51 protein-coding genes, 1 tRNA gene and 1 pseudogene are annotated in these 57632 nt (G+C 34.8%); 29 read left to right on the top strand and 24 right to left on the bottom strand.

Translation table 11 applies throughout. The features are described from left to right. Positions 1 to 358 precede the first annotated feature (358 nt). From KEM10_RS21455 to KEM10_RS21380, 16 genes and pseudogenes are all read left to right on the top strand, one after another. Entirely contained in the window at positions 359 to 640 is a 282-nt protein-coding gene (locus tag KEM10_RS21455; protein WP_212219558.1) for a helix-turn-helix domain-containing protein, read from the top strand. 10 nt (positions 641 to 650) lie between these two features. Beyond that, the gene (locus KEM10_RS21450) at positions 651 to 2006 is read left to right on the top strand and encodes a DUF3987 domain-containing protein (protein WP_212219555.1); all 1356 of its coding nucleotides are present in this window, start codon (positions 651 to 653) and stop codon (positions 2004 to 2006) included. 264 nt (positions 2007 to 2270) lie between these two features. Then, positions 2271 to 3248 carry a DUF6371 domain-containing protein gene (locus KEM10_RS21445; RefSeq protein WP_212219553.1) on the top strand — a complete coding sequence of 326 codons (978 nt, stop codon included), beginning with the start codon at positions 2271 to 2273 and terminating at the stop codon, positions 3246 to 3248. Between the two features lie 244 nt (positions 3249 to 3492). Further along, entirely contained in the window at positions 3493 to 4962 is a 1470-nt protein-coding gene (locus KEM10_RS21440) for a glycoside hydrolase family 130 protein (protein ID WP_212219551.1), read from the top strand. 187 nt (positions 4963 to 5149) lie between these two features. Beyond that, on the top strand, positions 5150 to 5311 hold the full coding sequence (locus tag KEM10_RS21435) for a hypothetical protein (RefSeq protein WP_212219548.1): 162 nt from the start codon (positions 5150 to 5152) through the stop codon (positions 5309 to 5311). Between the two features lie 24 nt (positions 5312 to 5335). Continuing rightward, positions 5336 to 5764, top strand: coding sequence for an Hsp20/alpha crystallin family protein (locus KEM10_RS21430; protein ID WP_212219544.1), 429 nt, complete (start codon positions 5336 to 5338; stop codon positions 5762 to 5764). A 114-nt stretch (positions 5765 to 5878) separates the two neighbouring features. Further along, the gene (locus KEM10_RS21425; RefSeq protein ID WP_212219541.1) at positions 5879 to 6745 is read left to right on the top strand and encodes an SPFH domain-containing protein; all 867 of its coding nucleotides are present in this window, start codon (positions 5879 to 5881) and stop codon (positions 6743 to 6745) included. A gap of 171 nt (positions 6746 to 6916) precedes the next feature. Next, entirely contained in the window at positions 6917 to 7387 is a 471-nt protein-coding gene (locus KEM10_RS21420; RefSeq protein ID WP_212219538.1) for a universal stress protein, read from the top strand. A gap of 255 nt (positions 7388 to 7642) precedes the next feature. Next, complete coding sequence (locus KEM10_RS25020; protein WP_394369459.1) at positions 7643 to 7852, top strand: phosphoketolase family protein; 210 nt, start codon at positions 7643 to 7645, stop codon at positions 7850 to 7852. 68 nt (positions 7853 to 7920) lie between these two features. Continuing rightward, a complete protein-coding gene (locus tag KEM10_RS21410) occupies positions 7921 to 8358 on the top strand; it encodes a hypothetical protein (protein WP_212219532.1) in 438 nt (145 codons plus the stop codon). A gap of 45 nt (positions 8359 to 8403) precedes the next feature. Next, positions 8404 to 9426: pseudogene (locus tag KEM10_RS24355) on the top strand (HAD-IC family P-type ATPase); the annotation flags it as partial. A gap of 365 nt (positions 9427 to 9791) precedes the next feature. After that, a complete protein-coding gene (locus KEM10_RS21400; protein ID WP_394369458.1) occupies positions 9792 to 10874 on the top strand; it encodes an HAD-IC family P-type ATPase in 1083 nt (360 codons plus the stop codon). 130 nt (positions 10875 to 11004) lie between these two features. Beyond that, positions 11005 to 11478 (top strand): hypothetical protein, encoded by a 474-nt coding sequence (locus tag KEM10_RS21395; RefSeq protein WP_212219523.1) that lies wholly within the window; start codon positions 11005 to 11007, stop codon positions 11476 to 11478. A 38-nt stretch (positions 11479 to 11516) separates the two neighbouring features. Continuing rightward, positions 11517 to 12686, top strand: coding sequence for a cation:proton antiporter (locus tag KEM10_RS21390; RefSeq protein ID WP_212219520.1), 1170 nt, complete (start codon positions 11517 to 11519; stop codon positions 12684 to 12686). Next, positions 12676 to 12924 carry a lyase family protein gene (locus KEM10_RS21385; protein ID WP_244826086.1) on the top strand — a complete coding sequence of 83 codons (249 nt, stop codon included), beginning with the start codon at positions 12676 to 12678 and terminating at the stop codon, positions 12922 to 12924. Before KEM10_RS21390 ends, KEM10_RS21385 begins: the two co-directional genes overlap by 11 nt. Positions 12925 to 13009: 85 nt before the next feature. Further along, positions 13010 to 13201 carry a cold-shock protein gene (locus KEM10_RS21380; protein WP_212219518.1) on the top strand — a complete coding sequence of 64 codons (192 nt, stop codon included), beginning with the start codon at positions 13010 to 13012 and terminating at the stop codon, positions 13199 to 13201. 49 nt (positions 13202 to 13250) lie between these two features. Here the strand turns inward: KEM10_RS21380 and KEM10_RS21375 are convergent, their stop codons facing one another. The 8 genes from KEM10_RS21375 to KEM10_RS21340 all read right to left on the bottom strand — a co-directional run bounded on the left by KEM10_RS21375 (position 13251) and on the right by KEM10_RS21340 (position 21760). Next, positions 13251 to 14264 (bottom strand): glycosyltransferase family 4 protein, encoded by a 1014-nt coding sequence (locus KEM10_RS21375; protein WP_212219516.1) that lies wholly within the window; start codon positions 14262 to 14264, stop codon positions 13251 to 13253. A 69-nt stretch (positions 14265 to 14333) separates the two neighbouring features. Further along, a complete protein-coding gene (locus KEM10_RS21370) occupies positions 14334 to 15263 on the bottom strand; it encodes a glycoside hydrolase family 130 protein (protein WP_212219512.1) in 930 nt (309 codons plus the stop codon). A 6-nt stretch (positions 15264 to 15269) separates the two neighbouring features. Continuing rightward, positions 15270 to 17588, bottom strand: a complete 2319-nt coding sequence (locus KEM10_RS21365) for a glycosyltransferase family 4 protein (RefSeq protein WP_212219509.1) — start codon at positions 17586 to 17588, stop codon at positions 15270 to 15272. 230 nt (positions 17589 to 17818) lie between these two features. Further along, entirely contained in the window at positions 17819 to 18598 is a 780-nt protein-coding gene (locus KEM10_RS21360) for a sensor histidine kinase (RefSeq protein WP_212219506.1), read from the bottom strand. Positions 18599 to 18628: 30 nt separating this feature from the next. Further along, the gene (locus tag KEM10_RS21355; protein ID WP_212219503.1) at positions 18629 to 18979 is read right to left on the bottom strand and encodes a cupin domain-containing protein; all 351 of its coding nucleotides are present in this window, start codon (positions 18977 to 18979) and stop codon (positions 18629 to 18631) included. Between the two features lie 76 nt (positions 18980 to 19055). After that, positions 19056 to 20552 carry a B12-binding domain-containing radical SAM protein gene (locus KEM10_RS21350; RefSeq protein WP_212219500.1) on the bottom strand — a complete coding sequence of 499 codons (1497 nt, stop codon included), beginning with the start codon at positions 20550 to 20552 and terminating at the stop codon, positions 19056 to 19058. Between the two features lie 211 nt (positions 20553 to 20763). After that, on the bottom strand, positions 20764 to 21324 hold the full coding sequence (locus KEM10_RS21345) for a helix-turn-helix domain-containing protein (protein WP_244826084.1): 561 nt from the start codon (positions 21322 to 21324) through the stop codon (positions 20764 to 20766). A 139-nt stretch (positions 21325 to 21463) separates the two neighbouring features. After that, positions 21464 to 21760, bottom strand: a complete 297-nt coding sequence (locus KEM10_RS21340; protein ID WP_212219497.1) for a TOTE conflict system archaeo-eukaryotic primase domain-containing protein — start codon at positions 21758 to 21760, stop codon at positions 21464 to 21466. Positions 21761 to 22090: 330 nt separating this feature from the next. Between KEM10_RS21340 and KEM10_RS21335 the strand changes: the two genes are divergently transcribed. Together KEM10_RS21335 and KEM10_RS21330 are read left to right on the top strand one after the other, a co-directional pair. After that, the gene (locus KEM10_RS21335) at positions 22091 to 22366 is read left to right on the top strand and encodes a helix-turn-helix domain-containing protein (protein ID WP_212219493.1); all 276 of its coding nucleotides are present in this window, start codon (positions 22091 to 22093) and stop codon (positions 22364 to 22366) included. A 17-nt stretch (positions 22367 to 22383) separates the two neighbouring features. Then, positions 22384 to 23619 (top strand): type II toxin-antitoxin system HipA family toxin, encoded by a 1236-nt coding sequence (locus KEM10_RS21330; protein WP_212219490.1) that lies wholly within the window; start codon positions 22384 to 22386, stop codon positions 23617 to 23619. Positions 23620 to 23701: 82 nt separating this feature from the next. On the opposite strand, the gene KEM10_RS21325 is transcribed toward KEM10_RS21330, so the two are convergent. Continuing rightward, positions 23702 to 24916, bottom strand: coding sequence for a site-specific integrase (locus KEM10_RS21325; RefSeq protein WP_212219487.1), 1215 nt, complete (start codon positions 24914 to 24916; stop codon positions 23702 to 23704). 417 nt (positions 24917 to 25333) lie between these two features. Here KEM10_RS21325 and KEM10_RS21320 point away from each other — a divergent pair, with 417 nt between their 5' ends. The 8 genes from KEM10_RS21320 to KEM10_RS21285 all read left to right on the top strand — a co-directional run bounded on the left by KEM10_RS21320 (position 25334) and on the right by KEM10_RS21285 (position 32701). Further along, complete coding sequence (locus KEM10_RS21320) at positions 25334 to 26611, top strand: site-specific integrase (RefSeq protein WP_212219484.1); 1278 nt, start codon at positions 25334 to 25336, stop codon at positions 26609 to 26611. Positions 26612 to 26620: 9 nt separating this feature from the next. Further along, the gene (locus tag KEM10_RS21315; RefSeq protein ID WP_212219481.1) at positions 26621 to 26773 is read left to right on the top strand and encodes a hypothetical protein; all 153 of its coding nucleotides are present in this window, start codon (positions 26621 to 26623) and stop codon (positions 26771 to 26773) included. A gap of 52 nt (positions 26774 to 26825) precedes the next feature. Next, positions 26826 to 27872, top strand: coding sequence for a hypothetical protein (locus KEM10_RS21310; protein ID WP_212219478.1), 1047 nt, complete (start codon positions 26826 to 26828; stop codon positions 27870 to 27872). A gap of 388 nt (positions 27873 to 28260) precedes the next feature. Beyond that, positions 28261 to 28554 carry a DUF3853 family protein gene (locus tag KEM10_RS21305; RefSeq protein ID WP_212219475.1) on the top strand — a complete coding sequence of 98 codons (294 nt, stop codon included), beginning with the start codon at positions 28261 to 28263 and terminating at the stop codon, positions 28552 to 28554. Beyond that, the gene (locus KEM10_RS21300; protein ID WP_212219472.1) at positions 28554 to 29867 is read left to right on the top strand and encodes a DUF3987 domain-containing protein; all 1314 of its coding nucleotides are present in this window, start codon (positions 28554 to 28556) and stop codon (positions 29865 to 29867) included. The genes KEM10_RS21305 and KEM10_RS21300 overlap by 1 nt, the downstream gene beginning before the upstream one ends. Before the next feature lie 158 nt (positions 29868 to 30025). Next, positions 30026 to 30997 carry a DUF6371 domain-containing protein gene (locus tag KEM10_RS21295; RefSeq protein WP_212219469.1) on the top strand — a complete coding sequence of 324 codons (972 nt, stop codon included), beginning with the start codon at positions 30026 to 30028 and terminating at the stop codon, positions 30995 to 30997. 11 nt (positions 30998 to 31008) lie between these two features. Further along, positions 31009 to 31716 carry a hypothetical protein gene (locus KEM10_RS21290; protein WP_212219466.1) on the top strand — a complete coding sequence of 236 codons (708 nt, stop codon included), beginning with the start codon at positions 31009 to 31011 and terminating at the stop codon, positions 31714 to 31716. Positions 31717 to 32200: 484 nt separating this feature from the next. Then, the gene (locus tag KEM10_RS21285) at positions 32201 to 32701 is read left to right on the top strand and encodes a tyrosine-type recombinase/integrase (protein WP_212219463.1); all 501 of its coding nucleotides are present in this window, start codon (positions 32201 to 32203) and stop codon (positions 32699 to 32701) included. A 616-nt stretch (positions 32702 to 33317) separates the two neighbouring features. Here the strand turns inward: KEM10_RS21285 and KEM10_RS21280 are convergent. After that, positions 33318 to 33896: a hypothetical protein gene (locus KEM10_RS21280; protein ID WP_212219460.1), complete on the bottom strand. Its 579-nt coding sequence runs from the start codon at positions 33894 to 33896 to the stop codon at positions 33318 to 33320. Between the two features lie 719 nt (positions 33897 to 34615). Between KEM10_RS21280 and ltrA (KEM10_RS21275) the strand changes: the two genes are divergently transcribed. Together ltrA (KEM10_RS21275) and ltrA (KEM10_RS21270) are read left to right on the top strand one after the other, a co-directional pair. Beyond that, positions 34616 to 35971, top strand: coding sequence for a group II intron reverse transcriptase/maturase (gene ltrA, locus KEM10_RS21275; protein WP_212219457.1), 1356 nt, complete (start codon positions 34616 to 34618; stop codon positions 35969 to 35971). Positions 35972 to 36596: 625 nt separating this feature from the next. After that, positions 36597 to 37850, top strand: a complete 1254-nt coding sequence (gene ltrA, locus KEM10_RS21270) for a group II intron reverse transcriptase/maturase (protein WP_212219454.1) — start codon at positions 36597 to 36599, stop codon at positions 37848 to 37850. 113 nt (positions 37851 to 37963) lie between these two features. Here ltrA (KEM10_RS21270) and KEM10_RS21265 read toward each other — a convergent pair whose 3' ends face one another. The 13 genes from KEM10_RS21265 to KEM10_RS21205 all read right to left on the bottom strand — a co-directional run bounded on the left by KEM10_RS21265 (position 37964) and on the right by KEM10_RS21205 (position 56614). Continuing rightward, positions 37964 to 38707 (bottom strand): hypothetical protein, encoded by a 744-nt coding sequence (locus KEM10_RS21265; RefSeq protein WP_212219451.1) that lies wholly within the window; start codon positions 38705 to 38707, stop codon positions 37964 to 37966. A gap of 225 nt (positions 38708 to 38932) precedes the next feature. Then, positions 38933 to 39664 (bottom strand): hypothetical protein, encoded by a 732-nt coding sequence (locus KEM10_RS21260; RefSeq protein WP_212219448.1) that lies wholly within the window; start codon positions 39662 to 39664, stop codon positions 38933 to 38935. A 187-nt stretch (positions 39665 to 39851) separates the two neighbouring features. Then, a complete protein-coding gene (locus KEM10_RS21255) occupies positions 39852 to 40802 on the bottom strand; it encodes an enhanced serine sensitivity protein SseB C-terminal domain-containing protein (protein ID WP_212219446.1) in 951 nt (316 codons plus the stop codon). Positions 40803 to 40982: 180 nt separating this feature from the next. Beyond that, positions 40983 to 42050 carry a DNA cytosine methyltransferase gene (locus KEM10_RS21250; RefSeq protein WP_212219443.1) on the bottom strand — a complete coding sequence of 356 codons (1068 nt, stop codon included), beginning with the start codon at positions 42048 to 42050 and terminating at the stop codon, positions 40983 to 40985. Next, positions 42043 to 43068, bottom strand: coding sequence for a PD-(D/E)XK nuclease family protein (locus KEM10_RS21245; protein ID WP_212219440.1), 1026 nt, complete (start codon positions 43066 to 43068; stop codon positions 42043 to 42045). The genes KEM10_RS21250 and KEM10_RS21245 overlap by 8 nt, the downstream gene beginning before the upstream one ends. Next, entirely contained in the window at positions 43058 to 48898 is a 5841-nt protein-coding gene (locus KEM10_RS21240) for a DEAD/DEAH box helicase (RefSeq protein WP_212219437.1), read from the bottom strand. The genes KEM10_RS21245 and KEM10_RS21240 overlap by 11 nt, the downstream gene beginning before the upstream one ends. A 1-nt stretch (position 48899) precedes the next feature. Continuing rightward, the gene (locus tag KEM10_RS21235; protein ID WP_212219435.1) at positions 48900 to 52028 is read right to left on the bottom strand and encodes a hypothetical protein; all 3129 of its coding nucleotides are present in this window, start codon (positions 52026 to 52028) and stop codon (positions 48900 to 48902) included. Between the two features lie 300 nt (positions 52029 to 52328). Further along, complete coding sequence (locus tag KEM10_RS21230) at positions 52329 to 52910, bottom strand: YIP1 family protein (protein WP_212219433.1); 582 nt, start codon at positions 52908 to 52910, stop codon at positions 52329 to 52331. Between the two features lie 166 nt (positions 52911 to 53076). Then, a complete protein-coding gene (locus KEM10_RS21225; RefSeq protein WP_212219430.1) occupies positions 53077 to 53538 on the bottom strand; it encodes a hypothetical protein in 462 nt (153 codons plus the stop codon). Between the two features lie 216 nt (positions 53539 to 53754). Next, positions 53755 to 55065: a tyrosine-type recombinase/integrase gene (locus KEM10_RS21220; protein ID WP_212219427.1), complete on the bottom strand. Its 1311-nt coding sequence runs from the start codon at positions 55063 to 55065 to the stop codon at positions 53755 to 53757. 111 nt (positions 55066 to 55176) lie between these two features. Next, positions 55177 to 55704: a tyrosine-type recombinase/integrase gene (locus KEM10_RS21215; protein ID WP_212219424.1), complete on the bottom strand. Its 528-nt coding sequence runs from the start codon at positions 55702 to 55704 to the stop codon at positions 55177 to 55179. Then, positions 55614 to 55847: a site-specific integrase gene (locus KEM10_RS21210; protein ID WP_212219421.1), complete on the bottom strand. Its 234-nt coding sequence runs from the start codon at positions 55845 to 55847 to the stop codon at positions 55614 to 55616. Before KEM10_RS21210 ends, KEM10_RS21215 begins: the two co-directional genes overlap by 91 nt. Before the next feature lie 83 nt (positions 55848 to 55930). Then, positions 55931 to 56614 (bottom strand): hypothetical protein, encoded by a 684-nt coding sequence (locus KEM10_RS21205; RefSeq protein WP_212219418.1) that lies wholly within the window; start codon positions 56612 to 56614, stop codon positions 55931 to 55933. Between the two features lie 88 nt (positions 56615 to 56702). On the opposite strand from KEM10_RS21205, the gene KEM10_RS21200 reads away from it, so the two are divergent. Next, positions 56703 to 57068, top strand: coding sequence for a hypothetical protein (locus KEM10_RS21200; protein ID WP_212219415.1), 366 nt, complete (start codon positions 56703 to 56705; stop codon positions 57066 to 57068). A gap of 470 nt (positions 57069 to 57538) precedes the next feature. Here the strand turns inward: KEM10_RS21200 and KEM10_RS21195 are convergent. Further along, positions 57539 to 57623 (bottom strand) — tRNA-Ser (locus KEM10_RS21195). Between the last annotated feature and the right edge of the window lie 9 nt (positions 57624 to 57632).

The following is a 57632-nucleotide window of genomic DNA, read 5'->3' as shown; positions in this document are numbered from 1 at the left end:
TCATTTTTGCATTTTTCTGATTCAATTATAGAGAAATAGAATGCAATTTCAAAAGGAATGTAGAACATGGTAATAAATAGTAATAAAAGTAAAAATAGTTGATATTCAAATAGTAATAAATAGCAGTAAAAAGAAAAATACCAGGAATTATAACTGTGATGTAATTTGATCTGTATTCAATAATATTTACTTGCGCTAAATTAAAACCGCAAAAACGATAAAATACGTTACGATACGTTCTTTTACTACCATTTACTCGCATTTACTATCAGATCCTATCTTTAACTATAAAGTGAGTGTACCGTATTGCTTAGGTTTGACGAAATAAAATTTAGTAACAAGTTTAAATCGTATAAAAATGAGCAAGACAGTTGTAATTGTAGATGAGCATCTCTTTAATAAGTTAATGGGCAAAATTGATCATATTAACGATAAGATAGATAGTATCAATGTGGCCAAGAATGATGGTTTTAAAGACCGTTGGTATGTTACCGAAGAAGTATGTAAACTATTAAATGTTAGTAGGCGAACTTTGCAAACCATGCGCGATAATAAAATCATTGCCTTTAAGAAAACCGGACGCAAGATTTATTACAAGGCTTCTGATATTGAAGCCTACCTGGAAAGTATTAATGGATAATCCTTTGCAAATGGAATCAATTGAAAAAGATAAAACAGAACTGGGGAGGTCGCATCTTACGTTTGGTAAGATGTCTCTTCAAGAAGCCAACTTAAGATTGAAAACAGCTGAGGAATCTGAATTTCCATTAAGTATATTTCCGAAGTTTATCCAGGATACCATAATTGAGCTATACGACAATGGAAATTATAACATCGATTATACTGCTGTAAGCATTTTTACCGCCTTAGCTGGGATAATTGGTAATTCGTATCATTTGCGTAAACATATTGAATGGATAGAAAACCCATCTATGTGGGTGGTTTTGGTAGGTAAGTCAGGGCAGAATAAAAGTGCGCCCTTAAAAACAGCCTTTAAAGCCATAAAAAATCTGCAAAAGCAATACGACCAGGAATACGAAGCAGCCATAGCTAATTATGATCCTGATTTAGGTGAAAAGAAACCGACTAAGAAAAAGTTGTATTCTACCGACCCGACTTTTGAGGCTCTCATCAATATCCATAAGCAAAATCCCAATGGTATGATATTGATGCCCGATGAGTTTAAGAGTTTTATATTGAATTTGATTGGTTATAGCGGAACCTCAAAGCAAAGTCAGTTTTTATCCATATGGGATGGTGCACCTATTTCACTGGATCGTAAAGAAGTTGAAAGCTCTTCATTGAGTATGCCTTGTGTTTCAATCATTGGCAGTATTCAGGACGATGTGATTGCATCCTTTAAGGCCAAGGATATTAAAGACGGTTTCTTTGAGCGGATTCTTTTTGCAATTCCATTAAAAATGGAAAAGAAATATATCCAAAGAAAAAATCCGGATGATTATATGGTGGAGAAATTTCATTCGAGGATGAAAGCATTGATGGATAAAATTAAAGAGAGTATTAATACCATAGAGTTACCGTTATCAGAGAAGGCAGAGGACTTGTTTATTGATGAAGTAAACAAACACGTAAAGCCATCCAATAAGGATGCTGCCATATCTGGAATTCTGTCAAAACTCGATAGATATATACTACGGTTTGCCCTGGTCCTTGAAGTCTCCAATAGTTTTTTTGAAGGGCAGGTGATCGAGCAGGTAAGCGAAAGTTCAATGAAGAAAGCCATTATGCTTAAGGATTATTTCTTTTCTAATGCATTAAAGCTAAATCACATGGTTTTAAATGTATATGAGGACAATTCAAAGGAAGGTAAGGTATTTCAGGTTTTAAAGAAGATTGGCAAACGGGAATTTACCAACAAAGAGTTTATTGAGATGGCCAATAAACTCAATATAGCCAAGGAATCATATGCCTACCAATTGCTGAGCAATACAAAACTGGCGCATAAGAAACAGAAAGGTGTTTACGAAACAGATGTGCTCAATTAATCTTACTGCTGCCATAAAGGCTCAGAGAAAAATATGGAATATTGTAGAGTTTGCGTAGTTGTGGAGTTTGGTTGATTCACAATTATTTACGTGTGTAGTTTGAGTGTAGTAACTGTGGAGTATGGGGCACCACAGATAGTTCAATCATTATCGCAAATTTGATGGAATTGTGGAGTGAGTGGAGTTGTATGGAGTCGTAAATACTTGAAAAACAACAATCCTCCACAACTCCATAAACTTCACTAAAACAAAAAACTTTCCTTTATGCCAGATATTCGCTATTCATTGGAAAAATACAAAGGTCGATCAACCAGGTATCATTGTCCGAAATGTCATCAAAGGACTTTTACCAGGTATGTAGACCACCAAACCAACAAGTATTTGTCAAATTATACCGGGAGATGTAACCGGGTAGAAAAATGTGCATACCATTTTACACCTAAAATGTACTTTGAGAAAAACGGATACGAACCGGATGATTATTATACATTGACGCCTAAATCAAAAACAATTGTAAAACCACCTTCATGTATTGACCCAAAGTTAATGCTAACCTCTCTTACCAATTATCACCAAAATAACTTTGCTATAGGATTGAGTAAACTCTTTCCGGAGCATATGGTTTGGGAGGTATTACAGAGGTATTACGTTGGTACTGCCAAAGGAAATAAAACAATTTTCTGGCAAGTCAATCGAGTAGGGCAAGTACGAACAGGTAAAGTAATGCAATATGATGTTCATACATTAAAACGTAATGGCTACATCAATTGGGTGCATCATATTATCAAACAAAAGGACTTTAACTTGAAGCAAGTTTTCTTTGGCGCACATCTACTTATCAATAAATCAAGGCCAGTTGCTATTGCAGAAGGTGAAAAGAATGCCATTTTCGGTGCGTTGTATTATCCGCAATATAATTGGATAGCTGTAGGCTCCGTTGAAATGCTCAATCTACAAAAGCTAAATGCCCTCAAGGATTACCACGTTACTTTATTTCCTGATAAAGGAAAAGCATTTGAGAAGTGGAGCAAGATAGCCGAAAGTGCTTGCTTTGATGTTCGTGTAAATACCGTTCTGGAGTATACAGATTTAAATGAAGGTGATGATATTGCTGATTTGGTTATCTCCATAAAAAAGGAACAATATAATGCAAGTCCGGAAGCGCTTCTAGATAGGTTTAAAAAAAGGAATGATTATTTAAATCTATTATTGGAGATATTTGATTTGGGTGTTACAATTTAGTTGTCATATTCAAAATTGATTACATGAATCTGTTTTAAATTATTAGAGAGGAATTATAATACAGAAGATGATATTATAAATAAGAGCAATTTTAATTCTCAAAAATGGTCGCCATATTGCTACTCCAAATTACCAAAACATTCGATTTCCACTCCTAACATTTAAATAGTAATTACCAGTGATAAATGTAATTAAACAATGTTTATATCCAATAATTGCAGTTACCTTTACTAAAATTTAGATAATGTTAGTATCCGTAATTAGAAAAAATATCACATTCAACCCAGATCCAAGTCGAGTAATAGCTCGATTTCTGTTTACAGAAGAACAAAGGGCTATCAATACTATACGTTTTGTAGTAGACATGAATGAAGATGAGGCCTCCTTTGCATTAAAGCAAACCCTTAGAGACTATTCGATGCGTCATCGGAACATTTCTAAAATATTTGAGAAGCATTTTAATCGAATTAGGCACCTGTTGCCTCTTATGAATGTATTACCAGATACGATCGGGTATTCCAAAAAAATTCTCATTGGTTCCTATTTTACCATGGAATATTCAATTGAATCGGCTGCATTCTTTAATCCATCAATGGTAGAGCATCCTGACCAGAGCGAAATTAGTCCGGAAGCAAAAAGAGTTATATTAAGTTTCAGGGCTACAGGTGAGGGACATATTTCATCAATAGTTTTCAGAACAGGAATTATTGATAAAAACAACAAGTTAACTCTTGAGCCAATTGGCAATTTGCTTGAAGAAGCGGAACATATCCGTCGTCACACATATAATAAAAGCTTGTTTGCCCATAAGTTGGATGAAATGGAAGTACATGGAATCATTCCTCCTGCGTTAATTTTGGATAAACTAAAAGAAGAATTTACTTATGGCGAACTTCGAAAATGTATAGAAGATGCCCGTAAAGCTGTTCATTTAGCATCTGATAAAGAATTTCTTTTCAATCAAATCATTTGGCTGGCATCATCGCATTACGAACTTCAGTTCTCGTTGGATACGAATATATCGGAACGAGTTATTTTTCCGGTTTCAGCAAATGAAAGGAACGGTATTGAAGATGCCCGTTTTGTTAAGTTTGTTGATGACGACAACACAATTAAATACTACGCCACCTACACTGCGTATGATGGAGCCACTATTTTGCCAAAATTGCTGGAGACCGAAGATTTTTATCACTTCAAGGTAATGCCCTTACATGGCGAGATTGCTAAAAATAAAGGGATGGCACTTTTTCCACGAAAAATAAATGGTAAATATGCCATGCTTTGCCGAATAGACGGATTTAATAATTACATTGCTTTTTCAGATAATATTACTGTATGGCGTGAGGCCCAGCTATTGCAACAACCAAAATATCCATGGGAACTGATCCAAATTGGTAACTGTGGCTCACCTGTTGAAACGAAGGATGGGTGGCTGGTTATCACACACGGAGTAGGTCCAATGCGTGAATATGCTTTAGGGGCAGCCTTGTTTGACCTTGATAATCCTGAAAGAGAAATAGGACGTTCAAAAACCCCGCTTCTTTTTCCGAACTCTGATGAAAGGGAAGGCTATGTCCCTAATGTAGTGTATTCTTGCGGATCAATTGTGCATAACAATGATTTGATTATCCCATACGCTATGTCTGATTACTCATCTACTTATGCTTCGGTTAATTTAAAAGAACTTATTAATGAATTAAAGGGTTCAAAATAAACAATTTCGAAGCCTCATTTATTTTTTTGTTTTACTGAACCTTCCTAAAATTTTTTCATTATCCTTCCTTCAATATACTCACTCAATAAAGTGTGAATGATGTAACTTATTTGCAGAGTTATGTAATGCTTTCTTTTTTAGGCCAACATAACTTTATAAAAGAATTTTATATACAAAAAAAGGGGTCATGAAAAATTTACTTTATGTTATTGTTGCATTGTTGCTGGTAATTTGGGGAATCATTTTTTGGGGATTTAATTCCTCAGGAGCTGTTCATCTATTACTTGCAGTAGCAGGTTTAATTATACTTATCAGACTTATTTTTGATAAGCAATTATCGAGAAAATAATTTTTAATCTTAAAAACAACGAAAATGTATCCAAAACTAAAAAATCCAACATTATTTCCCGCTTGGACGGATAACTTTTTCTCCAGTCCAATGTGGCCAAATGAAGAATCTTACGTGGGGTTATCAATACCAGCAGTGAATGTTAAAGAGACTATTGATGAATTTGATATTGAAATGGCAGTACCAGGCATGGAGAAAACAGACTTCAAACTTGATATTGACCACAATGTACTTACCATCTCATCTGAAAAAATATTAAAAAAAGAAGATGACAATGAAAAGTTCACACGTAGGGAATTTAGTTACACATCCTTTAACCGTTCATTTACATTGCCAACCAGTGTAGATGAAGAGGCTATTAAAGCTACGTACAAAGAAGGCATTTTAATTATTAATATTCCCAAAAAGGAGGAAGCAAAGGAAAAAGGTCCAAAACATATCGAAATTGGATAAATGGCAAAGGGTGTCTTTAAACAGGCACCTTTGTTAGAGTTCGACACTCTTATTTTGGATGAAATGGTTGGGATTGCTGAAAATTTATAAACAGAAATAAAAAGGAAAAATATTATGAATTATTATTTATTAATGATTCCGGTTGTAATTATTTTCTTTGCAGGAATCAGAATTGTAAGGCCTACTCACCGTGGGCTTATTGAGAGGCTTGGAAAATATCATAGTTTTGCCAATCAAGGATTTCACTGGATTATACCACTTATCGACAGACTCTATCTGGTAAATGTAACTGAACAAATGATAGATGCAGAGCCACAGGAAATCATCACAAATGATAATTTAAATGCCAGTGTTGATGCACAGGTTTACTTCAGGGTGAAAGCTGAAGAGGAAAATGTTAAGGAATCAATCTACAATGTAAACGACTACACCTGGCAGATTGTGAACCTTGCTCGTACAACACTGCGTAATATCATAGGCACCTTAACACTTAAATCTGCCAACAGCGAACGTGGAAAAATTAACGATGCTCTATATAAAACACTGCATGACGAAACCAAGAGTTGGGGTATTGATATCGTTCGCACCGAATTGAAAGAAATCGACCCGCCTAAAGACGTGCAGGAAACGATGAATAAAGTAGTAAAAGCTGAAAACGAAAAAATAGCAGCTATCGATTCGGCTACAGCAGCTGAAACAGTAGCTGATGGCGTGAAACGAGCTAAAATTAAAGAAGCTGAAGGTTATAAGCGCGCTAAAATTCTTCATGCAGAAGGAGAAGCAGAAGCTATAAAGCTGGTAAACGAAGCTGCCGACAAATATTTTATTGGCAATGCTCAAATGTTAAGAAAATTGGAGGCATTGGAAGCATCCTTAGGAAACAATGCTAAAATAGTTATTCCAACAGGTTCTGAATTAGTGAATATTATCGGAGATATGGCAGGACTACTTCCGCTTGAAAGAAAACACAAAAGCGATTAGGATGTAACTTAGTTGAAACCTCGAATAGCTTAAAAAAGCCATTTGCAACATAGATATGAGAGTTATTCAAAATCAGGAAAAATGAAACGATCATGATAAAAGTATTCTCACACACGAGGATGACTAATTTGGCGAGTTTCATCTGACAAATAAAAAACAAATTATAATCATATGAAAAAGGTATTAATTGCTTTGGATTATGGACCTACTGCGCAAAAGGTAGCGGAAGTGGGATTCTCAATGGCAAAAGCCATGAATGCTAAGGTTATATTATTGCATGTAATAATAGATCCGGTTTACTATTCTACTCCAGATTATTCTCCGATTGTGGGCTTTACCGGTTTTATGGACGTGAGTCCTTTGGAATTAAATAGCATTGAAACACTTCAATTGGCATCGGAACATTATCTTGAAAAAATGAAACAACACCTTGGTGACAAGAACATCCAAATAGTCGTAAAGGAAGGTGAGCAAGCCGAAACGATCATAAAGGCTGCAACAGGCTATCATGCTGATATTATTGCTATTGGTTCCCACAGTCATAAGTGGTTAGAAGAAATGCTCGTTGGAAGCGTAACTGAGAAAGTTTTAAAGCAATCTTCTATACCGCTTTTCATTATTCCAGCGAGAAAACAAGAATGATGAACTTGATACTTCATCTGTAAGGATGATTCTATATGGATTGAATGATTTACCAAAGCAATGTCATTTTGCTACTGTTTTTATTCCAGATAGATAAGTGCTTAGTACCCGAATGATCCTCATCGTAAAGTTGATGCAATACTAAATGTGAAAGATGCAGAAGTAATGCAATAGATCAAAGTGGTTTAGAGACTGTTGTAATGGCAACAGAAATGTCCAGAAGAGTTTGGGATTACAAATGATGTTATTGTGTGAATAAAATACAGAAACAACTTATCAATACATTCAATTACCACCTACTTTGACATGGCCGTTCTCAGCGAGCTTGACAGATTTCATCAGGTTCAGGATGTAAACAATAGGATACCGGATTTGGGCAATAAGAGAGCACACCTCAAGGCTTATGCAGTACGAACTTGTCAAACACAAGCAATACAAAGAAAAATATGGTCTGGATATGCCTGAGATATTTAACTGAAAATGGAATGATTCAATATGAAAATGCAAAGAGCTCCATCTTAAAAACACCTGACATGAAAATATTTAAACGTCTTACAAATAGGCAGATAGAGGCATTGTTAAAATACCCTGTATATATTTCAATTCTGGCAGCAAGTCTTGATGATACCCTTGATAAAACCGAAAAAAAAGCTGCCATTGAATTTGCACATACAAAAACATTTACCTCCAATCCGGTTCTTACGAAATTTTATTTGGAGGCGGACAAAGTCTTTCTAAAAAATCTGGAACAACTCGAAAACGAACTGCCGAAAGATAAAATTAGCAGGGAGGCAGCTATCAAAAAGGAATTGGCAAATCTTGATAAAATACTAAAAAGGCTGGGGAAAAAGTACGTTATTGATGTGCATCAAAGTATGAAATCATTTAAAGATCATATTTCAAGAGCACATCACAATGTCCTGATTGATTTTATCTTTCCCATACCCATACCTGGATTGACGGATGGGTAGAGGTAATTCCATAATATAAAACAGTACATTAATCGATTGTGAAGTATGAAACCAAATACAAAGAGTAATAGAGATGCCGATGCAAATTCCAATGTAGCAGACGATATTACGTCTCTTTCTGTATCCGAATTAATGAAAAAACTGGGTTCTTCACAGGAAGGCCTTACACAGGCCGAAGCAACAAAAAGGCTGTCTCAATACGGATCCAACGAGATAGAAGAAAAGAAAACCAATTTATTACTAAAGTTCCTCACCTATTTTTGGGGCCCTATACCTTGGATGATTGAGGCAGCAGTAATCTTATCAGCAGTTGCCAGGCATTGGCCTGATTTTTTCATTATCCTTATTTTGCTAATCGCTAATTCAGTAATAGGATATTGGGAAGAACATGAAGCAGGCAATGCTATTGAAGCCCTTAAAGCCAAACTGGCTGTAAAAGCAAGGGTGAAAAGGGATGGAAAATGGGTCAATCCATCAGCATGTGAACTGGTGCCTGGTGATATTATCCGGTTACGGTTGGGAGATATTGTTCCTGCAGATGTTCGTTTGTTGGAAGGCGATCCTATAGAAGTTGATCAGTCGGCATTAACCGGCGAATCACTACCTGTTACACACAATCCTGGAGAAACAATATATTCCGTTTCAGTTATTCGCCGTGGTGAGATTGGGGCTCTGGTTTATGCTACCGGTACAAACACCTATTTTGGCAAAACAGCACAATTGGTGCAGGAAGCGCATACTGTCAGCCATTTTCAGAAAGCGGTATTAAAAATAGGCAACTACCTTATTTTTCTCGCAGTTACTTTGGTGGCAATAATTATTGCAGTAGCCATTTATCGTGGCGACCCGATTTTATCCACCTTGCAGTTTGCTTTGGTACTCACCATTGCAGCAATACCGGTTGCTATGCCGACCGTTTTATCGGTAACGATGGCAGTTGGAGCTCGCTTACTGGCGAAAAAAGAGGCCATTGTAAGTCGATTGGTGGCCATTGAAGAACTGGCCGGAGTTGACTTGCTTTGTGCAGACAAAACCGGGACCCTTACCCAAAATAAATTAACTCTGGATGATCCTTTCCTTATGGATAATATTACCGGTGGCCAGGTGATCTTGAATGGGGCATTGGCATCGCGAGCCGATAATAATGATTCCATTGATCTGGCAGTACTTGGAGGTCTTAAAAATAATGATGAATTGAATAACTATGAAGTGGTTCATTTTCAACCTTTCGATCCGGTACACAAGCGCACAGAAGCTACTGTTAAAGATAAAGATGGCAAGACATTTAAAGTAACCAAAGGAGCACCGCAAGTAATTCTTGAATTGGTTCATAATACCGATCAAATCAAGTCTGTTGTGGATGAGGCCGTCAATGAATTTGCAGCTCGTGGATTTCGCTCATTGGGTGTTGCCCATACCAATGGAGAAGGTAAATGGCAGTTCGATGGAGTGTTGCCTCGTTCGATCCTCCAAGAGAAGATGCAGCGGAAACAATCGCTATTGCACGCAAAATGGGAGTTAAAATTAAAATGGTTACAGGCGATGCATTGGCCATTGCTCAAGAAACTGCCCAAAAATTGGGTATGGGCTCGTCAATTTATGATGCCAGTGGATTGGATGATTCAAAACGAGTCGAGACTGAAGAAGTGGCCAAGTCTATCGAAAAGGCCGACGGTTTCGCGCAGGTATTTCCCGAACACAAGTTTCACATTGTAGATGTGTTGCAAAAAATGGGTCACATTGTTGGTATGACAGGCGATGGCGTAAATGATGCGCCTGCATTAAAAAAAGCCGATTGCGGTATTGCAGTCTCCGAAGCAACCGATGCCGCCCGGGCAGCTGCATCTATTGTACTGATGGCTCCGGGCCTGTCGGTCATTATTGATGCCATTAAAGAAAGCCGCAATATATTCCAGCGAATGAACAGCTATGTCATCTACCGTATAACTGAAACACTGCGCGTGTTGCTATTCATGGCCTTATCAATATTGGTATTCAATTTTTATCCGGTAACAGCCGTCATGTTTGTGATGCTGGCCCTTCTGAACGATGGCGCCATCCTGTCAATAGCCTATGACAAGGTTAAATACAAAGATCAACCCGAAGCATGGAATATGAGAATGGTGTTGGGTATTTCAACAGTGCTGGGTGTAATTGGTGTGATCTCCGCATTTGGTTTATTTTATTTGGGTGAACGTGTTTTTCATCTCGGCCGCGAACACATCCAAACCTTAATGTATTTGAAACTCTCAGTTGCAGGTCACCTTACAATCTTTTTAACCCGAACACGTGGCCCATTCTGGTCTATACGACCTGCGCGAATTTTGTGGATTGCCGTAGTCGGCACCCAAATCATATCAACTCTGATAGCCGTTTATGGATTGTTTATGACTCCACTTGGCTGGGGCTGGGCACTGTTTGTTTGGGGGTATGCATTGGTTTGGTTTCTGTTCAATGATCGTTTGAAATTATTGGCATATCGGGTTATTGATCCCGGAAAAACAAATACCCAATAACTGTGTAGTTAATCCTAATTTGTGCCTTAAAGGTGTGAATGTTGTAATATATATTTGAAGTTGTGTAACGCCTTTTGTTGAACATGGAGGTAACTTGGGTAGATATTGAATACTAATTAAAAAAAATACCATGAAAAAAACAGTATTAAAACACCTGACAGTTATTGGTTTTGTTAAAGGCGAAGATTTAACCAAATGCGAATCTTTAGAGAAAAAAATGGATGAAGCAAAGGAGAAGCTAAACTATGCCAGAAAAGAAGTTGATGAAGCCAAACAAAAACTAATTCTTGCAAAAAAAGAACTTAGTGAATCAAAGAAAAAACTTGATATTGCTCTTGATGAATCCCTTGAGAAAATTGAGAAAGAGAAAGATATAGTACCCGGTGGAATTTTGTTTTCAAGGGGTTTCAGTACCAATGCTATTAAAAATAAATACGAAGATGCAATAGCAGAATTGGAATTAAAAAAGAACGAAATAAGCAAAAGAATCGAAACGTATAAAAATGATGGTTCTGAGAAATGGGATTCTTTTAAACAGAAACTCAACCATGATATGGAAGAACTGGGAAAGGCTTTAAAAAGTTTTACTGTATATAATCAGTAAATTATGTCTTAAATAGTATTTAAAAATCAAAACGTGATATGATTTTTGCAATTCTCATTGATCCTGTACTTTCCAAATTTGTCATACTGTCAATGATTATTTTGGTTGTAGGTTTTTTGCTCAGGGTAATTAAACAGCCCTCTATCGTAACCTACTTAATTGTAGGTGTTTTGGTTGGGCCATACGGTTTTAGGCTTATCACTGATGAAATTTTAATCACCAATCTTGGGTCACTGGGGTTGGTTTTGTTGTTGTTTTTTGTAGGAATGGAAATTCATCTGCCAAATTTAATAACAAACTGGAGGGTGTCTGTTTTGGGAACCTTAATTCAGATAAGTGTAAGTATAATAATTGTGTGGTTTCTGAGTGCAACTTTTAATTGGAAAATCAATCAGGTTGTTATGCTGGGGTTTGTTATCAGCTTAAGTAGTACAGCAGTAATAGTAAAACTCTTACAAGAACGAAACGAATTAATGACAAAAGTGGGACAAAATGTGCTTGGTGTACTTATCGCTCAGGATATTTTAATTGTACCTATGCTTATCATTATGAGTTATATGGGAGGAGATAAGCCGCATATAACCCAAATGCTGAAACAGTTAATTGGCGGTGTATTGATTATAGGCATAATCATTTATATTCTTAAAAAGAAGGAAATTAAACTTCCCTTCATGAAATATATTGAAAAAGACCATGAAGTGCAGGTGTTTGTTGCGTTTACCTTGTGTTTTGGATTCTCGATATTAACAGCATTTTTGGGTTTATCATCAGCATTGGGGGCATTTATTGCAGGCATTATATTATCATCAACCAAATCGATCCAATGGGTACATGACAGCCTACATGCTTTTAAAATAATGTTTGTTGCCCTATTCTTTGTTTCTATTGGGATGTTAATTGATTTGCAGTTTTTAAAAGAGAATGCATTTACTATTGGTTTACTTGTGCTCATTGTTTTTATTGTTAATAATACCATTAATGTTTTGACCATGCGTATTTTTTGTAAAGACTGGAAAACAAGTTTTTATGCAGGTGCATTGCTATCTCAGATTGGAGAATTCAGTTTTATTTTAGGATCATCAGGTTATTATTTAGGTATTATTAAAATTTACGACTACCAATTAGTAATTAGTGCTATTGCGCTTACCTTGTTTCTAAGCCCATTTTGGATCAATCTGTCGAGGAAAATTATCGGGGGTGGAGGGTAATCAAGTTGTAGTTTATAGCAATAACAAACCAGGGGCATCGATAATGCCGGGTAAAGTCAATCCCAAACAAGTAGAGGCTGTCACAATGGTTTGCTTTCAAATATTGGGCAACGACACAACTATTTATACGGCCGGTTCAGGCGGCCATTTCGAATTCAATGTTTTTAAACCGGACATGATAAGTGAAATTTTAGGGTCTACTACTCTTATGGTAATTGTTGGCCATGTATTTAAATAGAAGCGTTAAATCATTGACTAATATTAAAATTAAAGCTAATTTGTGGATAATTAGTTTTTTTTATTTAGCGAAATTTATTTTAAAAATGAACAAAGGAACAGTGAAATTTTTCAATGAAACGAAGGGATTCGGATTCATCAAAGATGCAGATTCAAACAAAGAATATTTTGTGCATTCATCAGGTATAAAGGATAGTATATCGGAGAACGATGAAGTAACTTTTGATTTGCAAGAAGGAAAAAAGGGATTAAATGCAGTTAATGTTAAACTAGCATAGTTTATATAACCATTTAAAAATCTTGAGTCCCGCAATTTGCGGGACTTTTTTATATAATTCTGAGAATTTTTTCATATACCGTCAAATAACCTTCTATCATTTTATGATGACTAAACAAAGAAGATGCCCTAGCGTAGCAATAATGCCGATTAATCGACTCTACATTTGTTACAGCATCAACAGCTTCAGTTATGTTAGAAACAAGGAAACCTGTTTTATTTTGAAGAATTAATTCAGACATGGAGCCAAGGTTAAAAGCAATAACAGGAGTGCCGCAAGCCATGGCTTCAACCACACTCAATCCGAATGGCTCCGCAAAATGAATAGGATGTAATAAGGCAAAAGCTTTACTTAGAATTCGTTGACGGTCTTTTGGGCCAGAATTTCCCACATATATTATATCATCATTGTTTATATATGGTTTCACATTTTGATCAAAATATTCCCGATCCTGTATTAAACCGGATATGATTAGTTTTCTTTTTGCTTTTTTAGCTATTTCTATCGCCTCATAAGTTCCTTTATCGGGGTGAATTCTGCCAAAAAAAAGTAAATAGTCATCAGGTTCACTATTGAAAGTAAACTCTTCAATATTAATTCCGTTATACACAGTCGCAATATAATCAAGTTCTGGATGTCGGTCAGAATCACTTATGGAAACATAATGAGTAGAATGGTTGTATTTTTTATATACCGGAATGATTTTGGGAGATGAAAAACCATGAATAGTGGTGAGTATTGGTGGTTTAATCAGTCCTGAATAGGTAAGTGGTAAAAAATCAAAATTGTTATGAATGATGTCAAAGCGATCGGCTTGTTCCATTAAATTACTGATGTGAAGGCATTCTGCAACTTTTGGATCAACAGATGAATCTTCGGCATAGGGGATGTCGATTACCGATGACAGTTTTCCTTTCGTAATGGAATTTCCGGTTGCAAATAATGTTACCTCAATTCCTTTTTCAATCAATCCCTCTGTAATATTTGAAGCGACTTGCTCCCAAGGCCCATATTTAAGAGGTGGTGTGCGCCAGGCTATAGATGACAGTATTGCAATTTTCATTGTTTTAGTTTTAAGTTTTTTAGCTACAGTAATCAGTTGCTGCATCTAACTACTGCCACAATAATTGTTTCAACCCAAAGCTGGCCTGCTATTGTTCAAGCAATGGTTAACCAATACATCAATATTTACAGTTCCCAAACACATGACCGTATCAGCACCACCCCAATAAATCTTCAGGTTACCGTCATCTTCCAAAACTGCACCACAACAAAAAACTACATTGTGTACATAGCCTGTTATTTCATAATCTTCTTCAGGTTGGAGAATCCATTCGTCTCCAACAGCAATAATTACAGATGGATCCAACAGGTTGTGCAAAGCTGCACCCAGGCGGTATACACAGCCGTCCATTGTAGGAAAAACGCCATGATATATATGTAACCAACCATGAGGTGTTTTTATGGGTGGTGCTCCCGGACCAATTTTCATTTCATCCCAATGGTATTTCATGGGTTTCATGATAAGTTTCGACTCGCCCCAATATTTTAAATCAGGCGAATACGATATCCAGATTGACCATGGCGATATCTCCGAATGAGGACGATCCAGTCGGGCGTATAATCCGTTAATTTTTTCAGGGAAGATGACTACGTTTCGATAGTCGGCTTCAGTAATTAATGAAAATCGCTCAACGGTTTTAAAATCTTTAGTTTTTGCTAGCCCAATTCGAACCCCATGTTTTGAATAGGCACTATATGTAATCAAATATTCACCATCGATTGATACAATGCGGGGATCTTCTATTCCATAGGTTTCATATTCTTTAAAAATTCCCTTGGTAGCCGGCACCATAAATGGCTTATCATCTACTTTAAAGTTGTAACCATCTTCACTGTCGGCTATTCCCAATATGCTACGCCCATTAAGCTTATGTGACCTGAATATCATGATATATTTACCGTGGTGCTTAACTACTGCAGCATTGTGTACTGTTGCTACCGGATAAGGCACATCCATCTTTGTAAGAATAGGATTATATTGATATCTGGTTATTAGCATTGGTTATTATGAATTAGATTGCCAGGCTCTTTTGGGGCTTTGTGGCAATTGACCATCATCTCTTACATCAGGATTTTCCTCATTGCTTTTAATATCGATGGTGTGAAACTCTTCGTAAGCCTGTAAAACAGTTAGATGGGAAATTAAATACGCCAACGAACTTTCAGCACCCTGATTACGGTTTACACCATAACTTTCAAAGCCATCGCAACAACCGTTGGTCTCAAAATCGTACAAACTCATTCTTAAATCGTTCTCACCTAAGAACCATAAAAATGAGATGTACAGTTTGCTCAGGTATTCCTTGTCTTTTGTAACAATAAATGCCTGATGGTACATTAAAACCATGGCCATAGCATCGATGGGTTGTTGCGCAAACACTGAGCGTTCGCCATCTTTTTTATACCATTTTTCATTGCCAATTACTGACAGGTAATTTTCATTAAGTGTATGTGCGGTTAGAAATTGCATTGAATTTATTGCAACCTCCAATACTTTATCTTCGTTCAGGATTTCGGCAGAGTGTAACAGTGCCAGTGGCAATATGCCATTATCATAAGCCAATAACGATTCAAACCAATGCCAATCTGTTGTTTCGTTTTCGTCATAGAGCTTAATTAGTTTATGCGCCATATTCCGTAACCTTTCCGTCATGGAATCATCTGATGGATTTGATTTAAGATAATAGCAAACACCAATCATGGTATTTGCAATGCTACGTATGGATTTTAAGTTTTCAAAGTTAGGTGCAGCATTGAAAAATACTTCTCTCCCGGTTTGATAATAGGCATCGTTGGGAGCGTTTCCCAGTAAATACCCCAATGCCCATATTGTTCGGCCAAATGAATCTTCAGAACCTATTTCATCGAGATAATGTCTGCTAAAGCTTAAGAAATTTTTGAACGTGCCATCCTTGTTTTGCATATAGTGGATATAGCTTAAATAAACCGGAGACAGTTCAAGTGCCCTGGAGTCTTTTATTTGTTTGTGTGCCATTAATACCATCAGTAAAGCACGGGCATTGTCGTCGAGGCAGTAACCTTCTTTTAAATTTGGGATGCCAAATTTTGCATGCTGAATAATACCAGTGTCATCAGTTAATCTGTTAATGTGTGCCATTGAAAATGGTGGCAGAATAAGCAGATCCAATATGGTATCTTTAGTTGCAGTTTTCTCAACTTTTTTTGTTAAAGTCTGATGAGCTACTTTCAAATACTTCTCGCCGATTTTTGGCCATGTTATTTTTTGGCCGTATGCTCTGGCTTTAGCTTTGAGCAAATTTAATTGTTCAGGATGGTCAAAGAGTTCTATTATGATGGAGGAAAGTTCCTCTGCATCATTAAAGTTAAAAAGTTGGCCTCTGCCATCGGCTAATAGTTCCTCGGCATGCCAATAGGGTGTTGATACTACTGCTGATCCAACGCCAACGGCATAGGATAATGTGCCACTGGTGATTTGTGCTTCGTTCAAATATGGTGTAATATAAATGTCGGTAGCCGACAGGTATTTGAACAGGTCTTTAACGTCCAGAAATTCATTCAGGAAAACGACATTGTTCTCAAGTTTTAGGTTTTTGACAAGACGCATTAAAAAAATACGGTATTCTTCGCCGGAGTGCCTGACAACATTCGGATGAGTTTTACCTAAAACCATATAAATAACATTGGGATGCTTTTCTATAATTTTTGGCAAAGCTTTAATTACAGTTTCAATGCCTTTGTTACGTCCAACAAACCCGAATGTCATTAATACTTTTTTTGCGTCAATTTTTAACTCTTTTCGCGATATCTGACTATCAAATTGTAAGTTAGGGACGCCGTGGTCAATGAATTCAATCTTATCAGCTGGTACCTGATAAATTTCGACCAAAAATTCAATGGCCTTATGACTCATCACAACGATTTTACTGGCCATTTTACAGATTTCCTGTAAAACTGCTTTCTCATTATAGGAAGGTGTTTTGAGAATAGTATGTAATGTAACTATAAGAGGGACTTCAAGCCGATACAGTAAAGGTAAAATATAAACACCACTTTGGCCGCCAAATATGCCAAATTCGTGTTCGAGTATGCAAAGGTCAGCCCCGCTTAAGTTGATTAATTTTACAGCTTGCAAATAATCTTCCTGCCTATTCTGGCTTATAATACCTTTTACTTCATCGGGATATTCATACTCATTTGGAAAATCACTTAATGCGATAACAAACCCTTCGTTTGAATCGTTTTCATTGTCAGGATTATTAACCATTGAGTTGAATAAATCATTTGTGAATGTTCCAATACCACATTCTCTGGGTGGGTATGTTCCTATAAATGCAATTTTCATTTTTATCCTCTTTTCTTTTTAAATTGATACATGCAATACTTAACTATAGAGAATTAACCCATAAAGTGAGAGAAATACCTGAGTTAGACTTCGCTTTTTTTGTTTTTTTCTCTGCGCTTGGCTTCTTTGGCTAACCGCTTCTCTTTTAGTGTTTTTTCGGGTGCTTTCTTGTTGTTTTTTTTACTTTCTTTTTCTTTTGACATGATGTTTGTTTTTAGTTTAAATTTATTTTATTGTTTTCCCAGAGGTAAAGTAAATTTGAACTCACTTCCTTTTCCTGGTTTGCTTATTATCCATATTTTACCATTGTGAATGTCTATAAACTCCTTACAAAGTGATAGACCAAACGCAGTTCCTGTTTCACTATTTGTACCTGGTAATGAGCTGTTTTTACCAGATTCAAAAAGTGTATTGCTTACTTCATTTTCCATTCCAACGCCATAATCTTTAATCGTAACTTCAAGAAACCTATTGTTCTTACTCAATGTACTTATGTCGATCTTTCCGTTGGCATGTGAGTACTTAATGGCATTGCTTATTAAGTTTCTCAATATGCTTTTAACCATGTTTTTATCAGCAAATAATTTTATTTCAGAAAAAACAGGTAGAGTAATTTTGATACCTTTCAGCGATGCAAATAATTCAAGGTTATTGGTCTCTTCAACCAGGATTTCTTTTAAGTCAATAATTTCAGGTTGAAATGAGTTATTATAGTTTTCAGCCAAAGCCCATATAAGAATACCATCAAGTAGTTTCATTGTTTGTTCAGCAGATTTTAGAGCGATTTCAATATATTCTTCAACCTTATTTCTATTCCACTCAAATGCACCTTCTTTTAACAAGCCTAAAAAACTTATGATTGAACTCATTGGTGATTTAATGTCATGCCCAATTATTGCTATAAGTTTCTTATTGTCGGCATTCATTTCTTTTTCTTTTATCTCAAATTGCTTTAAAAACTGATGCCTTGACATGACTTCTGAGTGATTAATAAGCTTTAGCTCTTTCATAATTTTTCATTTCATTAATACAAAATCCTTTCAAATTTGAACTGCTTCATAACCACTCTTAATGGTAGTTGAAATCATTTTAAACCTCTGGTTTGCTATAATATTATTTGATGTATGAGCTGGAATTATGATGCCTTCACCGGTCTTCAGTATGTTCTTATTTTCGTCAATTACTACCTCAGCAGCACCTTCAATAATTTGAATGAACGTATCGAATGGCGAGATTTTTTCTGCAAGTGCTTCCCCGGTATCAATAGCTATAACACTTACATTTCCGGTGGTTTTTCTAATGATGGTTTTTGTTACCACCGAATTCGGGACATATTCAATTATTTCAATTAAAATATGCGATTTTGATTTTTCCATTTCAGTGGTTTCCATTCGCTTTGTTTTGAATTAAAGGTACTTTAAGCAATAGAACCATGTGTTATACTATTGATGGTTTAATTTACATCATTCACACATTTTGCCGGGATTGTCTGAGTCCATATATTGTTCTGAAATGATATCCATAAATTGCAAACGTTACTGCATCTGAGAATAATCCCGGTTTGTTAAATAGTGTCCAGATAAGTAACTTCCAATACTCAATTCTTCCTTTATTTACTATCCCAATAACATACATCGATTTTAAGAAAGCATTTATAAGAGAGAAGTTGATTTTTTTTCGCTTTTTGTAAAGCTTATTGTAATTCATTAACAATCGTCGGAGTCTTTTATAATAAGGTTTAGCTGCATATATATTATGAATTATTTTTTTATATCCGTCCAATAATTCATCCAGATCCATTTTGGGTATAAAATTCATTGATGAATCGGTATTGTTACCCGTTGCTTCAGTGGTCAATCTGTTTTCGGTTTCCAACCTCTTGTATAAAACTGTGTTTTTTGGGGCATTTAATAGTCCAACCATGGCCGAAACAATTCCACTCTTTTGAATAAAATCGATTTGCCGCTGAAAAACACTGGGGGTATCACTGTCAAAGCCTACAATAAAGCCTCCTGATACCTGTAGTCCTGAATTTTGTATTGCTCTTATGGACTCCAGTAAATCGCGATTTTTGTTTTGCACTTTATTACACGTACGAAGCGCTATTTCATCGGGTGTTTCAATCCCAATAAAAGTTGAGGTAAAACCTGTTTCAATCATTAAGGACATTAATTCTTTATCATCAGCCAGATCAATTGAGCTCTGAATATTAAAGACAAAAGGATACTGATGCTTGTGCAGCCATGTTTTTAATGTTGGTAAAAAATGTGTCTTAATTTCCTTTTTATTACCTATAAAATTATCGTCAACAATCGAAACAGGGCCTCGCCAGTTTAGTTGATATAATGCCTCCAGTTCCTTTATTGTTTGACTGGTGTTTTTCATTCTTACCTTGTGACCCAGAAGAGACGTAATTTCACAAAAGTCACATGAGTAAGGACACCCTCGTGATACCTGTATGTTCATAAAGACATATTTCTTCAACTCCAACAAATGATAATCAGGCACAGGCGAAAGGGATAGATCGGCATATTGATCGGTTGTATATATTCTTTTAGGTTGCCCATTAGACAAATCTGTGAGAAACAAGGGTAATGTAATTTCAGCCTCATTTAAAACAAAGTGATCAATAAGGGGATAATTTTTGTATTCCTGGGTGAAAAGCGGACCGCCGGCAACAATTTTTTTATTAAGTTTCACACATTCTGAAATTATTTTGTTGACAGATTCTTTTTGAATATACATAGCACTGATGAATACATAATCGGCCCAGACAACATCCTTTAAATCTAGTTCAGAAACATTAAGGTCGATCAGTTTTTTCTGCCAATTGGTGGGTAGCATTGCCGATACAGTAATCAATCCAAGAGGTGGAACAGCAGCTTTTTTTGAAATAAACTTTAACGCATGCTTGAAACTCCAAAAGGAATCGGGATAGAGTGGATATATAAATAATATTTTCATGCCTATTTTTCTTGCGTTGGTTTATTTAATTGCATTGGAAAAATAAGTTTTGAGTAAACTATTGAGGAAGAACTGGCTATAAATGAAGTTTAAATATTCAGCCCAGTTGTAAATTTTCTAATGCATTAAAATTGCTTCAACTATTTAAGGTTAAAGTTCGTGAAACAATAGAATGGAGGCGTTATAGATTTCTAATAAAAAATTACATAATTCACACATTTTCGAGCGTGTCGCGCCTTTTATTTTTGAGATCCTTAAAATGGGATGGGGTAAGTCCTGTAATTTTTTTAAATTGATTTGACAAGTGTGCCGCACTGCTGTAGTGCATTTTATAAGCTATTTCAGAAAGAGTTAGTTCATCATAAACAATGAGTTCCTTAACTTTTTCAATTTTATGTGTCAAAAAGAACTTTTCAATAGTTATCCCTTTAACTTCTGAGAATAGATTTGCCAGATATGTATAGTTATGATTAAGTTTTTCACTAAGGTAGTCAGATAAGTTTACTTTTATTTGATCATCAGTATAATGTACCAGTTCAATAATAGCAACTTTTATTTTTTCAACCAGAATACTTTTTTTATCATCCATCAATTCCAGTCCTGATCTTCTCAAACTATAATCTAATTTTTTTAACTGATCATCAGATAGATTCTCAGTAACATTTGCTTCGCCTATATTGACATAAATATAGTTTAAACCGAGCTTTTCCAGTTCACTTTTAACCACCATTTGGCAGCGTATACATACCATATTTTTAATATATATTTTCAATATTCACATATTAGAACTGAAATATCTAAATTTAATGATTATTAACAAGTATATAAAGTAACAAGTATCAAAGTTTTATAATTTCGATTTCAAAGCTTATTAAATGAGGCTCTTAGGTATAATGTTATAAATGCTTTTCTTATCTTAATTTAAGGTAGTGGTTTTTAAAAAATGATCTAAACATGAGCATCTTTACCAGATTATGAACGTTCAAAATATGCAGAAGTGCTATATTCATTACATTTTTTTGAAAGAGTGCGAATTCTTCCTTCCAGTTTTCTTTATCAAAGTCTGTAACTAAAAACCAGGAGGTGTTATCTTCTAAGAGAGGATAGATACCAATAAAATGTTTGCCTTCAAGATGAAGTTTAATTTCGTTGGATGTGAGTGGTTTTCTTATTTTGTCTTTAAAATTTGCTAAAGTATCACCGCTCATTTAATATTGTTTGTAAGCATACGAATCGTAGCTATATGCAGGCATATAACCTTTTTACTTCCTTTTTCCCAACGGATAGCAAAAACATCTTTACGACATTTAAAGAGTTGTTGAATCAGTTCTATATGATGATCTATATTGCTCATTAAGTTTTAGATAGCTAATCATTACAAAGAAAATGATATCTATCTCTATAAAAGCAAATTTTTAGTTTAGGACTACGGCCTCCAACTTATATAATCGAGTGATAAATGTTATTTTGTAATATAGTGGTTAATATATTAGCTAAATAATGAAAAAGAGGTTATATTTGACTAAAATATTAGCTATATGTACTCAATTAACCCAACACCTTATGAAATTGGTAAGGAATTGGCCAAACGCCACAAAGCCTTGCGTAAACAATTAAAGTTATCACAATCAGATATGGCAGAGAGATCTGGTGTCTCTTTAGGTAGCTTAAAACGTTTTGAAACTACCGGACAAATATCTTTGGAATCATTGCTTAAGTTAGCTCACCTTCTTGATAGACTGGAAGATTTTAAACTAGTTTTCCAACCCAAAGAAGACTTAGGCAATATTGAGGATCTTTTTTCGACTAAATAGTAGGTAAAGAAATTGTTATGGAAAATATCACAAATATTTTAGTGTCTTTGGAGCTTGAAGGCCAAAGTTATGAGGTAGGGGAAATGGTAAGGGATAATCGAACAATCTACTTTCGCTATAATGCTGATTTTTTGAAATGTGGTCTCAATATTTCACCAATTAAGCTGCCTTATAATAATGAAATCAATTCCGCCGGTTCAGAACCTTTTGATGGGCTATATGGTGTTTTTAACGATTCGTTACCTGATGGTTGGGGAAGGTTGTTGTTAGATCGTTCCCTTGCGTCGAAGGGAGTAAGTATGCAAAATATAACTCCATTGGATCGATTAGCTTACGTTGGTGATAAGGGTATGGGTGCTTTATGTTACAGACCAAAGTTCGAGGAAGATATTTCAATTTCGTCTGAAATTGAACTGGATATGATAGCCCGGGAAATGGATCATGTTTTGAAAGGAAGCGATTCTGATATAATTGAAGAGCTATTTACTTTAGGTGGTTCTTCCGGTGGAGCACGTCCTAAAATATTTGTTGGGTATAATAATGTCACCAAAGAATTAATGCATGGTCAACAAAAGCTGGCAGATGGTTTTGAAGATTGGCTTATTAAATTTCCATCGTCGTCTGATCCTAAAGAGATTGCCAATATTGAATACGCTTACCATAAGATGGCTTTAAAAGCCGGATTGGTAATGAGCGATTGTAAACTATTCACAGGACGCTCGGGACAAACATACTTTGGTACAAAACGCTTTGACAGAATAAAAGAGAAAAGAATTCACATGCATACTGCAAGTGGATTGATGCATGATAATTTTAGAATGAGCACCATGGATTATGGTCATTTAATGGATTGTGCCTTTCAACTTGAAAAACATGTGAAAGCATACGAAAAAGTATTACGTCTGGCAGCTTTTAATGTGTTTGCTCACAATCGGGATGATCATAGTAAGAACTTCTCTTTTTTAATGGATGTCAAAGGTAATTGGAGTTTTGCACCTGTATATGATCTCACTTTTTCAAATTCAGCATATGGTTTTCATAGCACAATGGTTGCAGGAGAGAGTAAGAATCCGAGAAGGAAACATTTGTTGGAGTTAGGCTTACATTTTGGAATAAAGAAACCGGAGCTGATATTGGAAGAAGTGCAAGATGCAGTTTCTCATTGGGACTCAATAGCTAAAGAGTGTGGCGTGTCACAAAATGCTATTATAACGATCCAAAAGGCAATTAATGGAGTGAATCAAATTAATTAACGACCTTTATTAGCATGAAATTTAAATATAAGTCTTGAGCAAATATCGCATATCGCGATATTTGCTCTAAGCCTATTTGTTTTTAATACAAATTCGCAATCTTCTCCATATTCTTACTAATCAAAGCCTCTGTCGTTCTGGCATAGCGCTGAGTCATTTTTGTGCTGGAATGACCTAAAGTCTTTGATACAACTTCAAGAGGCATGTTGTTTTCTAAAGCAACTGTAGTCGCAAAGGTATGTCTGGCTGTATGTGTTGATATAGGTTTATCTATACCGCAGATAGTTCCGATTTCTTTCAAATATGCATTCATTTTTTGATTGCTCAATACAGGTAGGACAGCATCCTTTTCAATAAGTTCCGGTTCGTTTTTATATTTAGCCATTAATTTTTTAGCAGCTTCAATTACAAAGATGGTACTCATTTGATCTGTTTTAGTACGTTTTTTATGAATCCAGGTAATTCCGTTTGCATCGGTTGTGATGTGTTGTCTTTTTAATGATTTTACATCAGAGAAGGCTAATCCTGTAAAGCAGCAGAAAACAAAAACATCACGTACCTGTCTTAATCGCGCCATACTAATATTCTTTTTTATTAAGGTATCCAGTTCTTCTTTAGTTAGATAAATAGCATCAACAGGTTTTAATTTAAATTTGATGGTCGCAAATGGATCTTTCTTCATCCAGCCGTTAGCCAGGGCAATTCTGACTATCTTCTTAAAGTTCTTTAAATACTTAATGGCAGTATTATGAGCGCATTTACGTTCGGTTTTTAGATATAGCTCATAATTACGTACGAATTGATGGTTCAGATCTTCTAACGCAATATCTTCACGTTTGTATTGCCAACGTATAAAGTCTTTGGTGTGCATATAGCAGGTTTCGTATCGTTGAATAGTATCAGGGGCGAAGTCAATACCGATTAGTTTTCTTGCATTATCATTGTGTTCCTGGAAAACTTTCAGGATAGTACGTCTGGTTTCTTTTTTACCAACCATCTTTTCTTTGAGAATTCTTGGATTAATAGGTTGGTTATCCATAGTCATAAAATTAAAATATGATTGGATTTTTGTTCTGTGAAGTTCAATGAGCTGATTGATTTTCTCAGCCTGATCAGAATTACCTTTTACGAATTGTTTGGATTCATTCCACTGTTTAGGCAGAATACTTTGCTTTAAGCCATACTCGTCTCTTTCCTTGTTGATAATGATTCGAACGAAGATTGGAGCTTCTCCGTTTTTAAGCAATTTTGTCTTCTTTATGAAGAAGTTGATTTTGATGGTCTCAAGTCCACTCATAATAATAAATTTTTGATGTTAAAATTATTTTTATGAGTTCATTTTGATGTAATCTAAAACCGAGCAATACAGCGTAATACAGAGCTTTTTTAACCGTTTCTGGTGGACTAAAATGAGGACTTTTTTAGTCCACCAGAAATCCACCGAAAAACTGCGTTTTTTTGCTTCTTTTTGCAAAATATTGCGCATTAAAAAACCCTGTAAGTCTTGACTTACAGGGTTTTACTTTAAATTGCTTTCGCTTTCAGCGGAGAGAGAGGCTCTCGAACCTATAATTTATGTCAATTTAATACATACTTCTGTAAGGCTTAAATAGCGGTTTTTGTAGAATATTTAATTTATTAAAGTTTATTAAAATACGTTTTGATATATCGAAAAATGCGTGTAAAATTGCGTGTAATAATTTTACACGCAGAAATGAGATACAAACTTTCATTAGAAAAGCGAAAGAAGCTAGGCGAGCTAATTAAAGATAATGTCCCTATTAGAATAACTGTTAATCACAATGGTCAACGAATAACATTATCCACTGGTTACAGGATTGATACCAATGCTTGGGATGAATCAGGGCAAGTTGTCAAACAAGGATTCTTTAATAAGCAGAAGGAACCATATAATATCATTAACTCAAATCTTGCGTTACAAAAAAGTTTCTTGGATAATTTTTCATTGAGGCATCAACTTGAGAAAACTGAAATTGATCTGGAAAATTTGAAAATAGAATTTGCCGAGCAGTTTGCTAGAAAAAAGCACGTTTTACACCAGGAGCCAATAAAAGAACATACTTTTTTCGAATTATGGGAACGGTTTCAGATAGAAAGAGGAAAACAAAACAATTGGACAGATGCCACTTATACTAAGTTTAAGTCTCTTGGGAAGCACCTTGTAAAGTTTGATAAAAACTTGCATCTAGACAGGCTTCATTCTGATAAACTAATGGATATTGTTGAGTATTTGCTTTTGAAAGCAAAGATGAAAAACAGAACCATTAAAAAGCAATTGGGTTATTTAAAGTGGTTTTTAAATTGGGCAGTTGAAATGGGATATACCTCAAATATTGCATACAAATCCTTTAATCCGAAATTGAAGACTGCTGATAATCAAGTTGTTTATTTGACTAAGGAAGAGTTGGATAAACTACGAAATTATAAAATTCCAGCTTCCAAGAGCTACCTAGATAGAGTAAGAGATGTATTTTTGTTTTGTTGTTACACTTCCTTACGTTACTCTGATGCTAAACAGCTTAAGACATATGATATTGTAAATGGAAAAATCTCAGTGATTACGGTTAAAACAGTTGATAATCTAGGGATCAAGCTCAATGATAAAGCAAAATCTATTATTGATAAGTATAAAACTGCACCCTTTAAAGATCATAAAGCTTTACCAGTCATTTCAAATCAAAAAATGAATGATTACTTAAAAGATTTATGCGAATTTGCAGGAATAGACACCCCTACTAAGATTGTTGAATTTATAGGAAATAAACGAATCGAAAACACTTACCCCAAATATAGTTTAGTAGGTACTCATACAGGAAGACGAACATTTATTTGTAATGCGCTTTTAAATGGCATGCCAGCGCATGCAGTAATGAAAATTACTGGTCACTCTGATTATAAGGCAATGCAACCGTATATTGATATAGTGAGTAAGGATGTTGATAATATGGTGGATAGATTTATTAATTTTTAATAATCACTTATGAATTTGACTGAGGAATTTGACGACTTTATAATTGAAGATGATATTGTTGAAATCAAATTAGATTTAAATGAGATGCAAGATATCTTGGATGCAGAATCCGCTGCGCTCGAAGATAACCTTGATTTGCTGGAAAATATCTCATTAGATTAGCTTATCGTTGATCAATTTCACATATCATGCAATAAAACAATCAAACTGGTACATGTTAGAATTATTAAAAAAATTACAGGCCAACTCCAACTTAATAACCAATACCGTAGCTGAAATATCAAATCAATTGCAATTTGGAGAAGCTAAGGTGATTGAAATCAATGAGTCTACTATTCGAAACATTGAAACTTTAAAGAATACAGATATTTATATGTTGCTTAAGACAATTAAATCTATGTCTGTTAACTTTGATAATCAAATAATAATTGAGTTAGAATCTACGTATGATTATGTATTGCTAAAATGGTCGCATGCTCTACTTACCGAAAGTGCAGAAAATGTAATAGATATATACGAATACAATGTAATCGCAGATCTGACTGAGATAATTGAAAAACAGATTAATGACATTAATAAGTTCTGCGAATTATTTCTGAAAAAAGAACCCAATGAGCAACTTTCAGGTTTTGAACTTTTAACCTTGTATAAGGGGAGTGTAAGATATGAACAAGCAATAAATCATATACAGGAACTAAAATTACATGGTTTTAACTCTCTTAATGAGAAAGAAACATTGGAGCAAATATTGTTGGAGGTTCATCCAGTAACCTTTGTGAAAGGCATTATTGAAATAGGAGCTAAATTAGATGAAGATGATTTTGATGAAGATGAATGGGAGGTAATGCAGCTCAATTTTCATCTAATTGAAAAAAATGAGTATAATATTAAGTTTCTTGAGAATTATAAAGAGCCAAATGCGTTAAAAGATGCAACTATTGACAAGATATTTGATTTTTTAGTAAAAGAGAGGGTGTTAGTTGGTGTAGATAGAAATATTATTGTCAATATAATAAAGAATAAAAAGTTACCAGTAGCTGAAACAGAACGTGTTTTATGGGATGCATCTCATCAAAAAGCTCGAATATTTAAAGATTTGCTGAAATGGAGCAATGCTTATTTTAACAAATGTTTTATGATATATAATGATAAAGGAGAGTTAGAACCGCTAAAAGCAAAGCATAAAGTAAGAACAAACTCTTATCCAAAGTTTCAAGATGGGATGCAAAAAGTTCTTGATTCGGAAAATACAACTACTTAGTAGACTCAAAATCGTTATCAGAACAGATGGAAAATTCTGTATAATTTCATTCTCAACTATTTTAAACCACTTCAAAAATAAAATGGGACTGTTTTAATTGGGGCGTTGAATCCGGATATAATCGAGAATCATCCCACCCACTTGTGAAAAAAATAGCATAATACCTAAAATGATATAAGGTGCATGTAATTAATGATTTAAGAGTATGTTGTTTTTGTTTTGCCCACCACTTATACCATTTTACCTACCATTTGAACTATTAAGTATGGTGCTAAACTATAGCCATTTTACTTAAACTTTATTGAACTTCTAGGCATTTTCGCAATGTCAAATTTGATTTAACAAAGACTAGCTAGTCGCTTATTTTTTCATTTTAAAGTTAATCACAATGAATTTAATAAACGACAAAACACCAGTTCGAGATTTAAATGTAGGACAATTGTTGGACGTAATACAACAAGTGCTATTACCAAAGGAACAGCCTATTCACAAGGATTATTCGGATAAAAAATACGCATTTGGATTAAAAGGCATCCGAGAAGAGTTTAATGTTTCGCATGCGACTGCGCAAAAGTATAAGGACGGTATTTTAAAAGAAGCCATAACGCAGTATGGACGCAAAATTATTGTTGATGTTGAAATGGCTCGTGAGCTTTTCGCTAGATCGGGGAGGGGGGTGTAATGGAAAAGGAAATGTTCAGCCTTCGGGAAGCTAATTCGCAAATTAAAAGGAAACTGATTTCAAAATTTCCGGTTGAAATCCTTCCTGATTTTATTCAGGAAGCGATCTTAGAATTATATGAAAACTCAAGTTTTAATATGGATTATATATCTGGGGCAGCTCTTTCAGCTTTGGCCTCATCAATTGGTAACAAATTTCATGTTAGAAAAGATATTACATGGAGTGAAAACCCTTCTCTGTGGATTGTGATGGTTGGAAGAAATGGGCAAAATAAAAGTGCTCCTCAAAAGGTTGCCTACAAGGCAATCACTAACAAGCAGTCGGAATTAAACCGTGAGTATGAAGAAGCCATGAACAGTTATGATCCTGGTTTAGGAGATCCTAAGCCATTAAAGAAAAAACTCTATTCTACAGAGCCAACTTTTGAGTCGTTGCTCAAAATGCATAAGGATAATCCACACGGAATCACTATTAAACCAGATGAATTTAAAACATTTGTTGACGGTTTGGTTGGATATAACGGATCATCTCGCCGCAGCAGTTACTTATCGCTATGGGATGGAGCTCCTATTTCGTCAGATAGAAAAGATGCGGAAAGCGCTTCGATTGACAAACCGTGTATAAATATTGTTGGGGGGATACAGGATGATGTGATAGCTTCTTTGAAGTCTAAAGACACGAAAGATGGCTTTTTTGAACGCATGCTATTTGTAGTGCCGCTTAAGATGGAGAAACGATTTGTGTCTGAAACTCCGGTTAATGAGCACACGATTTCTGTTTATATAAGCAAAATGCATGATTTTCTTGAAAATATGCTTGGGCGTCATAATTATGAAGAAATTGGACTTTCTCCAGAAGCGAGTAGGCTTTTTGATCAAGAACGTAATAGCCATGTTGAGCCATCAAATAAGGATAGCAATGTTTCTGGAATACTGTCCAAACTGGATCGTTATATGTTGCGGTTCGCCCTTATTTTAGAGGTAACCCATTGCTTTTTTAACTCTAAACCAGTCAAAGATATCTCAGAAGACAGTATGAAGCGTGCCATAATGCTGAAGAACTACTTCTTTGAAAATGCTTTAAAAATTAATGACATCATGGAGAAATCATATGAGTCAAACACCCCAAACGGTAAAGTATATGCGATACTTAAAGCAATAGGAAAGGAAACCTTTTCAAGTAGGGAATTTATCGAAAAAGCTAAGCAAATTCATAGCATTGGAAAATCAAGAAGCTATGAGTTACTCTCTATTGGTAAATTGACTCAGGAGTTAGGAAAGGGGCAATATCGAAGTAAAGTCTATGGTGATTAAACGGAATTAGTGGAAAACTGGATAAAATCTCTTTTACAGGAGGTTAAATGATGTTTTGGAGTGGACGAGAAGTGGACAAAGTGGACAAGGGTGGACTTGTAAAGGGGTGATTATCTTGTTTATTCCACTTTTCCACTAATTCCACCAATAGAATCAAAATGAAGGATTTCAGATATACATTAGAGAAATATACAGGTATGAGATCAAGGTATTTCTGTCCTGATTGTAGCAAGAAAACCTTTACCCGCTACATAGATAATCAAACGAAACAACACCTGGCGGATTATGTAGGAAGATGCAGTAGGGAGGAAAAATGTTCCTATCACTATACTCCAAAAATGTATTTTGAGCGCACTGGTTATAAGCAACAAAATGATTTCTTTTTTGATTATAAACCAAAGAAAAAGGTTGTTAAGCCATCAACCATAGACAAAAATGATTTCATTGCAACGCTTCGACTATATGAAATCAATAATTTTGCGTTAGGACTTTATAAATACTTTCCTAAAGAAAAGGTCAATGCAGTTCTTAAAAAGTATTGTGTAGGTACAGCAAAGGGCGGAAAAGTTATTTTTTGGCAGGTCAGTCTCAAAGGTGAGGTAAGAACCGGTAAGATAATGCAGTACGATCGTTTAACATTAAAGCGAACTTCTGATATTGATTGGGTTCATTCACGTTACAAGAATTTTAACCTTAAGCAGCTGTATTTTGGAGCACATTTGTTAGTGGATACAAAGACACCAGTTGCTATTGCTGAAGGTGAAAAAAATGCGATATTGGGTGCTCTCTACTTTCCGCAATATAATTGGCTTGCTGTAGGCAGTGTGACAATGCTTAATGTCGAAAAGCTTAATGCGCTAAAATTATACAATGTAACTCTGTTTCCTGATAAGGGAAGGGCTTTTAGCAAATGGAAAGAAATTGCAGATAAAGCATGCTTTACAGTGGCAGTGAATGATACCCTTGAAAGAACTTCCCTTCCTGATGGTGATGATATTGTCGATTTGATTATTGAGATAAAAAGGCAGGAGCTTGACAAGAGCCCTTCTGAAAAGTTAAGGAAGATGGAATCCAGTAATCCAAATCTGACTTTATTGATTAATGAGTTGGATTTAATCTTAACAGTTTAAAATTATTTTTTATGAATACAAAAGTCTGCGTAGAGTGTGGTAAAACATTCAAGGCAAAAAGGTCAGATGCAACATGTTGTTCCGATAAGTGTCGCTCTTCTTTCAATTACAAACGTAAAGAGCGCAAAAATCATAAAATGCAATTCGATTCAAATAGTGACATACTCAATACCTCAGAAATGGAGATTGAGTTAAGTGGAAAACTAGAGCTGACTCATTTAAATGAACGAATAGGCAGTTTTGAAAAGCATATTTTGCGCATAAAAGATGAAATCCGAACACATGAAAGTAAAAGTGATGACCTAAATCACCATATGGTCACCTTAAAACAACAGATTGTGACGATGGAGATGGGTGACAAGCTCCAGTTAAAAAAGCGGGCAGAAATGTCTGATTTTGCGCTATACAACAATTATTTGAATACGGATTATCAAACAGCAAAGCAGAATGGTGACAAGTATGCCAAATCACGTTTGAAAACAAAGGATGATGTTGAGAGTAAATTTAACCAAGAATTGAAATTGCAAATCCTAAACTATCGAAGCAAGTTAAGTGCACAATTGGAAAAGTTAAATTGGGAATTGCAAGGATTGCAAGATCACATTGATTCCCTAAAAATTGAACAAGAACAGTACATTGCAAAGACTACCGAGCTTGTGCATGAAATGCGCTTTTATGAAGCACGTATTCTCAAGTATGAGTCTCTGTTAACCGGTTAATATTACCGTTTATTTTCTTCGGTTATTCAACAGATAGAAAAGTCAATTTTTGCGCAAATCCAGATGTTTTTTTATAGAAATATCTGGATTTTGTTCTGATAGGTGCTGTTTGTCAGTTGTTTGAGGTTTTGTTAAAAGAAGTGGGAGAATGCGCAAGAATCCGGTTTGTTTGAATAAATATGTGTTTTTTGAGGATTGTTTCAACGTTTAGTATTGGTTGAAATGCGCAAAATTTAGGAAAGTGGAGACTTAAGAAACCACCCTTTTCTGAGATAATTTTTCTTTCTGTACTCGACATGAGCTTTGGCAGACTCAAAAACAGGTTTTATTAATGCGTCAAATGGATTGATGTTAAAAAATAATATATTATAAATCCTCTTATGCCATATTTTAATCTGTTGAATTAAAATTTCATAGGTATATCTAAGCATGGTTATTAAAGGATTATAACTTTAGAATTCATATTATAAAATAGTTTCTTATCATGAAAAAAAGTACTTCTGCACCAAAGAGTGTTAAAGAGCTATTGTATTGCATTCATGTAAGGATGGAGGTTGAACACTTTTCACATAGTACCATCGCGAATTATTTCCGTTCTGCAAAGGAATTATGTAATTATTATGGAAAACTCCCCGATCAACTTAATGAAGAGAATCTTTATCAATTTCTGTTATATACTAAAAATGAACGCAAGCTAAGTCGTGCCACTATCCGCATTTATTTACAAGGCCTTCGCTATATGTATAAAAGTATTTATAAACGGATAGATATCATAAAGGATATACCTTTTCCTAAACGCACCAAATTTTTACCCGTTGTTCCATCTGGGAAAGAGGTTTTAGCATTAATAAACGGGGCACAATGTCTGAAACATCGTATGTTAATAGAAGTTATGAACTCAGCAGGTCTCAGACGTAGTGAATTGATTCGATTACATATAGATCATATTGACTTTTCTAACAAACGAATTTTTTGTAAAAGATAGTAAAGGCAATAAAGACAGGTATACAATATTGGCCAGATCAATAGAACCTGAACTGAAACGTTATATTAGATTTTACCAACCTGAGGGATATCTATTTAATGGACGCATTAAAAATCAGTCTTATAATAATGAATCAATAAAACATGTGTTTGAATCTGCATTAAAGAATTCGGGTTTAAAAAAACGTATCACAACCAATGCCCGAAATGTAAAACCGGAACCATGCTCCGGATTGCATCTTTTAAGCCCAATATAAGGGGTAGTCCAGCTGTTCAAAGCCTCCAAAATTTGCCCCTCAGCTGCCCATTTTAATAAACACTACCATTGGTGTAATGGGGAAGGTACGCCCATATGCCGACAATGAAGCAAACTGAGCCTTAAAACGATGAATATTTTGGAGTTGAGATTGCTTGATGCCAGGCGTATTTACTCTTAAAATGACATTTATTGATTTTGTTTTCCGCACATGGCATCAAATAGAAAGTTTCTGATTCAATCAATCCCCATACATAAGACTGGTGTCGGCCGGTTCCGTTCAACATCCGAATATATTTAATCACTCTCAAAGCCTGTATAGGCCTTTTTCGGCAGCATGTGATTAATTATATTCTAAGGGTTACCACCAGTTATTTGTTATTATATTACTCTCAATATTATAATTGTCACCTTCCCGAATTGTATGTTTAAAAGTCTCTTTATCTATGCCATTTATTTCCTTACTAAATCTCAATGTTGCTTTATAGTCAGAGATTTGATAGTTCTCTGTGAGGTTTAAATCAATTACATAGCTATGTAAAACTCCTAGAGAGTCATTACTTATTTTGTATTCAGCAAAAGGTCCCTCGCTTATAAGATATGTTCCAGGTATCGGTCTGATTGATACAGTTTTTAGATTTAAATGTATATCAATATTTTCATTTTTATGTTTCACTTTGTAATTCCTGATTGGTTTGATGTTTATTGTGTCACATAAAAACCAATAATTTCTAACGATTGATGAGTTATTTGTCTGTAAAAACGTATTAACGTTATCAATAATCTGTTTTTCTATTTGTTCTTCCTTTTCATTTGAAGCCAATTCTAAGTCAGACAACTTTAATTGAAACGAATTTCCGTCCTTATCTTCAACTGTCACTTTAGTTTTACAAGATATTAAACAAATAAGTGTGAAACCTAAAAAGAATATTCTATACATCAGTGTGTTTAATTGGTGGTAACGGATTGGTATATCTAACGTTTGGTATTTCAAAGCGATTTCCTATCAAACCGTTGCGATGTTTATTAATTGTACTGCACTTAAAATTAGTACTTTCCGCCCTATGTTTTTTATTGCGTGTGTGTGCCTCGCATGGGTAGCGATGCACTTATAGCGTAAGCTATCAAAAAGGCATAAATATGCAAATTTATTTTGATAAGTAGCCAAGCTATGAGTAAATATTTTCCATAGGGTGCCCTGTCTGCCGACAGGCAGGAAGTCCCGAGTGGGCGGTCCGGCAGCTGCCGGATCGAACCATAGCAAGTGGCAAGCTGGTTATCGGTGACGTTAGCAGTGAAGGAAGCCAGACTGCAAATTCCGGTACTGACGAACAGAAACCAGATATGAGGCTATGAGGTCGGATAAGGTAACACATCATACTAACGTCCAAAACATTCAACGGAATGCAGACCAAAATAGTAGATCTGGCAGGCATTGGAAGAAGGAAAATACCCTTACCGAGGGAGAGCTCCGTAATCACGCGTTGATAGAGCGGAGCAGTCAGCAGACGCCATAGTAACCAAAGGAAACGAGCTGTAATAAAATATACAGAGGTCTCACAATTTGGCGAAGGGCTGAACTTTACATTGCTACCGATCTTTAACGGAGGTCTAATCCGGCAGTTGCCGGATACCAGCCCTAAAGAAACGTAGCAGGGAATGGAATATTTTAAAGTGAAACGAGACAACAGTAACACAACTAATTTAATTGAACGCATATTACATCCTGCAAACCTCACAACGGCTTGCAAGGATGTAATACGAAACAAAGGTGCTGGTGGCGTTGATGGGATGAAAGTCACAGAACTAAAATCACATCTGGACAAGAACCGAAAAGAATTAGAAACACAGATTCGCAATGGCCAATACTTACCACAACCCATACGCGGAAAGGAAATACCCAAAGGCAAAGGTAAAACCCGACTCTTAGGCATTCCAACCGCTATTGATAGAACGCTGCAACAAGCTGTTTCCAGAGTGGTAATGATGCATTATGAAACCGAATTCTCTAGTTATAGTTTTGGTTTTCGTCCGCGTCGTAACACACAGCAAGCAGTAGGAAAAGCGGTATCACTAATAAATTCCGACTATCAACATATTGTTGAAATAGACTTGAAGGAATTCTTCGATAGAGTGGATCACACATTATTACTGCAACTTTTATATCGTAAGATTAAATGTAAAAAAAACCTCCGTTTGATTCGTCGTTGGCTGCGAGCACCTCTTGTGAAAGATGGACGCTTATACAAACGACGAATTGGAGTACCACAGGGCAGTCCTATCAGTCCATTACTATCTAATATCATTCTGCATGAGTTGGATATGGAAATGGAAAGGCTAGGACTTAGCTTTGTACGATATGCCGATGATTTTAGCATATATTGCAAAACAAAGTCGGAGGCTCGTAAAGCAGGAAATACAATTTATCTATTTCTTAGGGACAAACTCAAACTCCCTATCAACAGAGATAAAAGTGGTATCCGTCGCCCTGTTAACTTTCAAATACTGGGTTTTAGCTTTGTTCCTATCTATAAAAGAGGAATCAAAGGTAAATATCAACTGATTGTAACCTCCAAAAGATGGCAAAGCTTTAAGGCTAAACTCAAGAAGGCAACTCGTAAAACCACTCCAATGAGTTTTGATGAACGCATTCAGAAAATTACTCAAATTCAGCGAGGCTGGATTAATAATTTCAAGTATGCTAATATCAAACTCAAATTGGAAAAACTTGATGGTTGGCTTCGTAATCGCCTTAGATACTGTATCTGGCATCATTGGAAGAAACCCGAGCGCAAAAGAAAGAATCTTATTCGCCTGGGAGTTAAACCCGATATGGCCTACGCCTGGAGCCGTTCGCGTATGGGAGGTTGGGCCATTGCCCAAAGTCCGATTTTAGGTACTACCATTACCAAAGAACGTCTTCAAAAACGGGGCTATATCAGTTTATCTAATATGTTTCGATTAATGACTAAGGATTTGTTTTATTACAACAACACGCTGTTCCCCTTAATGTAGAGAACCGCCGTATACGAGATCCGTACGTACTTTTTATGAAGTAAAAAGTCGTGGTGTGAGAGCTTCTCCCTGCTAGCGTTTGCTAGTGGGGCTGGCTACTCGATGTGTGCTGTGAGTTGCAAAGGCAACGTAACTGTTATAGAGATGGAAGCAGACCTTCCGGCAAGGATTTTTAGGAGTACTTGTCAAACCACTTCTATGATGTTTTTCGGTGGTGACACTAATGCATGAAGCGATAGAAGAAAAGGCTATAATAAATAGTCAGGTACGAATAAGAGAGATGAGCGAAAGCGAACCATCCGATGAAGTGACGAAATGTCTAGTAGTTGTCAAAACCTGATAGATATCGAGATGTCAGGGATAAGTTCAGAGGCTACCTAATTACTGTCTGTTCGGCAACCGTCATAAAGGAGGCATGACTCTTATTCAGGCTTTATAATGGAACGCAGGAAGCCTTAACGGTATGCTAAAGGGAAAACTCAAACAGGACATGCCTGCAAGACAATTACCAATGACCATTAAGGTGGCGGATGAAGCCGTAGTAGTGTTGAATCTTCTGTAATGGAAGTGGAGCAAAGGGCTTCAATCATGTGGTTTTAATTAAGAACAACTTAGACTGTTAAGGATGATTTTTAACGAACAAACAAAGTCAATTCCCATAACAAAGATGATGGTTTGGGAAGCTTACAAGAAAGTGAAAAGTAACAGAGGTGGAGCTGGAGTAGACCAACAGACCTTGGAGGAATTCGACCAAGACCGTTCCAAATTGTTGTATAAAATTTGGAATCGGTTAGCCTCAGGCAGTTATTTTCCGCCAGAGGTGAAACGTGTTTTTATACCGAAGCAAGGAGGCAAAATGCGTCCGCTTGGAATTCCAACCATATGCGACCGTATTGCCCAGCAAGTTATAAAGACATTCATAGAACCCAGGTTGGAATCTGAGTTTTTAGATGTCTCCTATGGGTATCGTCCAGGGAAGAATGCGCTGGATGCAGTAAATGAGGTACGCAGATACGTTCGGAAATTCAGCTGGGCTATTGATTTGGATATACAGGCTTTCTTTGATAATGTAGATCACGAGCTGTTAATGAAAGCTATAAAGTGTCACGTGTCAGAGAATTGGGTATTGCTGTATATTCAACGTTGGCTTAAAGCACCCGTACGATTACCAGATGGAAAAATACAAATGACCACAGGGAAAGGAACGCCTCAAGGAGGTGTAATCAGTCCGTTGTTAGCCAATCTATTTATGCACTACTGCGTGGATAAATGGCTTCAGAAGTACTATCCAACGGTAAAGATGGTTCGTTATGCAGACGACCTAATATTGCATTGCAAGACGTATGGGGAAGCATTGCAGGTATTGGCAAATATCAAGCAACGTCTTGTTGACTGTGGTCTGATGGCTCATCCAGAGAAGACCAAGGTGGTATATTGCAAGAAATCAGGTAGGAACCTAAAAGGCTTTTCTGTGCAATTTGATTTCTTGGGTTTTAGTTTTCGTCCAATACAGATGCATTTGAAAAGAGGAGGAAGCTTTCTTCAATTTGACTGCATCATGAGTCGGAAATCCAAAGTGCGAATTACCGGCGTTCTTCGGGAACTGCAATTCCATAATAAAACTCAACGTACAATTCAGGATATAGCGGAAGTGCTTAATCCAAAGATTCGTGGCTGGTTAAATTATTATGGTAAAATTAATCGCAGATGCTTGAGACCTGTGTTTTATTACCTGCATCATCGATTGTTAAAATGGGCTTTGAACAAATACAAGCGTTTCAAACGCAGTAAGGTTAAAGCCGTACGGTGGTTGAGACGTATTTGTAAAAGTTTTCCAAACCTGTTTTACCATTGGACTTTAGGTTACCAGTTGACCTAATGATTGTAATTGACTGCATGATAAGAGCCGTATGAATTGAGAGGTTCACGTACGGTTCTGTGAGAGGTTTAGGGGTGAGATTCCCCTTTACCTACTCGACTGTGTGCTGGCTTTTATTCTCCATCTGTCTTAGACCACCAATCAATCAGTTCTTTATTTAATTTCTCATCAATTTTCGGACATGCATATAATCCGAACGAAACTGGTTGTTTATCCTTATATGATTTTATAAAAATCGCTGCGTATGCACCTTTTTCCGCAAATCCACTCGGAATATAAGATGAAAGTGGATTTAAGAAACAGCCACAAGAATCTCTTGAATCCAACATTGTCATTAAAGTATCAATATGTTCTCTTTTTACCCAATCATCTGGGAATTTGTCAATCATAGTCATACAAGGAATAAATTTCTTGCTATCCGATTTTATTATTCTTGACATTGCTTTAATAAATGTAATCGGGTCATATTGTTCAGGTCGTGGAAAAGGATTATTTGAATGCCACAAAGATTCTATAAACAATGTATCACCAATAGAAAATGCCCAATCATTAGATTCCTTAATCTTGTCTTTATTAGTTCGGAATTTTCTAATCGAGCCACCCTTTTCTGTAATAATTATCCAATAATCAGGTAAGTATTTATAAAATCCAACCGATTCAGAACTGTTCCATTTATCAATAAACGCTTTAATCTGTCCTTCACTTAACTTAATAGAATCCTTATCAATCGATGACTTTTTTATATAAATGGTTTCAACAGAGTCAATCTGAATCGGATGCTTTTCTGATAAAATCTTAGAATTATTCTGTCCACATGCCGATAGAGTAAAAAATAATATTGGTAAAAGTTTCTTCATTGCACTATGTTTCTTAAGCTTGCACACAACGGCTCGGCTATGAAGCGTAAGTGAGATTTTAACCGTACTCACATTCAAATTTAACAAAGCCAAAGCGTTGTATTTGTTGTTATCTTGTCATTTTTAAAGCCAAATCAACGATTTGGCGCTGGTCGCCGAAGCTACGAACCAATCAAAATTAGTCGGCTCACTTATGCTTTATTAGCCATTGTTGGTGGTAGTACTTTATGAGACCCATAGGTTTATTCTCCATACTATAGTCCATTGTTCTTGCTGCTTCTTTACCCAAATAAGGTCACCCGCTCCACATTCTGCGCCACAAATATATTCTTGGTAGAAAACCGCATGAGTTCTTTCTTCGTTAAATATTACTCTTGAAAGTCTTAAGTCACCAATAAAACGAAAACTGACCATGTTCTTATATCTAGGGTATTCCTTTCTTAATTGATTGAGTTCTCTCAATTTATACCTACCTGTATCAGTAATCTTTCCAATAAGTCCATCTTGTAATTCATATTTGGTGCTGTCAATTAAAAAGTTCAACATTGGTAAAATTACTGACCCATCGATTGAGTCAGGTAAGTATGATTGTATATGTTTAATGCGATTTAATATTCCCTCATGTTCATAATTGTCTGGAGATATTAATGTGTCTGAGAAAGCAATTACCAAATCAAGTGAGTCTTCTTTAGGATTAACCATTAAAGTGCTAATTTCATTTTCCCATCGAAGATACTTCATTGAATCCTCATTATTTTCACAAAGTTCAAGCGAGTATGGATAAGGAGGTGCAGGTAAAGGCATATAATAGTTGTCTGTTCCCATTAATTCAACGAAAACATCATTTAGAACATTTATTTCTTCATTACTGTCATATTCTTGATGATTATTACAAGAGATTAGTATTAATCCGCAAACTGTTGCAAAATATAATTTATAGAGCTTAATCTCATTCATAGTTATTTTATTCATAGTCTATTGCAAGCTGCAAATCAGTATTACCACCAACGGTAAATTGTAAGTTGTCGGTGTGGATTTCGAAGAGCGTCAATGTCCGGTAAGGACATGACGGTCAAGAAAGGTGCAACGACGACGGCGTACTACGAACACCACACTGCAATTTACAAAATGTTACCCACAGTTATTATTGTCTTTCATAAAATGGTTTTGTCTGACTGATAAAATAATCAGAGATACCTCCTTTGTTATCAATCTGCATAAAATCAACAATCTCGTTTTTATCAAGAAATTTCTCTACTAAAGGTCCAGCTTCTTTTGAAATATCTCTCAATTCTCCTTCCAAATCAATTGCAATAACTAAATGTGGAAGCTTCTCGTTATTATCCATCTTGATTGCTGCAAGGTAAGCCGCTTTAATAAAAGGTCTATTTTTAAATAACAATTTCAATTCATTAACTAATTTATCAGGATAATTTGCAGGTTGTCCAATATGCACTTCTGTATTAGATTGAATTGTCATTTCGTCGTTTTGCTTGTAAATCGAACCATTAAGCAAACTTTCAATCTCCTGCGGAATCAATTCTTTACCATAGTCAGAGTATGGGTTAAGAATAAATGTCGCACCACGTGTAAAATCAAACAAATCTTGTCCTTTAATCACCATGAATGGAACTTGTTCTTTAACAACACCTTTATCAAATATCCTGTTGGTCGATGTGAACAATGGAATGTGTCCATTTTCAAAGGTTACGAACTGAACTGTTGTATCTTTTTCGAGCACTTTTGCTCCTTTTGAAATATCTTCTTGTCCATTTGTAATTACAATCAATTCACTCCAAAGAAGTTTTGTATAAAAATCATTACGTGCTGATGCATCTGAAGCTGCTCGTATTAATAACTTCTCAAGTTCGTTTTCTGGAAACGTAGTATCAGTTTTTTTCTTTTTTAATCTATCAAATAATCTCATTGTTGTCTCTGGGGTAATTGTGGGTAACGGATGGGTATATGAAACGTTTGGCATTTCAAGGCGATTTCCTATCAAACCGTTGCGATGTATATTAAATGTACCGACCTTAAAATTAGCACTTTCCGCCAAATGTTTTATATACCGTGTTAGCTGCTGGCGTTCATTCATTATCAGTTAATTATCAGTCTTTTATAGTCATTAATCAGCCCAATTAAAGCACTACTGTTCCCGAAAAAATTAGTTTTTAGGGTCGGCAAAAAAGCGGTGGCAAACAGACAAGCTCTATTGCAATTTTTGGTCAAGAATTGGCTCGTGCGAATTGCAATTGTGCTTGGCTGTGTGGGTTGGCTATTTGATATTTTCATAAATGAATTCTTTTATTGATTTTGCAATAATCTTAGCTAGAGGTACAGGCACACCATTTCCAATCATTTTGAACTTTTTACTTAATTTATTCGGTGTTGTTAATATATAATTATCAGGAACACCTTGCAATCTTAATGCTTCCCTTACAGACAATCGCCTGTTATCAGTAGGGTGTAAATGAACCTCGTTATTACCATAACAGACAGTTGGGCTATACTTAGCTCTATGTAGTTTTTTAAATGAAGGACGATAAGTATCACCTTCTTCAATTCTCCGAATTTTTTCTGGCTTTTTTAATTTAAACAATTCTTTTGAATTAGGTAAGGTGTCTTCTTCTGATTTTGGAACTAAATATTGTTCAACACATAATGAATTGGGGGGAGAAGGCAAATCTCCATTAATCAGCATACGACTTGAAGGCTCTCCCCATTTGAATGTCTTTTCTGCGTCAGGATACAAAGGAGTTGGCCAACAAAACCAATTGTCACCTTTATCTACTAATGACTTTTTTAATAAACTTTTTCTTACACCAAATACAAAAAGACGCTCTCTACTCTGAGGTACACCATAATGTAGAGAATTCAATCTGTTTGTACTTATTAAATACTCTTCCTTGAATAAATCTAGTATTGCTTCAAATGATTTTTTTGTTTTCTTTAATAAAACGAGACCAGGTACATTCTCCATTAAAAAAAAGTCAGGATGTAAATCCATAATTTTCTCATAAAAATGATAAGTTAATGTACCTCTAAGCCCCTCAAATCCATTTTTTGAACCTCTGATGGAAAAATCTTGGCAAGGAGGACCTCCAATTATACCAAATAACTCTTTTTGTGGTAATTTAATCTTGCTAGTGTTAATGTCATCAATACTACCAACTTCAGTGATAGTTTTGCTTTTACCTGACCAATTGCTCATACCTTCATGATAAAACTGAGCAAAATCAGGGTCTAATTCATTTGAGAATACTATATTAAAACCAGCCATCTCAAAACCCATATCTAAGAATCCGCCACCACTAAAAAAAGATAATATTTTTGTTTTACTCATTGTAAACTATTGTATTGTTCATGATATAAAGAATTAGTTCAGATTCCACTGGATAGAATAGGCCGTAAATAGAAAGTTCCACTCCTTCTGACAAACCTTTTAACTCTTTAATGTTTTTAATAATAAATAAATTGCCACCTGCTTCAAATAGAATCTCATTGCTCCCTATCTGACGAACTTCTCCATTTAAGTCAATTCTTTTTCCACATCTTTCGTTTAGGAATATGTATTTATAATTTTTACAAAACATTCGATAATTGCAGTTAACACAGTTCTCAACATTACAGTGCGCTAAAGAATTGATATCATCATTTTCAACAGCTTTATTAATTTTTTCTTTCAAATTTAAAGCACGTATGGCTATTTCTTTAACAGCATCAATATGTATGTTTATTTGATGCTTATAACCATTCAATGTTTTTAAATACAATTCTGGCATCGTTGACTGCCTTTCTAAAATAACTGCACAATATAAGGCTAGTTGTTGCTGATATACTTCTTTAATTGTTTTACGATTATTGACTATTTCAAAAATGCTTCCTGTTTTAAAATCTACAATTTGCTTAATTATATCACCATCTTTAACAATTAAATCAACATAACCACCAATATAATCATTGCTAATCCACTCTTCATAAACAACATTATTTCTATTACTTGAATAATTATTACTTGACACTGATTTCAGAATATTAGAGCACAGCTGTTGCTTTTTGACAGCATAGAATTTTGAGTGCCATTGTACTGGATAGTAAAGATTTTGTAATAAACTACGCTTGTAATTTTCGTTAATACAATTAATCTCTTGTTCCCATTTTGCATTAAATAGTTCTGTTGAATTTATATTCCATTCACTATGCTTTTCATAGAAATTATGGATTAAAGTGCCAATATCTGCATCAGGATGTTTAGGAAACAGCTCTTTATTCTTGTAGGTCTTTGAATACAAGCCTTTAAGTGGGCATTTTTCCCAATAATAAAATGAACTTGGCGATATGTATTCAATCTTATTGTGCACTAACAATCTGTTTTACAAGTTCACCATAGCACCAACCTGGTCTTCTGTGCAGATTAAATGTATCAATAAAGAATAGGTTTTCTAAGCCAGCAATTTCCATTGCACTTGTTAAGACATTGGATTCTTCATTAGGCTGGTGAGTAGTGTAATTCCAAAATGGATGTACAATAATAACATTGTATATATCAGAAATACAAAACCCGTGTAGTTTTCCAAAGGTTTTAGCCTCAATATTATCAAAGTCTTTTTCCATGTTTTCACCTAATGCTTTTGCGAAACTCAACCAGTTTTTTAACTCCGGAAAGTCATAATCGTCATCTGTCAAACCTGATTGATAATTTTCATTACATAATACTCTTATTAATCCTACGCCAAGCCTCCAGTCCAATAATGGATGGAAATTCATGTTCCGGTAATTTTTCAAGTCCGTATAGCTTGAGTCCATACATTCTTGATTTGTAATTATTGAATAATTATAATTATCAAGCTTATCTGGATTAATACATTTCTTAGCATACTTGTCAAAATTTGAATATAATTGTTCTATAAAACCAGAACCATTGGGAAGCTCATCTACAAGAACAATACTTGCAGATTTGCGACCTGTAATTCCATTGACTTCAGGTAAATCAATGCTATCAATTGCAGCTATTTCTATTTCTTCAGGGTCAATATCCAAATCATCAGCTAAAGTTCGTTGAAGTAAGAATGCCGCAGAATAAAAAGCACCTTTTGAAGAAGAAGCTTTGAATAAATCGGATGTTTCAAAAGGATTGATATCTAAGCTTAAATGCAGTTGCTTAGGTTCAATCCTAAATACTTCAGTTACTTTACAAGAAGCTAATGATAATGTTTCCTCTGAACCTAAACGTTGAATATCTCCCAACTGGGGATTAATAAAGTTAGAAGTAATCCATTGGTTTTCAAATGTTGTAAAATGCTTGGTTTGATTTACATATTGGCCAACAAACTGATTTCCTCCATTATTGTTTATTTTCCAAGTCAACTCCTGTTGTGCATAGCAAATTTTCAAATTACCATCTACCCTTATAGAAGGTTCATTTGTCGTTTCAGCAAATGTCAGAGGTTTGGATATAACAATTTCAAATTCTTCATTAGAATCCTTTGGAAACTTATAATCAGTTCTAAAAGCAGATGGACTTGCACCAACATACACTGAACAATCAGGGTTTTCACGAATCAACCTTTCTTCATCAGCTTCTTTGGTGCTATCATTATAAGCCTCTGACTTAATAACTTTTGTGAGATTGTCTTGAATAAGCCAATTTCTATCGCTAAATGCATCGTCATGCATCACTTGGGCTCTAAATGTAGTTTCCTGCCCACGTCGTTGAACCTTTTCTATTCCTTTAATGTTTGGAGTGAAACCAATAGCTTGAACTACGCCTTTATCTTTTGTTTTTTGAGCACCAGGGGCAAATTCATAAATTGCCATACTAAGGTCTCTATCAACTGATAAAGCCTCATAACCTTCATTTGAATTGTTATCACCTTTTATTGGCTTGAAACCATGTATTAAGTTTCTAATTCTTGTAGGCATACCAGCCATTGGTAAAATGCCAGCTTCTGCAAGTAATTCAGATAAATCAGCATCATTTGTTGCTCTTTGTGATTGGATAAGACTTGCTATTTCAGTGGGTAATTCATTAATCCATGTTGAAAATTCATCAAATTGAAATTTTCTCAAAATACCATTTGAATAAATGCCTGCATTTAAAGCATTAAAAATATTTTGAATAGAAACTGAATTATTTTCTATAATGGTTCTAAGCTCCTGTTCATTAAATGATGAAACTGTACCAAATTCACCATGAACAGAGCCGTCATTCCTGTTTAACAATTTGAAACAGAACCTTAATATTGCTTTTGCAAACATTCTTTTGAAAATACGCGCTTGGTCTAAGCTTAAGAATGGCTGAGGAGGTTTGTCCCCTGTAATACTTATTGGATTTTCAAAATAATATTCATCATGACTCCGACCTCTAGCAAATGTCAAAGAGTAAGAAAACAATTGACCACGCCTACCGGTTCTACCAACTCTCTGTTGATAGTTAAACCTTTGCGGGGGCATATTCGCTAATAAAATAGCTTGTAAGGCTCCAATATCAACACCAACTTCTAAAGTAGTTGTGACACTTAACAAATCAATCTGTTGAGTTAATTTTTCCTCTGGATTAAGAAAAATATTTTTAAATTGCCTTTGTCTAAGTAATTGGTCATCAGTCTGACCTGTCAGTTCTTCAGTATGTAGCCTGAATGGGCTGTACGTTTTGTTTAGATTTGCAGTAAGGTAATTTGTACTCCACAATTCTTTTGCAACACCCGCGACAACCGTATTTAATGGGCTTAAACAAAACACACAATAACCTGCTGATTTATGTAAATGAACCGTACCACAATTGTCACATTTATAATAAGCAGTTTCATCGTTTGCAACTTTAATATTTAGGTTTTGAATTTCGATAATACCTCTATGGCCATTATGCTGCAATATTTGAAAAATAATATCACCTAGAGTTTCTTCATCTTTGTTAAACTGGAGAGCAACTTTTCTAACATACCTTCTTTCTTTCCTATTTTGAGGCAAGTTACTATAGGAGTCATATGGATTTACCTGAAAGTCAGTTCTATTGTGTTTGTAATTATCACCCCAAATTCTGATAAAAGAGTTGCAGAGCTCCAATAAGGTTTCTATTGGTAAGCCAATCCTATTTGCATTTTGTTCGAGGTATTCATTATTAAAGACTGTTGCAAAACCTAAACCGGAGGCTTCAAAGCTAAAATAGAGACGACCGAAAATAAAACTTGATATATTACTTTCAATTTTTTCCTGAGTAAACCTTTGAGCATTCTCAAATCCGTCTTTTGTTTCATCAAGCTGAAACTGATTAAAATTATAGAAATATTGCCAAGGTTTATAATCATTACCTGATTTGAAATTCTCAACTGATTTATAAGAACCTGCAGGATTTATTCCGAACTTTAATAAGTTTTCAATCACAATACTTACAAAATCAGTTACAGATTTAATGTTTTCTTTTATAGCACTATACCTATTCTTATCAATTGAGGTTGCAAACTCACCATTTGCTTTTTGCCATAATTGACCTATCTCAAGATATCTTGATTCATTTTGGCTTTTCAGTACTGACTTTTGTTCTTTGTCATCATTTTCTAGCGCTTTTATGATACTGTTTTCATAATGCAAATCATTTGTCAAGTTAAAGACGACAACTTCTTTTAAAAGGGATAAATAGTGTTCTTCTTGAATACTCTTAGCTAGTTTAGCTGCATCTTCTCTACTATCTGAAAATGCAACAAGCTTTTTCGTAGCTTCACCAGCTGGTAAACTCTCAAAAAGTTCTTTGGATAATATTTGATTTACTTTACCGAAACCTGTTCTAAAACCTCTAAGAGGCGACTGTTTCTTTTTCATCGGATGTGAATAATCAGATTCACAATGTGGACAAACAGGAGGTAAAGAACTAATTGTTTTTGAAATATTACTCTCAATATCCGCTATATCATTATCTCCATCTTTAACTCTCAACCATTTACCCTTTATATAACTATCTTCATTGTTGGGATTTGAAGTAAGAATTCGCCCAGAAAAAATGTTAAGCCAAGCCGGATGCCATCTATATCTTAGTCCTCCCGAATTTGGAATAGGGTGTTCGGGGTCAATATTTTCATAGTTGCCTGGAATAAACACACTAAAATCATTATATTTTCTTTTTTCTACAATTGTTGCTGGGGAGGTTTCAGGAACTCCTTCAATGTCTGGACTAACTGGCAACAATTCTGTAAATGAGTTCTCTTCTTCATCTTTATATTTTACACGACTCCCTCCCAATGCTAGTGTTCCGCAATTTTCACAATATAATAGTTCTAATGTCCTATGATTATTATGGGAAATTTTGGGTGAAGTAAGCATCTGTCCAATCGGCACACCTTTTATTTTAGAATCATTATCAGAAATTAGCTCGCCCCACATGCCAGCTATATTTCGATAAAATAAATGAAATCTTAATCTTGGATATTCATGATTTATCTTATACTTATCCAATAAGCCCAGTAAGAAAAAGAAGCCTTTAATGGCATACTTATTCTCTTTCTCCTTATCTCCAAATAATACTTCTGAAATAAATTTTGCTCCATGAGTATCGTCTTCTGAACCATTTTTAAATGCAGGAACAGCACGAACTCTATCATTAATTGTAAAAGCTGAGTATAGAGCTTCTTTTATTTCTGAATTACAATAAGAACCATTTCTGTTTTGATTAACAAGTATTCTAAAAAGTTCTACTTCTAATGCAGAAGTAAGTTTTTTAATTTCAGAATCAATCTCATTTATATCCTCAATGGTATTGGGTAACTTTTCGTCTAATATTTCAGCATTCTTGCCAACTAAGGCAAAGTCCGATACATACTTTTCTAAAGGAACTATTGTTTCTAAGCTTCCAGGATTTTCTTCAACCCCTTGAATTATTTGTATTTCTTTTTCTTCTGTTCCAAAAAAACTCTTTAAAAATGCTTTCCCTTCTTCACCTTCCAATGATGCACTTGAAGCTAAGATTCTTAGCTGGTTGCTATCAGGGGTTAAGCCTAACCTTTGCAGTAATAACCTAACTAAATATGCTATCTCAGAACCCGAACCACCTCGATATAAATGTAATTCATCGATAATTATATGAAAAATGCGCTCCTTTTTTTCTCTATTTTTTTCTTCTTCAGTTAGCTCAATATCAAATTCTGTATTACATTCTAACCAAGCTTTTGTTTTCTCAAAGACTGATTCCTCGCATTCACGCATTAGCATTATGCTAAGCATACTAAAATTTGAAATCATTATATCTGGTGGTGATTGTTGCATATCAAATCTTGTGCGCATTTCAGCACCATCCAATTGTTGAAAATTTGCTTTAAGGTCAATAATTTCAGATTCGCTTAAATTATCAGGATTTTGAGCTATATAATCATCCAATTGATTAATGTTACCTTCAATTAGATTTAACTCTTTTTTTAGCTGTTGAATTTTGTATTTGTTTGGAACAATGTCTCCATTTTCATCAACTTTATAAGCATTGCCTGGTACTGGTGAAGTAGAGTTATACCTCCCGAAATAAATTCGATTATCATTATAATCAGAAATCAATAAATTTCTTAATTCATCGGAATCTAAAGCTTTTCTTAATCTTGACAGTTGATCTTCAACTAGCGCATTCATTGGGTAAATTAACATTGCCCTGATTGCTGCAGGTCTTTGAGGATTAGGCCTCTGCTTTGTTTCTTCTGACAATGTCGTATTACCATTTCCTACAATTCTTACTGGCCCCCAACCTCTTTCATTCCACCATTTTGTATTATTTACTGTATTGGAATTGGTTCGCCACTTATTTAACTCTTTACTCAAATAAGCAAAAAGAGGAAGTAAAAACGATTCTGTTTTTCCAGAACCTGTTCCAGAAGTAATTACACAATGATTTCCTTCCATTGCTTTTGTAAGCATTTCATATTGATGTTGATAGATTTTGAAATCACCAACTAATCCTTTGCTTGCAATGTCTTTAAATACCTTTAGCTCTACATCATTCAAGTTTGCAATTGAACCGATTTCACTTATTTTGTAATCCGAAGCTTTGTAAATAGGCAATGGTTCTACCCAAGGTGAACGTGCAAAAATTTTATCTTGATTAAGTAACGTTTCTCTTTCTTGTTCAAAAACGGGGTAACGTGTGCTAAACGCTGTTTTAACATATAGAATAAAGCTATCTTTTATTTTATCAAAAACTTGAATAGGGTTTTTCATTTCAGATATTTATTTCTGTGTAATTTAACTTCTGTTTTAGATTCACAAACACATTCTTTACAAATAAGCTAGGAACATTTTTATATACTAAATACTTTCCTTGATACTTCACTTTTTCAAGGTTTAAGTATTTGATTTCCGCACTACTTCCTGATAAAAGGGAGATGCTTTGGGAAAAAAACCTAGGAAGTCGGCAGTACAAAGGGACAGCTAAGAATTCATGATTTTCATCATAAACAAGAATATTTGAACATTTTTCAGCATGTTCTTTTTCTTCCAATTCCTGTCCGCAATTTACCCAACCTTCATCGTTAATTTTACTCTTGTATGCCTTTTCTTTTTCTAACCTGTAAAGGTATAAATATAGAAAAATGCCAAATTGTTGATTGGATATATCATAGGCATTACCCTCATACCATAAACGATGTATTGTTTTATAACCGGAAATTCCGGTAAACTTGACCAATGATAAATGCTTATTAAAATTATTTGGCTTTGGGGCGTAATGTAGTTTGTCGATATTAAAAATATATCCTCCCTCAAAATCGTCTAAAAAATTTTCAACTGGACTTATGTAATCTTTCCATTTTGAAATATCAGAGAAATGATAAGATAAAGCAAACTGCATATATAAACCAGACTTTTTATAAATCAAATTGAATCTATTCGTAAAATCAATTATTGAATTGTTTGAGTTTCCAAGAAATTCTAAAAATATAACTTGAGGGAATAACTCTCCAAATTCACTTTTGGCATCAATTGTTATTGAATTGGAATTTGCATAATCTATTATTTCTTTAATGAAATTATTATCCCTAGCACCGGTTAATATAGTTGTTGTTCCTTTTTTTGTTGGTTTAATGATTAAGTGAGGTTTGTTTACAATTAATGAACTAGTGTTCATATTGTAATCAATAAACCCAGTATCCTGAAGTTGAAATCTAACCTTATCCGCTATTCTTTTTATTTCACCTTTCTCTTTTGTTGCAACTAATAAATTTGCGATAATTAGCTCAAAATCAACTTTTGTCAAACGCCCCTTTGCAGAAATATAATTAATTAAAATATTTCCTACATGTTGCGGATTATAGTGTTCTCCTACAGAAGCATATGAAGTGGATGTTTTGTTTTTAAAACCAGAATATTGGTTGTCCAGTATATTTTGAAAGATTTTTATTGAGTTAATTTTATCATTTGAAAAAAAGTGTTCAATACCTTTACTATAGTCAATGCTATTGTTCGTTATTTGTCCGATAGAGTTACGCTTGGGTAGTATGGAATCTATAATTGTATTCTCAACTTTTTTGAAGTCTGTTATGGTTAAGAATCTTTGAGATTCAATTTCTCCACATTTTAATTTAAATGGTAGGTTTATTTTTTTTAGATGATAATCAGTAAAATTGTATAAGTTAATAGGATATCCGACTACTTTACCATTTTCATCAATTTCAGTTTCAAACTTCTGATTTAGTTTTATTTCTTCATCTTCAAATATTGCATAAATAGGATTTTTATTTTCTGTATTTTCAATCCAAACATATGGAAGTTTATCCTTGAAAAACGAGCCTCCGAAATACAATTCTTTGTTGAAGTTTATCTTGGGTTTATCCTCCTGTTGTATCTGTAGTTCCAAAATTGCAGGGTGAGGGGACTTTGTTATTTCATCAATCCAAAGAGCCAGCCATTGATTGTCTAAATTAGTTATTTCATTATTATCTAGTAGTTTTTTTGCACCAAGAAAGCTATTGAACCAACCATCTAATTCTCGTTTATAGAATTCCTTTTTGCAGATAATTAAGCTTTTCCCTGCATTAAATTCAACTTTAGGTATTTCAACCCAGTCTAAGTGAGATATTTTTTTAAAAATATAAAACTCCTTTGTCTTCCAACTATATTTAATTCTGTTAGATTCATCTCTTAGTTCAACATTACTATTTAAATCAGTAAAACAATCTAATATAGGGTTTGAATATATTTCTATCTCTTGAGTAAGATTATTAATTAATTCACCATTAGGCTTATTAACATTGGAATTTACAGGTAAGGCATCTTTTGTATATACCCGAAGATACTTTAGTTTTATTTTTTGACTCAAAGTATTAAAATCTAAGCACAGAATAAGTTTTTTTCTTGCATAACCTCTTACTCCATCAACTATATGAGTTGCACCAGTCCATTTTTTATAAAATCTGTGGGCTCTTTTAATAATTTTATCTCCGATATAATCGTTAGTATCGATTTTATCTTTCGTTTTTTTTGTAATCTTAAGGTATGAGCTATTTTCAAGAAGTAAATTTTTAATCTGTTCTTCACTTATTGCATCATCTGGAAGTATGTTTTCCTTCTCAAAAACTTTTGATAAACGTTCTTCTTGTTCTTTGCGAAATAGTATATGATACTCATATTTACTTACATATTTTCTATTTTGGCTAGGGTCATTTATTTCTTCTATGTATCCTAAGTTAAACTCATTTTTTTCTACTAACCAGTCGCTTAATTTAGTCCATAGATAGTCCACTCTCCAAAGATTTAAGCGTATATATCTATCATAGTTTATTGTTAGATGCTTATCCTCAAAATACTTTTTAGCAACACCATGAAAATTACTCATGCTAAAACTATCATCTACCTCACCAGAAGTAAAAGGCAGAATAAAAGCTAATAAATAAGTTAAATAAGGGGGGTATTTAAATGGAACTCCAGCAATAGCGATTGTGCCTGAGAGGAATCGGTCTTCTAAATCTATAATTCTCTGGATATAGTCATTATTATTAATTCCATTAACGCCTATCCTTAGAGCTGTAAAAAAGTCTTTTAGGTAGCCATCTTCAGGTTCCTCAAAATTCGCAGCACCTATTTCTAAAATAATTCTCTCACTGAAATATAATGTAACTTCATTTTCCTCATTTTCTTCATTAAAGAAATGATTAGTAATAGCTGTATTCCACTGTAAATAATTCATTCTTAAATGTACTTGTTTTCTGAGGGGAGGAAAAATTGCACTCTTTTGCAAATTTTGGTCTGTGGGGCGGCTTGTGCGATTTGCAAATGTGTGCAATGTGCGTTGGCTTCCCCAACTGTCCCGAAGGGCAGAAGCGGGCGGGCAAAAACTAATTTTTTCTTGCTCCAACCTTCAATCAATGAGCTAATATTTTCTATCCGTTTTTTCAAATTTTATAATCAGGTTTCAATGTTGCAGTTTCGTTCTTTTCACTTGCAGCTAACGGCTGCCGCATGAAGCGTATGGAGATTTAACCTTACTAACTTTCCAAATTGAGCGGAGTCAAAGCGTTGTATTTGTTTTTATCTTTTCATTTTTAAAGCCAAATCAACGATTTGGCGCTGGTTGCCGTAGTCACAAACCTCACTAAATGAGTCGGGCTCCATATGCTTTATTGCGGTTTGTTGGCTGCTGGCATTTCTTATTGTTTTATAAATATCTTATCGCTAGAATAATCAGTCCAATTATCGGTAATGGCAATACATTAATTACAGCTTTAAATATTCCATATTTATTCAAATTCTTAAATCCTATTGCTAAAATTGTCATTGTCCAAATCCAGATTAAATTTGAAGTGATTCTCAGAATCCAATATTGGCTTTTAATATCTAAAAATGTTTCAGGTATTAGTTTCAGAATTAATGATATAAAAACAGCAAAAGTTATTGGAATAATGGAATATACAATTGCAGTTTTTGTATCAGATAAGACACCTTTACTACCAAGTAGTTTTCCAAATCCGAATAGTATGTAAGTCAATATGTAATTATACATTAGAACACACAGTCCTGATGAAACTAAAATCCCAATTAAGCAAGCAACAATTAGCCACCAACCGCTTAAAATTTCATTGAGGTTTTCAAATTCATAAACAACAGAATATAGTCCGACTAAACAACCAAAAACTGAAGCAATCAAATTGCTGTCGGTATCTAAGTCTTCCTCAAACATTTCGTCTAATTGTCTAAAAACATGAGTCGGTTTATATAGTATTTGAATAACTTTATTCATTACGTATTGGGTTTTGCTTGCAGCCAACGGTTGGCCGCATGGCGCTGTAGCAGATTCTGCGTTGAGATTGTCCGTCCGAGAGGACGAGACTATCGAAGCGGGAATCTGCACGCCCAAAACGAGCTGAACCCTGCTATGCGCTATGGCGGCGTGTTGGGCAGTGTTATTATTTTCTTTTTAGTGACTTCAATTGTATAGCTAGATTTATGCTTAAAGGATTCGTGTATATAAATTCTTTATTGGTCAAGTTGGCATAAAAATTAAATGTCAGTTTAAATGAATGCCCACCAAATCCAACGTAGGGCACAAGTCTTAATGCACTTTCATTAAAGTCTGTGTAATAAATTAAATCAGTTCCCAGGCAAAACATCCAAAGTCCAACATAACTACCTATTTTAGGTCCAATTGCTAATTGGGAGTCGTGAATTAGGAATTCAGTCCCGATATAGTAATTGAAATTAGCAGGTTCAATATGAGTCACATATTTTGATTTCCATATTCCAATTTCAATAATGTGCGATTTTTTATTTGCTGTGTCTCCTGTGTTAAAGGAATATCCACCATAAATCGCTGTTTCCTTAATAAGTTCTGTACTAATTCGTATTGTGTCTTGTGAGTAAGCGTCCACAATATTGAAAATGATTAGTAAAAATGTTATAAAGAGTGTTTTCACAATTCGGATTATATTGTTTTTAATACTGCCCAACGGTCACTTGTAAGTTGTCGTTGCGGATTTCGGAGCTCGTTCCTGTCCGGCAGGACGGAACGATGTTGCGAGAATCCAGCGAACGGCACACCACCAACCCCGCAATGCAATTTACAATTTGTTAGGCACTGTGCTTTATTATTTTTCATTAAATACTAGTGTTATCATATCCTCTATAAATGCCTTTACCTTATTGGGGTGCGGATTATATTCTGATGGATGCCCACATTTGTTTCTTAACCCAAGACAAGAATTGATTAATTCATTTTTTTGGAATTTATCATACATATCAAGCCTATTACTCAATTGAATTGTAAAGTCATCTTTTACAAACGAAAAGTCATTGATTGTTTTTATCTCTTTTGCTTTAGGGTAAATGACTTTCAATTCTTCATTAATTTGTTTTAAAGGATAATTCTTGATAATTCGTTGTTGTATTAATCTTATTCCTGCAGTCCAAATAAAAATTACACCAGCTCTCAATGCTCCAACTCGCAAACACGAAACAGCTTCTTTTAAGTAATCTTTTAGTTCCTCATTTTTTATGTCTAAAACTAATTCCTCAATATCCAATAAGTCAAACTCATGCAATTTCGGTTTTACTACAATTTTGTCTAAAGGCGAAAAGTTAATTTTATAGTTTTCATAGCAAAACTCGTTATAAATCTCATAAGTTTTGTAGTCATTTAGATTTAGTTCTTTTAGAAGTGTGAGCAATGGTACACCGAGCTCAATCATATGTTTTATTGCGGATTTACGGAGTGTGGTCGGTGTAATTTGTTTATTAATTCCACAATCTTTTACATTCTTTTTTAAAGCGTTTAGCAAGCTTGTCCCAGAATACGGATTACCAGGCGTTTGCCCCTCAAATAAATATACTTTTGGTTTTGGGTTAACCGATTTAAAATAGTCTCGGAGAATTTTTAAATGTTTATCTGAAAGAATACATTCTCTTGTTGGGTCAGCATTGTCGCTTTTCACATAAATAAGTTTATTGGCTGAGTCTACATCTTCGATTTTTAAATTTAAAACCTCTTTCCTTTCGAGAAAACAAGCATAAATTGTTGTAATAATTGCTTTTTGTTTTTTATGGGGAATGAAATCAATTAATCTGATAACTTCTTCTTGAGTTAGGTAGTCTTTCTCCTTTCGTTTAGCTTCTGGAATCTTAACATTGTAGAACTTGAAATTCCTATTTAATTCAGTGTTGTAAAGAAAATTTACTGCAAAAATTAATTGTTTTAACGAATCTGGAGAAGCTAGTTTTCTAGAAATTAATTGCTTTGTATATTTTTCAATGTCCTCAAAAGTTAATTCAGACATTTTTTTATTTGAGTAGAAGTCATGGAGTTTTAAAAGCCATCTTTTATAAGTGTCTCTCGTTGACCTTTTAAAATCTTTTTTGTCAAAAAGTTTTTCTAAATAATCTCCGATTTCTTCTCTAGTCATTTCGTTTCGTCTGGTTTTTTAGCATTGTGCCTAACTATTCTGTAACGTTAAGTCTATTGCGGATATTTCCGCTTTATCCACTGGTTTACATTCCTCTAAACTAAGTATATTTTAAATAGAAATGGCATCCAATGGACTTTTTATTTGTTGTAATTGCTTATTACTAACATAGGTGTATATCTCTGTTGTGGTCGATGAACTATGGCCAAGAAGTTCCTGGATGTAACGTAAATCTGTTCCCGATTCCAGCAGGTGAGTGGCAAAACTATGGCGCAACGAATGAATACCACCACGTTTGGTTACACCACTTTTTTCAATTGCTTTGTACAATATGTGTCTAACACTGGTTGAGGAATATGCTCCACCAAATTGCCCTTCAAATAAGAGGTCTTTGGGTCGATAGGCTCGGTAATATTGCCTTAATAAATCTAGGATATGTGCGCCTAATATGGTATAACGATCCTTTTTGCCCTTACCTCCCAGTATACGCAAACGCATTCGTTTCGAGTCTATATCGTTAATCTTAAGCTTTAAGGCTTCCCCAATTCTCAATCCACTTCCATAGATAAGAGCAATATGGTTTTGTGCTTTAAATTCTCGGTAGCTTGTAAAATGCGACCAATCTCTTCCTTTCTCCACACTTTGGGCAACAATTTACCAACTTTAGGCCTGATCACCTGTTCCAGAACCATTGATTGACCTAAATATTCATTATAATACAACTTAATGGCACTGACACTCTGATTGATGGTTTGATTAGAATAGTTCTTATCCCCAATCATCAGCTTGTGATAGACGTTAATCTGATTAGAACTAAAAGCATTAATCTGTGAGATGCTGTTTTGTCGGTAAGTATTGAAATACCTTAATAAATAATGTAATAGGTATTGATGGTATTAAAACTGTATCCTTTGAGCGACATATAACGTATATATTCCAAAGGACAACTTTTAAAGTATCTGTTTTTCACATAAGCCTGTTCAAATAGCAATTGCATTACCTGGTAGTCTTTCACAACTAATTGGCTGTTTATCCTTATAGTCACGGTATCCAGAACCGTCTTTATAAATCCGTTTAAACTCTCCTTATTGGCTTCGATTACATAAGTGCTATAGTTATCGTTCCATTGGGTAAAGCGATTGTCTTTCAAGCATTGATTAATCCGTTTGTTATATTTATAACGTAAGGCTAAAAGCTTTCGGGTATCTTTCACAGGTATGATGCTTAAGAACCCTAATTTTTCCTTTTTTTTCAGCACGCCTTTAAAATACAAATCGTCCCCAATAGAGATTTGATCAGTATTTTCTTTCAAGCGGGCATGCAAATAAAAATCATTAATCTCTGCAAGATCTTCAAATACATCCATTAGTAAACCAATTGTATTGGGTTGAATGGAGGTGGTATAAGCATTAAGTTCATGATGCCATCTGATCCAGCTATTTTGTGTTATACGTTCAAGTATGGCATCATTACGTTTAAAATAAAGCACGCAATATGATGTATCGTTGTATCGTCTTTGGTTCAGATATATGATTGCTTTTTGATTCATCCTTATTGTTGACCAACATAAGGATAATTTGTAATTTAAAAGTTTATTAATCGTCTACTTACGTAATTAAACGTCTAATAATACGACAATGGAAAAAAGAACCTGTTTATATTGCCATGAACCGATGAGGGGTAGGAGCGATAAAAAGTTTTGCTGTGTACAATGTAAGAGTTCTTATCACAATCAATCGACCAGTTCAATAGAGGCTTATGTCCGATCTGTTAATAAGCAGCTTCGTGCCAACAGAAGTGCCATGCACAGAGCCTGTCCTGAAGGGAAAGCCACAGTACGTAAAGAGTTTCTTAAGAAACTAGGCATGGATTTTAAACACCTAACCCATACATGGAAAAGTAAAGGAGGTAATCTATATTATTTCTGTTATGACTATGGTTATACTCAATCTTCAGAAGTGGGTAAGGTATTAGTGATCCAGCAGCAGCATTATATGATATAGCTTACTAATACCAGTTATAGTTATCAACTTCAGGTATTTAATGGTTGGTGTTAAAATGCTTTCAGATAGGTTTATGAAATGCTTCGCCGTCTCACTCACAATACAATTTACGAGTAAGCCGATGTTTCTAAAGTCAAGGACTATACTCTTATATGCCTATCATCACTAATCATTCTACCACTCAAACAGATTTTGTATAATTCAGACTTAGGTTTAATTACGAATCATAAAAAAACATATTTATTTTCAAGAAAGCAAATATTAAATATGATCAAACCTATCAGAATATTTGGAATTGAAGGAAATTACAGGGGATTGATTTATGTCTCGCAAAATCCAGTTTTTGTATCTACCCTATTCTGCTGATAGGGTTTAGTAAAGTTTAAATACAAAAAAAGCATCACTTAAAAAAGTGATGCGTGTAAAATTGCGTGTAAATTTTGTAATCGCTTGATAATCAAGCTATATTGCGGAGAGAGAGGGATTCGAACCCCCGGTACCTCGCGGTACAACGGTTTTCAAGACCGCCGCATTCGACCACTCTGCCATCTCTCCAAGTCGATA

The organism is Carboxylicivirga linearis, from assembly GCF_018271995.1.
Lineage (GTDB): Bacteria > Bacteroidota > Bacteroidia > Bacteroidales > Marinilabiliaceae > Carboxylicivirga > Carboxylicivirga linearis.
Note: the sequence above shows the minus strand (reverse complement) of the source record. Positions and strands in the feature narration are given on the sequence as shown.

Bases quoted from the DNA above. Each gene is read 5' to 3' on its own strand.
- KEM10_RS21455 (WP_212219558.1), top strand. From the start codon at position 359: ATGAGCAAGACAGTTGTAATTGTAGATGAGCATCTCTTTAATAAGTTA.
- KEM10_RS21450 (WP_212219555.1), top strand. From the start codon at position 651: ATGGAATCAATTGAAAAAGATAAAACAGAACTGGGGAGGTCGCATCTT.
- KEM10_RS21445 (WP_212219553.1), top strand. From the start codon at position 2,271: ATGCCAGATATTCGCTATTCATTGGAAAAATACAAAGGTCGATCAACC.
- KEM10_RS21440 (WP_212219551.1), top strand. From the start codon at position 3,493: ATGTTAGTATCCGTAATTAGAAAAAATATCACATTCAACCCAGATCCA.
- KEM10_RS21435 (WP_212219548.1), top strand. From the start codon at position 5,150: ATGAAAAATTTACTTTATGTTATTGTTGCATTGTTGCTGGTAATTTGG.
- KEM10_RS21430 (WP_212219544.1), top strand. From the start codon at position 5,336: ATGTATCCAAAACTAAAAAATCCAACATTATTTCCCGCTTGGACGGAT.
- KEM10_RS21425 (WP_212219541.1), top strand. From the start codon at position 5,879: ATGAATTATTATTTATTAATGATTCCGGTTGTAATTATTTTCTTTGCA.
- KEM10_RS21420 (WP_212219538.1), top strand. From the start codon at position 6,917: ATGAAAAAGGTATTAATTGCTTTGGATTATGGACCTACTGCGCAAAAG.
- KEM10_RS21410 (WP_212219532.1), top strand. From the start codon at position 7,921: ATGAAAATATTTAAACGTCTTACAAATAGGCAGATAGAGGCATTGTTA.
- KEM10_RS21400 (WP_394369458.1), top strand. From the start codon at position 9,792: ATGGCAGTTCGATGGAGTGTTGCCTCGTTCGATCCTCCAAGAGAAGAT.
- KEM10_RS21395 (WP_212219523.1), top strand. From the start codon at position 11,005: ATGAAAAAAACAGTATTAAAACACCTGACAGTTATTGGTTTTGTTAAA.
- KEM10_RS21390 (WP_212219520.1), top strand. From the start codon at position 11,517: ATGATTTTTGCAATTCTCATTGATCCTGTACTTTCCAAATTTGTCATA.
- KEM10_RS21380 (WP_212219518.1), top strand. From the start codon at position 13,010: ATGAACAAAGGAACAGTGAAATTTTTCAATGAAACGAAGGGATTCGGA.
- KEM10_RS21375 (WP_212219516.1), bottom strand. From the start codon at position 14,264: ATGAAAATTGCAATACTGTCATCTATAGCCTGGCGCACACCACCTCTT.
- KEM10_RS21370 (WP_212219512.1), bottom strand. From the start codon at position 15,263: ATGCTAATAACCAGATATCAATATAATCCTATTCTTACAAAGATGGAT.
- KEM10_RS21365 (WP_212219509.1), bottom strand. From the start codon at position 17,588: ATGAAAATTGCATTTATAGGAACATACCCACCCAGAGAATGTGGTATT.
- KEM10_RS21360 (WP_212219506.1), bottom strand. From the start codon at position 18,598: ATGAAAGAGCTAAAGCTTATTAATCACTCAGAAGTCATGTCAAGGCAT.
- KEM10_RS21355 (WP_212219503.1), bottom strand. From the start codon at position 18,979: ATGGAAACCACTGAAATGGAAAAATCAAAATCGCATATTTTAATTGAA.
- KEM10_RS21350 (WP_212219500.1), bottom strand. From the start codon at position 20,552: ATGAAAATATTATTTATATATCCACTCTATCCCGATTCCTTTTGGAGT.
- KEM10_RS21340 (WP_212219497.1), bottom strand. From the start codon at position 21,760: ATGAGCGGTGATACTTTAGCAAATTTTAAAGACAAAATAAGAAAACCA.
- KEM10_RS21335 (WP_212219493.1), top strand. From the start codon at position 22,091: ATGTACTCAATTAACCCAACACCTTATGAAATTGGTAAGGAATTGGCC.
- KEM10_RS21330 (WP_212219490.1), top strand. From the start codon at position 22,384: ATGGAAAATATCACAAATATTTTAGTGTCTTTGGAGCTTGAAGGCCAA.
- KEM10_RS21325 (WP_212219487.1), bottom strand. From the start codon at position 24,916: ATGAGTGGACTTGAGACCATCAAAATCAACTTCTTCATAAAGAAGACA.
- KEM10_RS21320 (WP_212219484.1), top strand. From the start codon at position 25,334: ATGAGATACAAACTTTCATTAGAAAAGCGAAAGAAGCTAGGCGAGCTA.
- KEM10_RS21315 (WP_212219481.1), top strand. From the start codon at position 26,621: ATGAATTTGACTGAGGAATTTGACGACTTTATAATTGAAGATGATATT.
- KEM10_RS21310 (WP_212219478.1), top strand. From the start codon at position 26,826: ATGTTAGAATTATTAAAAAAATTACAGGCCAACTCCAACTTAATAACC.
- KEM10_RS21305 (WP_212219475.1), top strand. From the start codon at position 28,261: ATGAATTTAATAAACGACAAAACACCAGTTCGAGATTTAAATGTAGGA.
- KEM10_RS21300 (WP_212219472.1), top strand. From the start codon at position 28,554: ATGGAAAAGGAAATGTTCAGCCTTCGGGAAGCTAATTCGCAAATTAAA.
- KEM10_RS21295 (WP_212219469.1), top strand. From the start codon at position 30,026: ATGAAGGATTTCAGATATACATTAGAGAAATATACAGGTATGAGATCA.
- KEM10_RS21290 (WP_212219466.1), top strand. From the start codon at position 31,009: ATGAATACAAAAGTCTGCGTAGAGTGTGGTAAAACATTCAAGGCAAAA.
- KEM10_RS21285 (WP_212219463.1), top strand. From the start codon at position 32,201: ATGAAAAAAAGTACTTCTGCACCAAAGAGTGTTAAAGAGCTATTGTAT.
- KEM10_RS21280 (WP_212219460.1), bottom strand. From the start codon at position 33,896: ATGTATAGAATATTCTTTTTAGGTTTCACACTTATTTGTTTAATATCT.
- ltrA (WP_212219457.1), top strand. From the start codon at position 34,616: ATGGAATATTTTAAAGTGAAACGAGACAACAGTAACACAACTAATTTA.
- ltrA (WP_212219454.1), top strand. From the start codon at position 36,597: ATGATTTTTAACGAACAAACAAAGTCAATTCCCATAACAAAGATGATG.
- KEM10_RS21265 (WP_212219451.1), bottom strand. From the start codon at position 38,707: ATGAAGAAACTTTTACCAATATTATTTTTTACTCTATCGGCATGTGGA.
- KEM10_RS21260 (WP_212219448.1), bottom strand. From the start codon at position 39,664: ATGAATGAGATTAAGCTCTATAAATTATATTTTGCAACAGTTTGCGGA.
- KEM10_RS21255 (WP_212219446.1), bottom strand. From the start codon at position 40,802: ATGAATGAACGCCAGCAGCTAACACGGTATATAAAACATTTGGCGGAA.
- KEM10_RS21250 (WP_212219443.1), bottom strand. From the start codon at position 42,050: ATGAGTAAAACAAAAATATTATCTTTTTTTAGTGGTGGCGGATTCTTA.
- KEM10_RS21240 (WP_212219437.1), bottom strand. From the start codon at position 48,898: ATGAAAAACCCTATTCAAGTTTTTGATAAAATAAAAGATAGCTTTATT.
- KEM10_RS21230 (WP_212219433.1), bottom strand. From the start codon at position 52,910: ATGAATAAAGTTATTCAAATACTATATAAACCGACTCATGTTTTTAGA.
- KEM10_RS21220 (WP_212219427.1), bottom strand. From the start codon at position 55,065: ATGACTAGAGAAGAAATCGGAGATTATTTAGAAAAACTTTTTGACAAA.
- KEM10_RS21210 (WP_212219421.1), bottom strand. From the start codon at position 55,847: ATGATTGGGGATAAGAACTATTCTAATCAAACCATCAATCAGAGTGTC.
- KEM10_RS21205 (WP_212219418.1), bottom strand. From the start codon at position 56,614: ATGAATCAAAAAGCAATCATATATCTGAACCAAAGACGATACAACGAT.
- KEM10_RS21200 (WP_212219415.1), top strand. From the start codon at position 56,703: ATGGAAAAAAGAACCTGTTTATATTGCCATGAACCGATGAGGGGTAGG.